Source organism: Sulfitobacter sp. (genome assembly GCF_036961165.1).
In the GTDB taxonomy this organism is placed as follows: Bacteria; Pseudomonadota; Alphaproteobacteria; order Rhodobacterales; family Rhodobacteraceae; genus Sulfitobacter.
Genome location: NZ_JBALVJ010000014.1, coordinates 1 through 53,721 on the forward strand (window position 1 = coordinate 1; position 53,721 = coordinate 53,721).

69 protein-coding genes and 1 tRNA gene (1 of these 70 only partly in view) are annotated in these 53,721 nt (G+C 55.8%); 45 read left to right on the forward strand and 25 right to left on the reverse strand.

Features of this window, described 5'->3' with window-relative positions:
* The 6 genes from V7730_RS08595 to rplP all read left to right on the forward strand — a co-directional run.
* A partial coding sequence (locus tag V7730_RS08595) for a hypothetical protein (RefSeq protein ID WP_335747191.1) occupies positions 1-371 on the forward strand: 371 nt, incomplete at its 5' end.
* A gap of 252 nt (positions 372-623) precedes the next feature.
* The gene (gene rplB / locus V7730_RS08600) at positions 624-1,466 is read left to right on the forward strand and encodes a 50S ribosomal protein L2 (protein WP_335747192.1); all 843 of its coding nucleotides are present in this window, start codon (positions 624-626) and stop codon (positions 1,464-1,466) included.
* Positions 1,467-1,469: 3 nt separating this feature from the next.
* On the forward strand, positions 1,470-1,748 hold the full coding sequence (gene rpsS / locus V7730_RS08605; RefSeq protein WP_227271726.1) for a 30S ribosomal protein S19: 279 nt from the start codon (positions 1,470-1,472) through the stop codon (positions 1,746-1,748).
* A gap of 3 nt (positions 1,749-1,751) precedes the next feature.
* Positions 1,752-2,132 (forward strand): 50S ribosomal protein L22, encoded by a 381-nt coding sequence (gene rplV / locus V7730_RS08610; protein ID WP_259999271.1) that lies wholly within the window; start codon positions 1,752-1,754, stop codon positions 2,130-2,132.
* On the forward strand, positions 2,132-2,839 hold the full coding sequence (rpsC, locus tag V7730_RS08615) for a 30S ribosomal protein S3 (RefSeq protein ID WP_335747193.1): 708 nt from the start codon (positions 2,132-2,134) through the stop codon (positions 2,837-2,839). The genes rplV and rpsC overlap by 1 nt, the downstream gene beginning before the upstream one ends.
* Positions 2,840-2,850: 11 nt before the next feature.
* Positions 2,851-3,264: a 50S ribosomal protein L16 gene (rplP, locus tag V7730_RS08620; RefSeq protein ID WP_259999276.1), complete on the forward strand. Its 414-nt coding sequence runs from the start codon at positions 2,851-2,853 to the stop codon at positions 3,262-3,264.
* Between the two features lie 246 nt (positions 3,265-3,510).
* Here rplP and V7730_RS08625 read toward each other — a convergent pair whose 3' ends face one another.
* Positions 3,511-3,801, reverse strand: a complete 291-nt coding sequence (locus tag V7730_RS08625) for a hypothetical protein (RefSeq protein ID WP_335747194.1) — start codon at positions 3,799-3,801, stop codon at positions 3,511-3,513.
* Positions 3,802-4,057: 256 nt separating this feature from the next.
* On the opposite strand from V7730_RS08625, the gene V7730_RS08630 reads away from it, so the two are divergent.
* Positions 4,058-4,261 (forward strand): hypothetical protein, encoded by a 204-nt coding sequence (locus tag V7730_RS08630; RefSeq protein WP_335747195.1) that lies wholly within the window; start codon positions 4,058-4,060, stop codon positions 4,259-4,261.
* Here V7730_RS08630 and V7730_RS08635 read toward each other — a convergent pair whose 3' ends face one another.
* Positions 4,262-4,873 carry a TIGR02466 family protein gene (locus V7730_RS08635; RefSeq protein WP_335747196.1) on the reverse strand — a complete coding sequence of 204 codons (612 nt, stop codon included), beginning with the start codon at positions 4,871-4,873 and terminating at the stop codon, positions 4,262-4,264.
* A gap of 910 nt (positions 4,874-5,783) precedes the next feature.
* Between V7730_RS08635 and rpmC the strand changes: the two genes are divergently transcribed.
* The 29 genes from rpmC to V7730_RS08780 all read left to right on the forward strand — a co-directional run bounded on the left by rpmC (position 5,784) and on the right by V7730_RS08780 (position 27,519).
* Positions 5,784-5,990 carry a 50S ribosomal protein L29 gene (rpmC, locus tag V7730_RS08640; protein WP_025059475.1) on the forward strand — a complete coding sequence of 69 codons (207 nt, stop codon included), beginning with the start codon at positions 5,784-5,786 and terminating at the stop codon, positions 5,988-5,990.
* A 14-nt stretch (positions 5,991-6,004) separates the two neighbouring features.
* Positions 6,005-6,241: a 30S ribosomal protein S17 gene (gene rpsQ, locus V7730_RS08645; protein ID WP_335747197.1), complete on the forward strand. Its 237-nt coding sequence runs from the start codon at positions 6,005-6,007 to the stop codon at positions 6,239-6,241.
* Positions 6,242-6,353: 112 nt separating this feature from the next.
* Positions 6,354-6,722 (forward strand): 50S ribosomal protein L14, encoded by a 369-nt coding sequence (rplN, locus tag V7730_RS08650; protein ID WP_007118848.1) that lies wholly within the window; start codon positions 6,354-6,356, stop codon positions 6,720-6,722.
* 2 nt (positions 6,723-6,724) lie between these two features.
* A complete protein-coding gene (gene rplX, locus V7730_RS08655; RefSeq protein ID WP_335747198.1) occupies positions 6,725-7,030 on the forward strand; it encodes a 50S ribosomal protein L24 in 306 nt (101 codons plus the stop codon).
* Positions 7,030-7,593 (forward strand): 50S ribosomal protein L5, encoded by a 564-nt coding sequence (rplE, locus tag V7730_RS08660; protein ID WP_335747199.1) that lies wholly within the window; start codon positions 7,030-7,032, stop codon positions 7,591-7,593. The genes rplX and rplE overlap by 1 nt, the downstream gene beginning before the upstream one ends.
* Positions 7,594-7,612: 19 nt before the next feature.
* On the forward strand, positions 7,613-7,918 hold the full coding sequence (rpsN, locus tag V7730_RS08665) for a 30S ribosomal protein S14 (RefSeq protein WP_335747200.1): 306 nt from the start codon (positions 7,613-7,615) through the stop codon (positions 7,916-7,918).
* Positions 7,919-7,930: 12 nt separating this feature from the next.
* Complete coding sequence (gene rpsH, locus V7730_RS08670; protein ID WP_259999300.1) at positions 7,931-8,323, forward strand: 30S ribosomal protein S8; 393 nt, start codon at positions 7,931-7,933, stop codon at positions 8,321-8,323.
* 10 nt (positions 8,324-8,333) lie between these two features.
* Positions 8,334-8,867, forward strand: coding sequence for a 50S ribosomal protein L6 (gene rplF, locus V7730_RS08675; protein WP_335747201.1), 534 nt, complete (start codon positions 8,334-8,336; stop codon positions 8,865-8,867).
* Between the two features lie 11 nt (positions 8,868-8,878).
* A complete protein-coding gene (rplR, locus tag V7730_RS08680) occupies positions 8,879-9,238 on the forward strand; it encodes a 50S ribosomal protein L18 (RefSeq protein ID WP_335747202.1) in 360 nt (119 codons plus the stop codon).
* Between the two features lie 138 nt (positions 9,239-9,376).
* Positions 9,377-9,961 (forward strand): 30S ribosomal protein S5, encoded by a 585-nt coding sequence (gene rpsE / locus V7730_RS08685; protein WP_335747203.1) that lies wholly within the window; start codon positions 9,377-9,379, stop codon positions 9,959-9,961.
* 2 nt (positions 9,962-9,963) lie between these two features.
* Positions 9,964-10,152 (forward strand): 50S ribosomal protein L30, encoded by a 189-nt coding sequence (gene rpmD, locus V7730_RS08690; protein WP_335747204.1) that lies wholly within the window; start codon positions 9,964-9,966, stop codon positions 10,150-10,152.
* 177 nt (positions 10,153-10,329) lie between these two features.
* Positions 10,330-10,689 carry an acyltransferase family protein gene (locus tag V7730_RS08695; protein ID WP_335747205.1) on the forward strand — a complete coding sequence of 120 codons (360 nt, stop codon included), beginning with the start codon at positions 10,330-10,332 and terminating at the stop codon, positions 10,687-10,689.
* Positions 10,690-11,512: 823 nt separating this feature from the next.
* The gene (rplO, locus tag V7730_RS08700; RefSeq protein WP_335747206.1) at positions 11,513-11,995 is read left to right on the forward strand and encodes a 50S ribosomal protein L15; all 483 of its coding nucleotides are present in this window, start codon (positions 11,513-11,515) and stop codon (positions 11,993-11,995) included.
* A gap of 117 nt (positions 11,996-12,112) precedes the next feature.
* Entirely contained in the window at positions 12,113-13,477 is a 1,365-nt protein-coding gene (secY, locus tag V7730_RS08705) for a preprotein translocase subunit SecY (protein ID WP_335747207.1), read from the forward strand.
* Positions 13,474-14,121: an adenylate kinase gene (locus V7730_RS08710; protein WP_335747208.1), complete on the forward strand. Its 648-nt coding sequence runs from the start codon at positions 13,474-13,476 to the stop codon at positions 14,119-14,121. The genes secY and V7730_RS08710 overlap by 4 nt, the downstream gene beginning before the upstream one ends.
* A 577-nt stretch (positions 14,122-14,698) precedes the next feature.
* Positions 14,699-15,067 (forward strand): 30S ribosomal protein S13, encoded by a 369-nt coding sequence (rpsM, locus tag V7730_RS08715; protein WP_335747209.1) that lies wholly within the window; start codon positions 14,699-14,701, stop codon positions 15,065-15,067.
* Between the two features lie 15 nt (positions 15,068-15,082).
* Positions 15,083-15,472: a 30S ribosomal protein S11 gene (gene rpsK, locus V7730_RS08720; RefSeq protein WP_335747210.1), complete on the forward strand. Its 390-nt coding sequence runs from the start codon at positions 15,083-15,085 to the stop codon at positions 15,470-15,472.
* 143 nt (positions 15,473-15,615) lie between these two features.
* Positions 15,616-16,632, forward strand: a complete 1,017-nt coding sequence (locus tag V7730_RS08725; RefSeq protein WP_335747211.1) for a DNA-directed RNA polymerase subunit alpha — start codon at positions 15,616-15,618, stop codon at positions 16,630-16,632.
* Between the two features lie 133 nt (positions 16,633-16,765).
* The gene (gene rplQ / locus V7730_RS08730) at positions 16,766-17,185 is read left to right on the forward strand and encodes a 50S ribosomal protein L17 (RefSeq protein ID WP_335747212.1); all 420 of its coding nucleotides are present in this window, start codon (positions 16,766-16,768) and stop codon (positions 17,183-17,185) included.
* A gap of 136 nt (positions 17,186-17,321) precedes the next feature.
* Positions 17,322-18,698, forward strand: coding sequence for a trypsin-like peptidase domain-containing protein (locus V7730_RS08735; RefSeq protein ID WP_335747213.1), 1,377 nt, complete (start codon positions 17,322-17,324; stop codon positions 18,696-18,698).
* 4 nt (positions 18,699-18,702) lie between these two features.
* Complete coding sequence (locus tag V7730_RS08740) at positions 18,703-20,010, forward strand: replication-associated recombination protein A (RefSeq protein WP_335747214.1); 1,308 nt, start codon at positions 18,703-18,705, stop codon at positions 20,008-20,010.
* Positions 20,011-20,041: 31 nt separating this feature from the next.
* Positions 20,042-20,422, forward strand: a complete 381-nt coding sequence (crcB, locus tag V7730_RS08745) for a fluoride efflux transporter CrcB (RefSeq protein ID WP_335747215.1) — start codon at positions 20,042-20,044, stop codon at positions 20,420-20,422.
* Positions 20,419-21,468: an RluA family pseudouridine synthase gene (locus tag V7730_RS08750; protein WP_335747216.1), complete on the forward strand. Its 1,050-nt coding sequence runs from the start codon at positions 20,419-20,421 to the stop codon at positions 21,466-21,468. Before crcB ends, V7730_RS08750 begins: the two co-directional genes overlap by 4 nt.
* Entirely contained in the window at positions 21,465-22,145 is a 681-nt protein-coding gene (locus V7730_RS08755; RefSeq protein WP_335747217.1) for an HAD-IA family hydrolase, read from the forward strand. Before V7730_RS08750 ends, V7730_RS08755 begins: the two co-directional genes overlap by 4 nt.
* Before the next feature lie 3 nt (positions 22,146-22,148).
* The gene (locus tag V7730_RS08760; protein WP_335747218.1) at positions 22,149-22,862 is read left to right on the forward strand and encodes an ATP12 family chaperone protein; all 714 of its coding nucleotides are present in this window, start codon (positions 22,149-22,151) and stop codon (positions 22,860-22,862) included.
* Between the two features lie 195 nt (positions 22,863-23,057).
* On the forward strand, positions 23,058-24,074 hold the full coding sequence (locus V7730_RS08765) for an amino acid ABC transporter substrate-binding protein (protein ID WP_335747219.1): 1,017 nt from the start codon (positions 23,058-23,060) through the stop codon (positions 24,072-24,074).
* Between the two features lie 126 nt (positions 24,075-24,200).
* Positions 24,201-25,439, forward strand: a complete 1,239-nt coding sequence (locus tag V7730_RS08770; RefSeq protein WP_335747220.1) for an amino acid ABC transporter permease — start codon at positions 24,201-24,203, stop codon at positions 25,437-25,439.
* A gap of 1 nt (position 25,440) precedes the next feature.
* A complete protein-coding gene (locus V7730_RS08775) occupies positions 25,441-26,739 on the forward strand; it encodes an amino acid ABC transporter permease (protein WP_335747221.1) in 1,299 nt (432 codons plus the stop codon).
* 12 nt (positions 26,740-26,751) lie between these two features.
* On the forward strand, positions 26,752-27,519 hold the full coding sequence (locus V7730_RS08780; RefSeq protein ID WP_335747222.1) for an amino acid ABC transporter ATP-binding protein: 768 nt from the start codon (positions 26,752-26,754) through the stop codon (positions 27,517-27,519).
* A gap of 48 nt (positions 27,520-27,567) precedes the next feature.
* On the opposite strand, the gene V7730_RS08785 is transcribed toward V7730_RS08780, so the two are convergent.
* From V7730_RS08785 to ttcA, 8 genes are all read right to left on the reverse strand, one after another.
* The gene (locus V7730_RS08785) at positions 27,568-28,062 is read right to left on the reverse strand and encodes a SixA phosphatase family protein (protein WP_335747223.1); all 495 of its coding nucleotides are present in this window, start codon (positions 28,060-28,062) and stop codon (positions 27,568-27,570) included.
* Positions 28,063-28,701 (reverse strand): ferredoxin, encoded by a 639-nt coding sequence (locus tag V7730_RS08790; RefSeq protein ID WP_335747224.1) that lies wholly within the window; start codon positions 28,699-28,701, stop codon positions 28,063-28,065.
* 64 nt (positions 28,702-28,765) lie between these two features.
* Positions 28,766-29,629, reverse strand: coding sequence for an acetylglutamate kinase (gene argB / locus V7730_RS08795; RefSeq protein ID WP_335747225.1), 864 nt, complete (start codon positions 29,627-29,629; stop codon positions 28,766-28,768).
* 35 nt (positions 29,630-29,664) lie between these two features.
* Positions 29,665-30,315, reverse strand: a complete 651-nt coding sequence (gene yihA / locus V7730_RS08800; protein WP_335747226.1) for a ribosome biogenesis GTP-binding protein YihA/YsxC — start codon at positions 30,313-30,315, stop codon at positions 29,665-29,667.
* The gene (locus V7730_RS08805) at positions 30,315-31,052 is read right to left on the reverse strand and encodes an MOSC domain-containing protein (protein WP_335747274.1); all 738 of its coding nucleotides are present in this window, start codon (positions 31,050-31,052) and stop codon (positions 30,315-30,317) included. The genes yihA and V7730_RS08805 overlap by 1 nt, the downstream gene beginning before the upstream one ends.
* Positions 31,052-32,887 (reverse strand): membrane protein insertase YidC, encoded by a 1,836-nt coding sequence (gene yidC, locus V7730_RS08810; protein WP_335747227.1) that lies wholly within the window; start codon positions 32,885-32,887, stop codon positions 31,052-31,054. Before yidC ends, V7730_RS08805 begins: the two co-directional genes overlap by 1 nt.
* Positions 32,888-33,006: 119 nt before the next feature.
* Positions 33,007-34,557 (reverse strand): putative bifunctional diguanylate cyclase/phosphodiesterase, encoded by a 1,551-nt coding sequence (locus V7730_RS08815; protein ID WP_335747228.1) that lies wholly within the window; start codon positions 34,555-34,557, stop codon positions 33,007-33,009.
* A gap of 100 nt (positions 34,558-34,657) precedes the next feature.
* The gene (gene ttcA, locus V7730_RS08820) at positions 34,658-35,497 is read right to left on the reverse strand and encodes a tRNA 2-thiocytidine(32) synthetase TtcA (protein ID WP_335747229.1); all 840 of its coding nucleotides are present in this window, start codon (positions 35,495-35,497) and stop codon (positions 34,658-34,660) included.
* Between the two features lie 72 nt (positions 35,498-35,569).
* On the opposite strand from ttcA, the gene V7730_RS08825 reads away from it, so the two are divergent.
* Entirely contained in the window at positions 35,570-36,103 is a 534-nt protein-coding gene (locus V7730_RS08825) for a DUF3833 family protein (RefSeq protein WP_335747230.1), read from the forward strand.
* A 1-nt stretch (position 36,104) separates the two neighbouring features.
* Here the strand turns inward: V7730_RS08825 and V7730_RS08830 are convergent, their stop codons facing one another.
* From V7730_RS08830 to rpmH, 4 genes are all read right to left on the reverse strand, one after another.
* Positions 36,105-36,497 (reverse strand): hypothetical protein, encoded by a 393-nt coding sequence (locus V7730_RS08830; RefSeq protein ID WP_335747231.1) that lies wholly within the window; start codon positions 36,495-36,497, stop codon positions 36,105-36,107.
* Between the two features lie 302 nt (positions 36,498-36,799).
* Positions 36,800-37,027 (reverse strand): membrane protein insertion efficiency factor YidD, encoded by a 228-nt coding sequence (yidD, locus tag V7730_RS08835; protein ID WP_335747232.1) that lies wholly within the window; start codon positions 37,025-37,027, stop codon positions 36,800-36,802.
* The gene (rnpA, locus tag V7730_RS08840) at positions 37,024-37,443 is read right to left on the reverse strand and encodes a ribonuclease P protein component (RefSeq protein WP_335747233.1); all 420 of its coding nucleotides are present in this window, start codon (positions 37,441-37,443) and stop codon (positions 37,024-37,026) included. The genes yidD and rnpA overlap by 4 nt, the downstream gene beginning before the upstream one ends.
* A 22-nt stretch (positions 37,444-37,465) precedes the next feature.
* Entirely contained in the window at positions 37,466-37,600 is a 135-nt protein-coding gene (gene rpmH, locus V7730_RS08845; RefSeq protein ID WP_025063397.1) for a 50S ribosomal protein L34, read from the reverse strand.
* A 297-nt stretch (positions 37,601-37,897) separates the two neighbouring features.
* Between rpmH and V7730_RS08850 the strand changes: the two genes are divergently transcribed.
* From V7730_RS08850 to V7730_RS08865, 4 genes are all read left to right on the forward strand, one after another.
* Complete coding sequence (locus V7730_RS08850) at positions 37,898-38,635, forward strand: TVP38/TMEM64 family protein (RefSeq protein WP_335747275.1); 738 nt, start codon at positions 37,898-37,900, stop codon at positions 38,633-38,635.
* Complete coding sequence (locus V7730_RS08855) at positions 38,632-40,050, forward strand: dihydrolipoyl dehydrogenase family protein (protein WP_335747234.1); 1,419 nt, start codon at positions 38,632-38,634, stop codon at positions 40,048-40,050. Before V7730_RS08850 ends, V7730_RS08855 begins: the two co-directional genes overlap by 4 nt.
* A 64-nt stretch (positions 40,051-40,114) precedes the next feature.
* Positions 40,115-41,500: a sensor histidine kinase gene (locus tag V7730_RS08860; protein ID WP_335747235.1), complete on the forward strand. Its 1,386-nt coding sequence runs from the start codon at positions 40,115-40,117 to the stop codon at positions 41,498-41,500.
* Positions 41,501-41,578: 78 nt separating this feature from the next.
* Positions 41,579-41,655 (forward strand) — tRNA-Arg (locus V7730_RS08865).
* A gap of 337 nt (positions 41,656-41,992) precedes the next feature.
* On the opposite strand, the gene maiA is transcribed toward V7730_RS08865, so the two are convergent.
* From maiA to hmgA, 8 genes are read right to left on the reverse strand one after another with little or no spacing between them, the layout of a single operon-like run.
* Entirely contained in the window at positions 41,993-42,610 is a 618-nt protein-coding gene (maiA, locus tag V7730_RS08870) for a maleylacetoacetate isomerase (protein ID WP_335747236.1), read from the reverse strand.
* Entirely contained in the window at positions 42,607-42,786 is a 180-nt protein-coding gene (locus V7730_RS08875; RefSeq protein WP_335747237.1) for a DUF2783 domain-containing protein, read from the reverse strand. Before V7730_RS08875 ends, maiA begins: the two co-directional genes overlap by 4 nt.
* 2 nt (positions 42,787-42,788) lie before the next feature.
* Positions 42,789-44,411, reverse strand: a complete 1,623-nt coding sequence (locus V7730_RS08880) for an FAD-dependent oxidoreductase (RefSeq protein ID WP_335747238.1) — start codon at positions 44,409-44,411, stop codon at positions 42,789-42,791.
* Between the two features lie 28 nt (positions 44,412-44,439).
* Complete coding sequence (locus V7730_RS08885) at positions 44,440-44,817, reverse strand: hypothetical protein (protein WP_335747239.1); 378 nt, start codon at positions 44,815-44,817, stop codon at positions 44,440-44,442.
* Between the two features lie 2 nt (positions 44,818-44,819).
* On the reverse strand, positions 44,820-45,770 hold the full coding sequence (locus V7730_RS08890; RefSeq protein WP_335747240.1) for an MBL fold metallo-hydrolase: 951 nt from the start codon (positions 45,768-45,770) through the stop codon (positions 44,820-44,822).
* 21 nt (positions 45,771-45,791) lie between these two features.
* The gene (fahA, locus tag V7730_RS08895) at positions 45,792-47,045 is read right to left on the reverse strand and encodes a fumarylacetoacetase (RefSeq protein ID WP_335747241.1); all 1,254 of its coding nucleotides are present in this window, start codon (positions 47,043-47,045) and stop codon (positions 45,792-45,794) included.
* 42 nt (positions 47,046-47,087) lie between these two features.
* The gene (locus tag V7730_RS08900) at positions 47,088-47,270 is read right to left on the reverse strand and encodes a hypothetical protein (RefSeq protein WP_335747242.1); all 183 of its coding nucleotides are present in this window, start codon (positions 47,268-47,270) and stop codon (positions 47,088-47,090) included.
* Positions 47,270-48,631 carry a homogentisate 1,2-dioxygenase gene (hmgA, locus tag V7730_RS08905; protein ID WP_335747243.1) on the reverse strand — a complete coding sequence of 454 codons (1,362 nt, stop codon included), beginning with the start codon at positions 48,629-48,631 and terminating at the stop codon, positions 47,270-47,272. Before hmgA ends, V7730_RS08900 begins: the two co-directional genes overlap by 1 nt.
* 73 nt (positions 48,632-48,704) lie before the next feature.
* On the opposite strand from hmgA, the gene V7730_RS08910 reads away from it, so the two are divergent.
* On the forward strand, positions 48,705-49,136 hold the full coding sequence (locus tag V7730_RS08910) for a MarR family winged helix-turn-helix transcriptional regulator (RefSeq protein WP_335747244.1): 432 nt from the start codon (positions 48,705-48,707) through the stop codon (positions 49,134-49,136).
* Positions 49,137-49,189: 53 nt separating this feature from the next.
* Here the strand turns inward: V7730_RS08910 and V7730_RS08915 are convergent, their stop codons facing one another.
* The 3 genes from V7730_RS08915 to V7730_RS08925 form a co-directional block, all read right to left on the reverse strand.
* On the reverse strand, positions 49,190-49,663 hold the full coding sequence (locus tag V7730_RS08915; protein WP_335747245.1) for a copper chaperone PCu(A)C: 474 nt from the start codon (positions 49,661-49,663) through the stop codon (positions 49,190-49,192).
* Positions 49,664-49,729: 66 nt separating this feature from the next.
* Positions 49,730-50,086, reverse strand: coding sequence for a hypothetical protein (locus V7730_RS08920; protein WP_335747246.1), 357 nt, complete (start codon positions 50,084-50,086; stop codon positions 49,730-49,732).
* Between the two features lie 187 nt (positions 50,087-50,273).
* Positions 50,274-51,356 (reverse strand): Do family serine endopeptidase, encoded by a 1,083-nt coding sequence (locus V7730_RS08925; RefSeq protein WP_335747247.1) that lies wholly within the window; start codon positions 51,354-51,356, stop codon positions 50,274-50,276.
* A 136-nt stretch (positions 51,357-51,492) separates the two neighbouring features.
* Between V7730_RS08925 and V7730_RS08930 the strand changes: the two genes are divergently transcribed.
* The 3 genes from V7730_RS08930 to V7730_RS08940 form a co-directional block, all read left to right on the forward strand.
* Positions 51,493-52,164, forward strand: coding sequence for a response regulator transcription factor (locus tag V7730_RS08930; RefSeq protein ID WP_335747248.1), 672 nt, complete (start codon positions 51,493-51,495; stop codon positions 52,162-52,164).
* Positions 52,161-53,498, forward strand: coding sequence for a sensor histidine kinase (locus V7730_RS08935; protein ID WP_335747249.1), 1,338 nt, complete (start codon positions 52,161-52,163; stop codon positions 53,496-53,498). Before V7730_RS08930 ends, V7730_RS08935 begins: the two co-directional genes overlap by 4 nt.
* Before the next feature lie 105 nt (positions 53,499-53,603).
* On the forward strand, positions 53,604-53,721 hold the 5' end (the start) of the coding sequence (locus V7730_RS08940; RefSeq protein WP_335747250.1) for a cytochrome ubiquinol oxidase subunit I. It continues 1,295 nt past the right edge of the window; only the first 118 of its 1,413 coding nucleotides appear in the window; the start codon lies at positions 53,604-53,606; the stop codon falls past the right edge of the window.

A 53,721-nucleotide genomic window follows, 5' to 3' on the forward strand; every position in this document is an offset into this window, starting at 1 on the left:
TGGTACACCTTAAGTTGGCTGCAAACTGGTCGAATTACTGGGACCACCTCTATGATTGTGTTGCCTGCTCTATCGGGCACCTCAAAAATGAGTTTTCGATAGCGCGAATATCAGTTGCAAAGAAAACGCCTGCTGCGGATGTGGTGAACCCTCCACTGACGGCGGAGATGACCGCCGCTCTTCGTTCTCAAGGGCGGGCCGAGCAGCCTCCAAATGACCAGTACCTTCTTAAGGATGAGGGGCGCATGGGCGGCGTGGTTGCTTGGTATGTCGAGGATAGGCGTATCAATTGCTATAGAGTCATAAGTCGTCGAGATCTGTTCAACCAACTGTTGGAGTGGAATCCACCGCAAGTCGTGCTCTGTGAATAAGGTCCATCCGGTTTGGTGTTGAAGAGCTCTTGATTTAATAAATACATTGGTGAAGGCGGGTCAGTCCCTTGACCCCATCCTCTGCACCCCCTAACAGACACCATCGGCATAGCCCCAGATTCGTCTGGGGCTTTGTTGTTGTTCGCTGGTGAGAAGCATCGTTTCCGCCCGAACATTCTACTGGGACCTTCGGGGCCCTCTAACCACAGCGGACCTACGGGGCCGCATACAAGCAAACGGAAGACAGAGAACATGGCACTCAAGTCGTACAAACCGACGACGCCAGGCCAGCGTGGGCTGGTACTGATTGACCGTTCGGAGCTTTGGAAAGGCCGCCCAGTTAAAGCCCTCACAGAGGGTCTTAGCAAGCACGGCGGACGGAACAACACCGGACGGATCACAATGCGTCGTAAGGGTGGTGGTGCAAAGCGCCTCTACCGCATCGTTGATTTCAAGCGTAACAAAATGGACGTCACCGCGACGGTCATGCGCATTGAATATGACCCGAACCGGACCGCGTTTATCGCACTGGTTAAATATGAAGACGGTGAGCAGGCCTACATCCTTGCTCCACAGCGTATCGCCATTGGTGATCAGGTCGTTGCATCCGCCAGGGCAGACATCAAACCAGGCAACGCCATGCCATTCTCCGGCATGCCAATCGGTACCATCATCCACAACATCGAGATGAAGCCAGGCAAAGGCGGCCAGATCGCCCGTGCTGCAGGTACCTACGCCCAATTCGTTGGTCGTGACGGTGGCTACGCTCAGATTCGTCTGAGCTCCGGCGAGCTTCGCCTCGTACGTCAGGAATGCATGGCCACTGTTGGTGCTGTGTCCAACCCCGACAACTCGAACCAGAACTACGGTAAAGCTGGCCGCATGCGTCACAAGGGCATCCGCCCATCTGTGCGTGGTGTGGTTATGAACCCGATCGACCACCCTCACGGTGGTGGTGAAGGCCGTACATCCGGTGGTCGTCACCCGGTTACCCCATGGGGTAAGCCAACCAAGGGTGCCAAGACACGTAACAAGAACAAAGCGTCTAGCAAGCTGATCATCCGCTCGCGTCACGCCAAGAAGAAGGGGCGTTAATAGATGTCTCGTTCAGTATGGAAAGGTCCTTTTGTTGACTCTTATGTCCTCAAAAAGGCCGAAGCCTCCCGCGAGAGCGGTCGTAACGAAGTGATCAAAATCTGGTCACGCCGTTCCACGATCCTGCCGCAGTTTGTTGGTCTGACGTTCGGCGTCTATAACGGTCACAAACATATCCCAGTAAACATCAGCGAAGACATGATTGGTCAGAAGTTTGGTGAGTATTCACCAACACGGACCTATTATGGTCACGCAGCTGATAAAAAAGCGAAGCGGAAATAAGCCATGAGCAAGGATAAAAATCCCCGCCGCGTGGCCGACAACGAAGCACGTGCAAAACTGCGCATGCTGAAGACGTCGCCGCAGAAACTTAACCTCGTCGCCGCCATGATCCGCGGCAAGAAGGTCGACAAGGCCCTGACGGACCTGACCTTCTCCAAAAAGCGTATCGCAATCGACGTGAAGAAATGCCTTCAGTCTGCGATCGCCAATGGCGAGAACAACCACAACCTCGACGTGGACGAACTGATCGTGGCGGAAGCCTATGTCGGTAAAAACATGACACTCAAGCGTGGTCGTCCTCGCGCGCGTGGCCGTTTCGGCAAGATCATGAAGCCGTTTGCGGAAATCACCATCGTCGTGCGTCAGGTTGAGGAGCAAGCATAATGGGTAATAAAGTCAATCCAATCGGCATGCGCCTTCAGGTTAATCGTACGTGGGATAGCCGCTGGTACGCTGATACCAAGGATTTCGGGAACCTCCTGTTGGAAGATCTCGCAATCCGCAAGTTCATCAAAAAAGAATGCCATCAGGCGGGTATCTCTCGTGTGATCATCGAACGTCCGCACAAAAAGTGCCGCGTTACGATCCACACAGCCCGTCCCGGTGTGATTATCGGCAAGAAAGGTGCAGACATCGAAGGTCTGCGCAAGAAACTTGCCGCGTTCACCGACTCTGAATTGCACCTCAACATTGTTGAAGTTCGCAAGCCAGAGTTGGATGCAGCACTTGTTGGTGAAAGCATTGCCCAGCAGCTTGAGCGTCGTGTTTCTTTCCGTCGCGCTATGAAGCGTGCGGTACAGAACGCCATGCGTATGGGTGCCCTTGGTATCCGTGTGAACCTTGCTGGCCGTCTTGGCGGTGCAGAAATCGCGCGTACCGAATGGTACCGTGAGGGTCGCGTTCCGCTCCACACCCTGCGAGCGGACATCGACTATGCACATGTTGAAGCAATGACTGCCTATGGCATCATCGGCATCAAGACGTGGATTTTCAAAGGCGAGATCATGGAACATGATCCAGCTGCGCATGATCGTAAGTTACAAGAAATGCAAGACGGCCCAGCACCTCGTGGTGCCGGCGGTCGGCGTTAAGGAGTAGATGGATGCTACAGCCAAAACGTACGAAATTCCGTAAGCAGTTCAAAGGCTCTATCAAGGGCCTTGCGAAGGGTGGGTCTGACCTGAACTTCGGTACTTACGGTCTGAAAGCAATCGAGCCTGAGCGCGTAACTGCGCGCCAGATCGAAGCAGCACGCCGTGCCATGACGCGCCACATGAAGCGTCAGGGCCGTGTCTGGATCCGCATTTTCCCAGATGTGCCCGTTACCTCCAAGCCCGTCGAAGTTCGTATGGGTAAAGGTAAAGGTTCCGTGGATTTCTGGGCAGCCAAGGTAAAGCCAGGCCGCGTTATGTTTGAGATCGATGGTGTAGGTGATGACGTCGCTCGTGAGGCCCTGCGCCTTGCTGCGATGAAGCTGCCAATCAAGACACGCGTTGTTGTCCGCGAAGACTGGTAAGTCTAAACGGCACCGCTGGAACTAAAGAAGCCCCCACTGTGAAAACGGCGGGGGCTTTTTCTATTCCGCTGCTCGCAAAAGCGGTTAAGCGATAGATGGCGCCGGACGCTGCAAAAACTTCTTCCAAAGTAGTGCGATGACGGCCGTCATGCCGACGTGACCTATGAATGAGGACTGGGTGTAGCTTCCAAATCCCATCATAAAGGTCCGGCCCATAAGGGGGGCAAGCATCCCTTGGGCGACGAATCACAAGAGCAGCCCTGCGGATACACCTGCGCCAAGATAGCTGAGACGTGTGAGTTTCTTGAATAGATAGACCAATGTAGCAAAGCCGAGTGCGCCAATCAGGAACGCAGCTGCATAGGGCAGTTGTGCGCCAGTAAATGATTTCGTCAGTCCGATCACCAGATTAGCCGGCTCCAGTTTGACCCCGAACAAGATCGGAGCGACGAGCCACGCGTATGCTTCGAATGTGATCTCTCCAATCAGGCCTGCACTGGCCAAAGCCTTCAGTTCGGTTTGGTCTATGGCTTTCATTTTGCCGGTATCCTTCCTGGGATGTGATTGCTGTGCGCAGGGCGGTTTTCCTTGCGCTATGCTCCACATGAGCGAGGGACGCCTGCAAATCTACCTAAGTGAGAGCTCGCGCGCGGCTATGTGAACGGCTGTGAAAGGGATACACCTGCGAGCGGTTTGTCTGCCCGATATTGAGGCGAAGTTTTTGGGGGCTACTAGCCAAGGACCGTCTGACCGAATACGGTGTATTACAGACCTCAAGCTAAAAGGCATCGCCATGAAACAAGTTCCCAAGCCCACCACGGACGACGACCTTATCCAGCAATTCCTGAACAAGGGCGGAGAGATCAAGAAGGGCAAGACAAAGCCGATGCCTGCCGATCTTGGCCTGAGTAATAATCAGTGGGGGAATAAGATGACCAAGGAAGAGAAAGCCTTGGTCAAGGAGCAGGAAGAGGCGCGGAAGAAGGCGCCTAGGTGATTACGCCCAAGCGTAGTTGAACGACACACTGATCCGGTCTTCTTCGGACATGTTCATAGGCACTTCATGGCGGATGAAGCTTTCCCACAGCAGTAAATCGCCCAGGGCGGGGGCTACATAGTGAAAGGTTCGAAGCTCTTCACGGGCATCCTTCTGACGGCCCGGTGCGGCCATCATCATTGGCAGGCGCGGATCTTCGAATTTGATCGCTGAGGCGCCTTCGGGCATTGCCACATAGGTGGTGCCAGAGATAACCGAATGGGGGTGGATATGTCCGGTGTGGATGCCGCCCTCGGGTAGAATGTTAATCCAGATATCCTCAAGCTTTAGTTCACGACCGTCAAGATCAAGTTCTAGATCCTTGGCAAAGGCGGCGACATGGGCCTCAATCGCTTTGATCACATCCGCAAAGATGGGAAAGCGCCAGCCCAGATCGGTGAGCGAAGCATAAGATGTATACCCTGGAAAGCCGTTCTCCTCGCACCACTCCTGACCGGCTTCATCGTCTTCTGCGATGGAGTAGCAAGATACCTCCAACTCATTGGCATCAACGGAGCCACCAAGCGCGGCGTGATAAAGGCGGGTTACGAAGAGTGATTTGATATTTGTCATTATGCTCTCACAAAAGGGTGGGGCGCGTATCTGCTGCGCACACTACGCCCTTCGCGCCCGTGTTCAATCAGTTTTGCCCAAAAGGGGATGTCTTTAAGAGTGACAGTGGGGTCTGTAAGTCTGACGTAGGCGACCGGCAATGGCACGGTTGGGGTGGTTTCGAGTTGCATGGCCAAAACATCTTCGCGTGGCTGTGATCTGAATTTGGCGGCTCCACTCCCGCAAAGACCATCGCGCGAGCCGGCAGGGGTTCATTCTGAGTGGCAGCGACTTCTAGGGTGTCATCACCGTTAACCGAATCGCGCACCGTAATTTGAGATGGTATTGGCTCTGGGACTTCGTTTTGTAATATTATCGGCATCTCTCGACGAGATAACCTTCGAATTGAAGGCTAAGCGTGAAGGTGTCGTTACACTCTCCTCCGGAGAGTTCGTTGCCTCCCCCGTGACGCACCGGTAGACCTATTACTGAGGAGGCGATCAATAGTTCCTCACCAAGGCCGTCCTTGATCAGATAAGCTTCGCACAATACATCCTGAATTGCGTTGCCCGATCCTAGACTTGTGAGGATATCATCCACGTCTAACACACGTTTTAACATAAAGCTGGTGGGGCAGTTGGGTCGTGCAAACAGAATGAGGGCTGCAACACAAATATCTTCGCTCTGGCGATCGCTGACAAGGGATTGGTTGTCCCCAGTACCATCGAGTCGTCGCGCGACTTTGGATGCTGTGTTAACGCCGCTCTTAGCTGACGTGACATTAGCGACTAGGATGCGTGATTGACGATATAATTATGCCTTTAGGGTTGCGCAGAGACAGTATCAGCGCTACTGAGCAACTTCATTATGAACTCCATCAGAATCATGGTCACCCTCTCGGGGCCTGCTGGTGATGTTGAAAGGAAATGGCATGATCGCCAAAGAACTACACGACAAGACGCCGGATCAGCTCCGTGACGAACTTGTGAACCTGAAAAAAGAAGCGTTCAACCTGCGTTTTCAGCAAGCTACTGGCCAACTGGAAAACCCTGCACGCCTGCGTACCGTTAAGCGCGACGTTGCTCGTGTGAAGACAGTGTTGAACCAAAAAGCTGCTGCTGCAGCGACAGACGCGTAAGAGGAGCCTGATCCATGCCAAAGCGTATCCTGACAGGCACCGTAACTTCGGACGCCAATGAACAGACAGTAACCGTATCCGTAGAGCGTCGCTTTACGCACCCGATTATGAAGAAGACCATTCGTAAGTCCAAAAAATACCGGGCGCACGATGAAAACAACACTTTCAAAGTGGGCCAGCAGGTCCGCATTATTGAATGTGCACCACGTTCCAAAACCAAGCGTTGGGAAGTGATTACTGCGGAAGCATGATCCTTTACGTATGAGCCCTGACGGGTTGGTGCGTTACTCGTTCTGAGTAACAACTTAATCGAAACCCTAGGGATCAGGCATGCATCGCCCCCTATAGGTCGGGAGAAACCAAATGATCCAGATGCAGACCAACTTGGATGTTGCTGACAACAGTGGCGCTCGCCGCGTTCAGTGCATCAAGGTCCTGGGTGGTTCCAAGCGTAAGTACGCATCCGTTGGCGATATTATTGTCGTCTCGGTAAAGGAAGCCATTCCACGCGGCCGTGTTAAGAAGGGTGACGTGCGTAAAGCCGTCGTCGTTCGTACCGCAAAAGAAGTTCGTCGCGACGATGGCACAGCCATTCGTTTTGACCGCAACGCTGCTGTTATCCTGAATAATAACAACGAGCCTGTTGGCACCCGTATCTTCGGACCAGTTGTTCGTGAACTGCGCGCCAAAAACTTCATGAAAATCATCTCACTCGCTCCGGAGGTGCTGTAATCATGGCTGCTAAGCTGAAAAAAGGTGACATGGTCATCGTTCTGACCGGCAAGGACAAGGGCAAGGAAGGCAAGATTGCTTCCGTTGACCCGAAATCCGGTAAGGCTGTTGTAGACGGTATCAACGTTTACGTGCGTGCCACACGCCAGTCCCAAACATCCCAGGGCGGTCGCATCCCTAAATCGATGCCAATCGACCTGAGCAACCTCGCGATCAAGGATGCCAACGGCAAACCTTCTCGCGTGGGCTTCAAAATGGACGGCGAAAACAAAGTTCGTTTCGCCAAGACAACAGGGGACGTAATCTGATGCTCGACACTGCAACATATACACCCCGCCTCAAGGCCGACTATAAGGACCGCATCCGTGCTGCCCTGACCGAAGAGTTCGGCTACAAGAACCATATGATGATCCCGCGTTTGGACAAAATCGTCCTGAACATCGGGTGTGGCGCTGAAGCTGTTCGTGACAGCAAGAAAGCGAAATCCGCTCAGGAAGATCTTTCAGCGATCGCTGGCCAGAAAGCACTCACCACAATCGCCAAGAAATCCATCGCGGGCTTCCGGGTGCGTGAAGAGATGCCTCTGGGCGCGAAGGTGACCCTTCGCGGTGACCGCATGTACGAATTCCTTGATCGTCTGATCACGATTGCCATGCCACGTATTCGCGATTTCCGCGGCGTGAAAGGCACCTCTTTTGACGGCCGTGGCAACTATGCCATGGGCATGAAAGAGCACATCGTGTTCCCCGAAATCGACTTTGATAAAGTCGATGAAAACTGGGGTATGGACATCATTATCGCCACCACGGCGAAAACCGACGCCGAAGCGAAGGCAATGTTGAAGCTGTTCAACATGCCCTTCAACTCATAAGCGCGGGAAGGAATTAGATATGGCTAAGAAATCCATGATCGCACGCGAAAAGAAGCGTGAAGCATTGGTCAAGAAGTACGCCGTCAAGCGTGCGGAGTTGAAAGAAATCATCTCCGACGAGAGCAAGCCAATGGAAGACCGCTTTCGCGCCTCCCTGAAGCTGGCGAAACTGCCTCGCAACTCTTCGGCTGTGCGTCTGCACAACCGTTGCCAGCTGACAGGCCGCCCTCACGCTTATTATCGTAAACTGAAAATCTCGCGCATCGCGCTGCGGGATCTTGGCTCCGCAGGCCAGATCCCCGGCATGGTGAAGTCGAGCTGGTAAGGAGCGCATCAGATGAACGATCCTATCGCAGATATGCTGACACGCATCCGTAACAGCCAGTTGCGCGGTAAATCCACAGTCATGACACCAGCTTCTAAGCTGCGTGCATGGGTTCTGGATGTACTCGCCGACGAAGGCTACATCCGTGGCTATGAGAAGATGACAGGTGCCGATGGCCACCCTGCCATCGAGATCAGCCTGAAGTACTACGAAGGCGAACCCGTCATTCGTGAACTGAAGCGTATCTCCAAGCCAGGCCGCCGCGTTTATATGGGCGCACAAGACCTCCCATCCGTCCGTCAGGGCCTGGGTGTGTCGATTGTCTCCACCCCGCAGGGTGTGATGTCGGACGCAAGCGCACGCGCAGCCAACGTTGGCGGCGAAGTGCTCTGCACCGTATTCTAGGGAGAATTTAATGTCTCGTATTGGTAAAAAGCCGGTCGACCTGCCCAGCGGTGTTACTGCTTCGGTCAGCGGCCAAACAATCGAAGTGAAAGGCCCCAAAGGGGTCCGGATCTTCAAAGCAACTGATGATGTGACCATGAGTGTTGAAGACAACTTCGTGTCAATCACACCACGCGGTAAGTCCAAGCGCGCACGCCAGCAGTGGGGCATGTCCCGCACGATGGTACGTAACCTTGTGACTGGCGTTACCGAGGGTTTCAAGAAAGAGCTTGAGATTCAAGGCGTTGGTTACCGTGCTGCTATGACTGGCAACACATTGAAACTGAACCTCGGCCTGTCTCACGACGTCGATTACACACCGCCAGCTGGCGTGACTGTGACGGCTCCGAAACAGACTGAAATCATTGTGGAAGGCATTGACGAACAACTTGTTGGTCAAGTCGCCGCGAACATCCGCGCTTGGCGCAAGCCCGAGCCCTATAAGGGCAAAGGCATCCGCTACAAGGGTGAGTTCGTCTTCCGCAAAGAAGGCAAGAAGAAGTAAGGAACGCACAGATGGCAAACAGCAAAAGACAACTGTTCATCAAACGCCGCTTGCGCGTTCGGAACAAACTTCGCCGCACGAACCGGGGCCGTATGCGCCTGTCCGTGCACCGCTCCAACAAGAACATCAGCGTTCAGCTGATTGACGATGTAAACGGCGTTACAGTCGCTTCTGCCTCGTCGCTTGAAAAAGATCTTGGCGTTGTGGGTAAGAACAACATCGAAGTGGCCGCAAAGGTTGGTTCGGCTATTGCCGAGCGTGCCAAGAAGGCTGGTGTTGAATCTGCTTACTTCGATCGCGGCGGTTTCCTCTTCCACGGTAAAGTGAAGGCCCTGGCCGACGCAGCCCGTGAAGGTGGTCTGAAGATCTAAGCCTATCGGCAGGGCCTTGGTCCTGCCAGTTAGAAATGCGAAGAGGCCTGTTTGGGGGCCTCTCGATGACCCGGGAGCGATCCGCTCACCAAGGGTTGTGAAAACAGGGCGCCAGCCCGCAAGTATAAGGAGGCCATCATGGCCAGAGACGAAAACCGGGGCGGCAACAACCGTCGCAACCAGCGCGAAGAAGCGCCAGAATTTGCAGACCGCCTTGTCGCGATCAACCGTGTGTCCAAAACCGTAAAAGGTGGTAAGCGCTTTGGTTTTGCTGCCCTTGTTGTGGTTGGTGACCAAAAAGGCCGTGTAGGTTTTGGCAAAGGTAAAGCCAAAGAGGTGCCTGAGGCGATCCGCAAGGCAACCGAGCAGGCCAAGCGTCAGATGATCCGCGTACAGCTGCGCGAAGGCCGTACGCTGCACCACGATATGTCCGGCCGTCACGGCGCAGGCAAAGTTGTGATGCGCACAGCACCAGAGGGTACCGGCATCATCGCCGGTGGTCCAATGCGTGCCGTGTTCGAAATGCTGGGCATTAAGGACGTTGTGTCCAAGTCCATCGGTTCACAGAACCCCTACAACATGATCCGCGCCACCATGGACGGATTGAAAAAAGAACAGTCTCCACGTTCTGTCGCACAGCGTCGCGGTAAGAAAGTGGCTGACATTCTGCCCAAGCGTGACGATGCATCTGACTCGTCCACTCAAGTGGCTGAGGAGGCATAAGCATGGCTAAGACTATTGTAATCAAGCAGGTAGGCTCCCCTATCCGCCGTCCCGCAGACCAGCGTGCAACGTTGATCGGTCTGGGCCTGAACAAAATGCACCGCGTTCGCGAGCTGGAAGACACACCTTCCGTTCGTGGCATGGTTCGCAAGATTAGCCACATGGTAGAGATCATCGAAGAGAAGGGCTAAGCTACTCGGCTAGCTCTCCTTTGGGAAAAGATGATGAATAGACGTCTCGCAGTTGGCTGCGGGGCGTTTTTTGTTGGTCGGGTTCAAACTGCAAGTTAGGATTAGGCTAGCAATTCTATTCGTTTATCTGACCCACTCGACAAGAAATTCCCCTAATTTGGTAAAGCAGTCCTGAGTATGACTGAGCCGATGGAGAGCGCGCACATACAAAAGCCCCACAGGGGAGCCCTCTTTCGCGACGAAACCGCTGTGGGTCGTGTTAACGCGGCAGATAGTGCGCGGAGTGTTGGAATTCTTCTTGTTGTTTTTGGTCATGCGTGGCGTGCCGCTGACAGGGCGGGTCTTATTGCGGAAGACCTCATCTTCCGGGCAATTCATTCTGCCATCTATGCGTTTCACATGCCTTTGTTCTTCTTTCTTGCGGGGCTCCTGTTTCTGGAGGCATTGCAGAAATACGATATGGAAACCTTGCTGAAGGGGCGGGTAAAGCGCCTCCTGTGGCCGATGGTTTTGTGGAGCTGGATCTTTTTGGATTGAAGCTCTTTGCCGGTTCATCTGTAGATACACCAGTGAACCTGTCTGACTTGCCGGTCATCCCGCTCCCCCCGTACGAACACCTGTGGTTTCTTTGGGCGCTATTTCTATCGCGAAGCACCCTCATAATTGCTTACACATTTGTGCTTCGTGATCATCGCGATTACGTCTTGCGGTGGGCCGCCGCGGTCACTGCTATTGGCCCTTCGCTGATCAATCCGCTTTTGTCCGTTCCGTCTGCGATCGTGGGGCCGGTGATTGAATGTTTTCCTTATCTGCTTGCGGGGATAGTATTGGGTGGGTTGACAGCATACCGACCTTCCGTCGCTGGGGCTAGTGTCGGGGCGGTTGTCTTTACGGCACTTCTTTAGGCTGTTGGCCCCGATAAAGCGAGTGTCATTCACTCGTTGGTTTTGGTGGTAGCGGCGTGGTTTGCGTGGAGCTTTGTTGACCAGACGGTGGCTCCTAACAACCGGTATGTAATTGCCCTGCGCTATCTTGGTCCGGCGTCTTTGGTGATTTATCTGACGCACACAGCTTTTTCGGCCGCTGTGCGGATTGCGATGCTCAGGTTCGGGATTTCTGACCTGGGGCCGTTGTTGGCTTTGACTATGTTGGCCGGTGTGATTGGCCTCCTCGCGTTTTCTTGGGGTGTTGAGCGTCTGCGAATTGCAAAAGTAATGGGGCTCTGAGGGAGGACCCCTTGCCTCGAAACTATCCTTCCCCTATACGCTCGCGGTGGGCAGAGATGTGCTCATGAGAATCGTAACGCCGCGTGTGTCCGCTCCCGTCGCTGGGGGGCATTTCCGGCAAAAGGAGAAGCGACATGAAACTTCATGAACTTTCAGACAATCCAGGCGCAACGAAACCACGCAAACGCGTTGGTCGTGGTCCTGGTTCCGGCACCGGTAAAATGGGTGGCCGCGGTATAAAAGGTCAGAAATCCCGTTCGGGTGTGGCGATCAAAGGGTACGAAGGCGGCCAGATGCCCCTCTACCAACGTCTGCCAAAGCGTGGCTTTAACAAGCCGAACCGCAAAGAATACTCCGTTGTTAACCTGGGCCTGATCCAGAAGTTTATCGACGAAGGCAAAATCGACATCAAAAACGCGATCACCGAAGACGCACTGATCGCATCCGGTCTGGTTCGTCGCAAGCGTGACGGTATACGCGTTCTTGCTAAAGGTGACGTGACAGCGAAGATGAACATCGAAGTCACCGGTGCGTCCAAATCGGCTGTTGAAGCAGTTGAAAAGGCGGGCGGTAGCCTGACTGTTAAGGTCACGGCAGCAGTAGAAGCCTCCGAATAACGCTTCGGTCTTGTGAGCGGCGTCTAAGCCGCTTACATAAAGATACAAGTTTTCCCAAACGCCGCCCACCGGAAAACGGTTCGGGCGGCGTTTTGTTTCAAAAAAGAGAGCCCTCACATGGTATCTGCCGTCGAGAATATGGCCGCCAATTCAAGCTGGTCCGCCTTTGGCAAGGCAACCGACTTGCGCCATCGCATCCTTTTCACGCTTGGTCTGTTGATCGTTTACCGCTTGGGGACTTTTATCCCCGTGCCCGGTATCGACGGCGCAGCACTGCGTGACTTTATGGAAAGTGCGGGGCAAGGCATCGGCGGTATGGTTTCGATGTTTACCGGTGGTGCGCTTGGCCGGATGGGTATTTTTGCCCTCGGTATCATGCCTTATATCTCGGCCTCGATCATTGTTCAGCTTCTGACGTCCATGGTGCCGTCGCTGGAGCAGCTCAAAAAAGAGGGTGAGCAGGGGCGCAAGAAGATCAACCAATACACCCGCTGGGGCACCGTGGCGCTGGCCACAGTGCAGTCCTACGGGCTTGCGGTAAGCCTTGAGGCGGGTGACATCGCCGCTGACCCGGGCATGTATTTCCGCATTGCGTGTATGATCACTTTGATCGGCGGCACGATGTTCCTGATGTGGCTTGGTGAGCAAATCACCGCACGCGGTATCGGCAACGGCATTTCGCTTATTATTTTCGTAGGCATCATTGCCGAAGTTCCAGCTGCCATCGCGCAGTTCTTTGCGTCCGGTCGTTCCGGCGCGATCAGCCCTGCGGTTATTGTCGCGGTGTTGGTGATGGTCATCGCTACCATTATGTTTGTGGTCTTTATGGAGCGCGCTCTACGCAAGATTCATATCCAGTACCCACGCCGTCAGGTGGGCATGAAGGTCTATGACGGTGGCTCCAGCCACCTGCCAGTTAAGGTCAACCCGGCCGGTGTTATCCCAGCGATTTTTGCCAGCTCTTTGCTTTTGCTACCGGTGACGATCAGCACGTTCTCGGGTAATTCGACCAGCCCAGTCATGTCTTGGCTGCTTGCCAATTTTGGTCCGGGTCAGCCGCTGTACCTGCTGTTCTTTATCGCGATGATCGTGTTCTTTGCTTATTTCTATACGTTCAACGTGTCGTTTAAACCTGACGACGTGGCAGAGAACCTTAAAAGCCAGAATGGCTTTGTTCCGGGTATTCGTCCGGGTAAGCGGACTGCCGAGTATCTGGAGTATGTGGTTAACCGCGTTCTTGTTCTCGGCTCGGCCTATCTGGCTGCGGTCTGTATCCTGCCGGAAATCCTCCGCGGCCAGTTCGCGATCCCGTTCTATTTTGGCGGTACTTCTGTATTGATTGTGGTCTCGGTCACAATGGATACTATCCAGCAAGTACAAAGCCATCTTCTGGCGCATCAATATGAAGGTCTACTGGAGAAGTCGCAGTTGCGCGGCAAATCCGGTAAAGGACGTAAGAAACGGAGCCCTGCACGCAAATGAACATCATACTTCTTGGACCCCCAGGCGCGGGCAAAGGCACGCAAGCACGTCACCTCGTAGAGACACGCGGCATGGTTCAGCTCAGCACGGGTGACATGCTCCGTGAAGCCAAAGACAGCGGCACAGAGATGGGCAAGATCGTCGCCGACGTTATGGCACGCGGCGCGCTGGTTACCGATGAGATCGTGATCGGCCTCATTCGTGAAAAGCTTGCCGACAAGACAGAGCATGGTGGGTTCATTTTTGACGGTTTCCCCCGCACTCTCCCCCAAGCTGATGCATTGGGTGCCCTTATGGAAGCAGAGGGCCAAACCCTTGACGCGGTTATCGAAATGCGCGTCGATGATGAGGCTCTTGTGGATCGTATCACCGCACGTTCGACCTGCGGCTCTTGCGGTGAGGTCTACAATGACAACACCAAGCCGATTCCAGCTGATGGTAAATGCACATCCTGCGGCGGAACCGAGTTCAAGCGTCGTGCGGATGACAATGAAGAAAGCCTGAAGACTCGTCTAATGGCGTACTACAAGCAAACCTCCCCGCTGATTGGCTACTATTATGCCAAAGGCATGCTGAGTGATGTGGACGGTTTGGCCGAGATTGAAGCTGTGCAAGGCAGCATCGCGGCGGTTCTCGACGCTTAATCTGATGCCTGTTGTTTGCTTTGTTGTGGCTGCTAAGCTTGGGTTTGGTGGCGAAGTTTCTGCGTAAGAATTATTTGCTAAAGATCGCAGCATTTGGGCGAAAACACTGAAGGACCGAGCGAACAATGCACATTGCAGTCTGATCGGTCAAACCCTGTCGAACTTGTTTGTTCATTGTCAGATGATTGACGGTATTGATTTGGCGATTGGTGAGGATGCGCTTGATCTTGCGGATCGCCGTTTGGGCCGTTTGACGTCGAGGCCGTATGTTGCGATCAAGTGTACCGGTGACGACAGGGTGAATGTTGTCCAAACCATGCCGGATGGCGTCAGGAAATTTGATATGTTTTATTGCCCGCGTGGATAGTTATCCACTGACCGTTGAAGGGCACTTGACGACACCACTTAGGCCTCATACTTAGCGCTATCCCGAAAGGGAATCAAACTGTGGGTATGGTCGCTCCATATCTACAAGATCACCTGATCAGCTGTAGCCCGGTGGCATAATCGCCTCGGGCTTGTGTTGTGAAAAAAGGGTCTGGCATAACGGACCCGCAACAAAAAAGGAATTGCACACGTGGCACGTATTGCCGGCGTAAACATCCCGACTGCAAAGCGGGTTCCAATCGCCCTCACATATATCACTGGTATCGGCAACTCTTCCGCTCAGGCCATCTGCGAAGCAGTTGGTATCGACATGGCGCGACGCGTCAACGAGCTGTCGGACACCGAAGTTCTGAAAATCCGCGAGCACATCGACGAAAACTATACCGTTGAAGGTGACCTGCGCCGTGACACACAGATGAACATCAAACGTTTGATGGATCTGGGTTGCTACCGTGGCCTGCGCCACCGTCGTAACTTGCCTGTACGCGGTCAGCGTACGCACACAAACGCTCGCACTCGCAAAGGCCCCGCAAAGGCCATTGCTGGTAAGAAGAAATAAGGGAGGGCTCAGGTAATGGCACGCGAAGCAAAACGCGCTAAGAAGAAAGTCTCCAAGAACATCGCCGCTGGTGTGGCGCATGTAAATTCTTCTTTCAACAACACAAAAATCCTCATCTCTGACGTGCAGGGCAATGCAATTGCATGGTCTTCCGCTGGTACGATGGGCTTCAAGGGGTCGCGTAAATCGACTCCTTATGCTGCTCAGATGGCTGCTGAAGATGTGGGCAAAAAAGCACAAGATCACGGCGTGAAAACGCTGGAAGTCGAAGTGCAAGGCCCAGGTTCTGGCCGTGAAAGCGCCCTGCGCGCACTGGCTGCTGCCGGTTTCAACATCACTTCGATTCGTGATGTGACACCAATGGCACACAACGGTTGCCGCCCGCCGAAGCGCCGCCGCGTTTAAGCGATCATTATGCTACTCGGGGTTCGCGATTTTTCGCGGACCCTTCACGACTTTCTACAGCGCGCTGTTTGCGTGCGACTTTTTGAAACCTCGGGAGTTTGCCCCGGTTGGACATACGGGCGCGAACAGGAATGGAGGGACATATGATCCACAAAAATTGGGCCGAACTGATCAAGCCAACTCAGCTTGACGTCAAACCCGGCAACGATCCTGCACGTCAGGCAACTGTGATTGCTGAACCGCTTGAGCGCGGCTTTGGTCTCACAATGGGCAACGCACTGCGTCGTGTTCTGATGTCATCGCTACAAGGTGCTGCGATCACATCCGTACAGATCGACAACGTCCTGCACGAGTTTTCTTCTGTCGCCGGTGTGCGCGAAGACGTCACCGACATCATTCTGAACCTCAAAGGAGTGTCCATCCGCATGGAAGTCGAAGGGCCAAAGCGTCTGTCGATCTCCGCGAAGGGCCCAGGCGTTGTGACGGCTGGCGATATCAGCGAGTCTGCTGGCATCGAAATCCTGAATCGCGATCATGTCATCTGCCACCTCGATGATGGTGCGGACATCTACATGGAACTCATGGTCAACACTGGCAAAGGCTATGTCGCCGCAGACAAGAACAAGCCTGAAGATGCGCCTATCGGTCTTATCCCGATCGATGCGATCTACAGCCCAGTGAAAAAAGTCAGCTACGACGTGCAGCCGACCCGTGAAGGTCAGGTTCTGGACTATGACAAGCTGACGATGAAGGTCGAAACTGACGGCTCCCTGACGCCTGACGACGCCGTGGCATTTGCTGCGCGCATCTTGCAGGACCAGTTGGGTATCTTCGTCAACTTCGATGAGCCTGAATCAGATTCGCGTCAGGACGACGATGACGGTCTCGAGTTCAACCCGCTTCTGTTGAAGAAAGTGGACGAACTGGAGCTTTCCGTACGTTCCGCCAACTGCCTGAAGAACGACAATATCGTGTATATTGGCGATCTGATCCAGAAGACCGAAGCAGAAATGCTGCGCACACCGAACTTCGGCCGCAAGTCCTTGAACGAGATCAAGGAAGTGCTGTCGGGCATGGGTCTGCACCTTGGCATGGACGTCGAGGACTGGCCACCGGACAACATCGAAGATCTGGCCAAGAAGTTCGAAGACAACTTTTAAAGCACTCGGGCGGGGCGCAAGCTCCGCCCAATACAACGACTGGGCGAACTGCCCCAAGGAGAGTTGACGCTACGCACGTCAGCCAGACAAAGCAAAACGGCCCGTAGAGGGCACCATTTTTGGAGATAGAACTATGCGTCACGCACGTGGATACCGCCGTCTTAATCGCACACATGAGCACCGCAAGGCGCTTTGGGCCAACATGGCCGGCTCGCTGATCGAGCATGAGCAGATCAAGACAACCCTGCCAAAAGCAAAAGAATTGCGGCCGATCATTGAGAAAATGATCACGCTGGCGAAGCGCGGCGACCTGCACGCCCGCCGTCAGGCACGCGCGCGTCTGAAAGAAGACCAGTACGTTACAAAACTGTTCGATATCTTGGGCCCCCGCTACAAAGACCGTCAAGGTGGTTATGTGCGCGTTCTCAAAGCGGGCTTCCGTTACGGTGACATGGCGCCAATGGCGATCATCGAATTTGTGGACCGTGACCGTGACGCCAAAGGCGCCGCAGACAAAGCCCGCGTTGCAGCACACGAAGCTGCTGAAGAATAAGCTTTCACAGTTCAGTGAGACGGGAAGCCCTGCCATTTGGTGGGGCTTTTTACTTTTTGGCGGTGTGATCGGATATTTCCAGCCAAAGAAAATAGAGCAGTTGCATGATCGGCGGTGGCTGCGCATATCTGTGGGTATGAAATACTTTGCACTTATCTTCGCACTGTTTGCCAGCCCGGTAGGCGCGCAGCAGGTCCCACAATCGGCTGCCGAAATGCAGCTTAGCTTCGCCCCGCTTGTTCGAGAGGCCGCACCCGCGGTTGTAAACATTTATGTAAAGGTTGTGCGCGAGGTGCAGCGCACGCCGCTTCAAGCGGACCCGTTTTTTGGCCGGATGTTCCGTGACCCACTGACCGACCGCAAACCGCGGGTTCAGAACTCGCTTGGGTCGGGGGTGATCCTGTCCGACGACGGTATCGTCGTAAGCAATTATCATGTGGTCGCGATGGCGACAGATATTAGCGTGGTGCTAAACGACCGGCGAGAATTCTCCGCGCGGGTGCTCTTGGCTGACGAGGACAGTGATCTTGCTATCCTCAAGATTGATGCGCCAGAGCCGCTTCCTTACTTGCCCTTACGCAGCAGCGACAGCGTTGAAGTGGGGGAGCTTGCCCTTGCGATCGGGAACCCTTTCGGCGTCGGCCAGACCGTGAGCAGTGGGATTGTGTCCGGGTTGGCGCGGTCGGGTCGGTCGGGCGGCGGCGGGCGCGGGTATTTCATTCAAACCGATGCGCCGATTAACCCCGGAAACTCTGGCGGGGCTTTGGTGGATGTCCAAGGGCGATTGATCGGCGTGAATACGTCTATCCTGACACGCTCGGGTGGATCAAACGGGATTGGCTTTGCGATCCCTGCTGATTTGGTTGCGGCCTTTGTGGCGCAGGCGCAGGCGGGGCGGACAGAGTTCGGGCGCCCTTGGGCTGGAATCAGCGGGCAACCGTTAGATACAGATATGGCCGCGACACTTGGATTTGACCGCTCTGGCGGGATTATTATCTCTGGTCTACACCCCGCCAGCCCGTTTTTGGAGGCGGGGTTGGAGGTTGGTGATGTGATCCTGTCTGTTGGAGGCCAGCCGGTGAACACGCCGTCAGAGATGGTTTACCGCATGAGTGTGGCTGGATTGGACGCGCAGGCGGATATATCCTTTAGCAGCGCGGGGCAGCAGAAGAGTGCAAGGGTTGGGTTGATTGCGGCGCCTGAGGTGCCTTCGCGCGATGCTGTGACCCTGCCAGAGCGGAGCGCTTTCCCGGGGCTGACGCTGGTTCGGATTAATCCTGCCGTTCTTTCAGATTTCAATCTGCCGTTGGAGATCGAAGGCGTTGCGGTGATGAAGACCGGCGTGTTTGCAGCACGTGCGGGGCTTCGCAATGGGGACGTCATATTGGCAATGAACGGTGTTGCGCTATCCCATCCAGGTCAGGTTGCGGAAATGCTGACGGAGCAGGTGCGGCAGGTTGAAATGCTTGTCCAGCGCGGCGCGCAACGGATCATCATGCGGTTCAGGGGGTAGAGGCGTGGCTGATCTGTTCGGAAGCCCAGCTGCCAGCGCAGAAAACGGGCATCGTCCTCTGGCAGACCGCTTGCGGCCCAAGAACCTGCGTGAGGTGATTGGCCAGTCGCAGGTATTGGGGCCGGATGCGCCGTTAACGGCAATGCTGGAAGGTGGCGTGCTTAGTTCGTTGATCTTCTGGGGGCCACCGGGGGTGGGTAAGACCACAATCGCGCGGTTATTGGCGGATGAGACCGACCTGCATTTCGTACAAATCAGCGCGATCTTCAGTGGTGTGCCAGAGCTGCGTCGCGTTTTTGACGCGGCCAAGATCAGGCGCCAGAATGGACAGGGCACGCTTTTGTTTGTGGACGAAATCCATCGCTTTAACAAAGCACAGCAGGACGGATTTCTGCCGCATATGGAGGATGGCACGATCCTGCTTGTCGGGGCCACCACAGAAAATCCCAGCTTTGAGCTGAACCGCGCCGTCCTGAGCCGGGCTCAGGTTCTGGTGTTGGAACGTTTGGACGCAACCGATCTGGAGAGACTGATCGAGCGGGCCGAGGCGGAGTTGGAAATTAGCCTGCCGTTGGACCCTGCCGCGCGGCAGGCATTGCTGGATATGGCCGACGGGGACGGGCGTGCGCTGCTCAATCTGATCGAACAGATAGCAGCATGGAAGCTGGACGCGCCGCTAGACACGGTTGCCTTGTGCAAACGGTTGAGTAAGCGCGCGGCGCAATATGACAAAGGCGGGGACGAGCACTACAATCTCATCTCTGCGCTGCATAAGTCTGTGCGCGGCAGCGATCCAGATGCGGCGATTTACTGGTTCGCGCGCATGCTGGAGGGCGGCGAGGACCCGAGCTATCTCGCGCGGCGCATCGTGCGGATGGCTGTCGAGGATATCGGGTTGGCTGACCCGCAGGCGCAAGCGGTGTGCCTACAATGCTGGGACACGTATGAACGCCTCGGCTCTCCTGAGGGGGAGCTGGCGTTGTCGCAAGCGGTGATCTATCTGGCACTCGCGCCTAAGAGCAACGCGAATTATGTGGCCTACAAGGGCGCGCGCCGTGCCGCCAAGGCCACCGGCTCGGCCCCGCCGCCCAAACATATCCTCAACGCGCCAACAGGCATGATGAAAGAACAGGGATACGGGGCAGGATATGCCTATGACCATGATGCCGAAGACGGGTTCTCGGGCCAGAATTACTTTCCCGATGGAATGGAGCGTCCGGCGCTATATCAACCGGTCGAACGGGGGTTCGAGCGGGACTTGAAGAAGCGGCTTGAATACTTCACAAAGCTGCGAACGCAGCGGGAGAGTTGACTCTGGCCTGCGCGCGCGCGATGGGGACTGCATGATTTCAACTGTCTCCCTTGTTGCTTTGGGCGGTGCCATTGGTGCTGCATGCCGCTACCTTGTCGGAGTGGGTATGATGCGCGTTATGGGGCCTGCGGATTTTCCGTTGGCGATCCTTACCGTGAACATCATCGGCTCGTTCCTGATGGGCACGTTTGTGGTTGCCGCAGCCCATAAGGGGCTGACGCATATGAGCCCCTTCGTCATGACCGGTGTCCTTGGTGGCTTTACCACTTTCTCGGCTTTCTCGCTTGAAGCGATTACGCTGATGGAGCGCGGGCAAATCGCTGCGGCGGGCGCCTATGTGGCGCTGTCTGTGGGGCTAAGTCTGGGTGGATTGATGTTGGGACTTTGGATCGCCAGAGGGGTATTCGCATGAGCCGTGTCCAAACTATTACCGTAGCAGAAGGTGACGGGGATCAGCGCTTGGACCGCTGGTTCAAGGCCATCTTCCCGCACGTGCCACAAGGCCGTATCGAAAAGATGTGCCGCAAAGGCGAAATCCGTGTGGATGGGGGCCGTGTAAAGGGCTCCACCCGCGTCGAGGTCGGTCAGGAAGTCCGTATTCCGCCGCTGCCCACGGGTGAGGCTCCGCCGCCGACCAAGCGCACGACAGTCACGGATGCCGAGGCCAAGATGATCCGCGCCTGCGTGATCTACCGCGACGACCATGTGATTGCGTTGAACAAACCGCCCGGTCTGCCGGTGCAGGGTGGCTCGGGGCAGGGGGAGCGGCATGTTGATGCGCTCTCAGAGGCGCTGATGTTCGACCTTGATGAAAAGCCGCGCCTTGTGCACCGGCTGGATAAAGACACGTCGGGCGTGCTGGTTCTGGCGCGGACGCGTGAAGCAGCCAAGGCGCTGACGGCGAACTTCCGGCACCGCGAAACGCGCAAGATTTACTGGGCCGCTGTCGCTGGTGCGCCGCATCCGCGCAACGGCACGATCAAGTTTGGCTTGGTAAAAGCAGGCGGCCACGGGCCGCGTGGCGAAGGCGAAAAGATGCATGCGGTCCATCCGCGCGATGTGGACAGCACCGAGGGTGCCAAGCGCGCCACAACGGATTATTCCGTGTTGGAGCAGGCGGGCACCCGCACCTCATGGATGGCACTTAGCCCCGTTACAGGCCGTACGCACCAGTTGCGTGTGCATATGGCAGAGATTGGTCATCCGATCATTGGTGACGGGAAATATGGTGGCTCTGGGCAGGAGAACATGGGTGACGGATGGGGTGCGCAACTGGGCGGTGACATCTCCAAAAAGCTGCACCTGCACGCGCGCAGCCTGACGATCCAGCATCCCGCGACAAAAGCGGTACTCAATCTCGTGGCGCCTCTTCCAGAACATATGCAGCGCACATGGGACACCTTCGCGTGGCATACAAAATTTGCACCTGACAATCCGTTCGGAGATGACTGGGGATGAGCAGCGCGCCTTTGCGTCTGGTTATTTTCGATGTGGATGGCACGCTTGTGGACAGCCAGTCGGATATTCTCGCAGCGATGCATTTAACGTTCGCGGCTGAGGGGCTGCCGACGCCGCCACGGGCTAACGTTCTGGGCGTGGTCGGCCTGTCGCTGGATGTGCTGATGCCGCACCTTGCACCTGAAGCGGATGCCGCCACTCAGGCGCGGTTGGTTCAGGGCTACAAAGACGCCTACATGACTTTGCGTGCTGATTCTACGAGGGGTGAATCCTCTCCTTTCTATCCGGGGGCGCGCGCGGCGCTTGAGGCGTTGCAAGCTTGGCCTAATGTCCTGTTGGGCGTGGCAACGGGAAAATCGCGGCGTGGGCTGGACAAGTTGATCGAGGCGCATGGGCTGGAGGGGATGTTTGTCACACAGCAGGTGGCGGATTTTCATCCCTCTAAACCCAACCCCTCGATGCTGCTCGAAGCACTGAGCGACACAGGTGTAGCCGCCGCTAATGCTGTTATGCTGGGTGACACTAGCTTTGACATGGAAATGGCGCAGGCTGCGGGTATAACTGGCATCGGGGTCAGCTGGGGCTATCATCCGCCTGCACGGCTTACTGCGGCGCGGCATTTGGTTGAGAATTTCGAAGCGGTCCCGCCGCTGTTGGATGCCATCTGGAAGGGTTGAAAGATGAGTGACTGGAAAGCAAAACGGTTCTGGAAAGAGGCCAGCGTTGTCGAGGCCGAGACCGGTTATGCGGTCACGCTGGATGGTCGGGCTGTAAAGACACCAGCCAAGCAGGCCTTGCATGTGCCCACGCGCGCGATGGCTCTGGCCATTGCACAGGAGTGGGACGCGCAGAAAGACATTATCAATCCTAACACGATGCCGGCCACCAAAACGGCCAACGCTGCGATTGATAAGGTCTCCATCCAGCACGCAGAAGTCGCCGACATGCTGGCGGCCTATGGCGATAGTGATTTGCTGTGCTACCGCGCTGATTCTCCGGTCGAGTTGGTTGAGCGCCAAGCCGAGCAGTGGGATCCGATGCTTGACTGGGCCGCAGACACGCTGTCGGCAAAGCTGGAAGTACGTGTCGGTGTCATGCACATCCCGCAAGATCCGGAAGCCATCAAGGTATTGCGCCACCGCACTCACGCGCTTGATGCGTTCGAGTTGGCGGCGTTTCATGATCTGGTGAGTTTGTCGGGATCTCTGGTGCTTGCATTCGCTGCTACACTAGACGCGAGACCTGTGGAAACGCTGTGGAACCTGTCCCGTCTGGATGAGCTTTGGCAAGAAGAGAAGTGGGGCGAAGACGAAGATGCCACCGCTTTGGCCGAGGTGAAGCGCGAAGCATTCCTGCATGCGAAGCGGATGTATGACCTCCGGCAACACGAATAGTCAAAAAATGAGCGGCTCCTCTGGGTCAAGGGGAAGTTGTGCTCGGTTTTTGGTCTCCTAACACTTGACCTTTATACGGGAATCCGCCCAAACTTGCATCCACTGCACGGACATTGTTCGTGCAGTATCACCACCGGCGTGAAAAACGCCGACTTATCCATCCGGAAAGCGATGGAAAATCAGGAAGAGGTAAAGATGAGAAAATCAATTATTCTTGGCGCATTCACGATCGCTGGTCTGTCTGCTGTTGCAGCAGCTGCTGGCACGTTGGATGACGTCAAAGCACGCGGCAAACTGAACTGTGGTGTAACTACAGGTCTGGTTGGCTTCGCTGCACCCGACGCGAATGGCGAATGGACAGGTTTTGACGTTTCCGTCTGCCGTGCCGTTGCTGCTGCTGTTCTGGGCGATGCGGCAGCCGTCGAATTCGTGCCAACAACTGGTAAAACACGCTTTACCGCTCTGGCTTCCGGCGAGATCGATATGCTGGCGCGTAACACCACATGGACATTCTCTCGCGACATCGACCTGAAGTTCGATTTCGTTGGCGTAAACTACTATGACGGCCAAGGCTTCATGGTGCCAAAAGCACTGGGTGTGTCGTCTGCAAAAGATCTTGATGGTGCCACTGTTTGCATCCAGACAGGTACAACAACCGAGCTAAACCTGGCCGACTTCTTCCGCGCCAACAACATCAGCTATGAGCCTGTGCCAATCGAGACAAACGCAGAAGGCACGCAGCAGTACCTTGCCGGTGCATGTGACACCTACACAACCGATGCGTCCGGTCTGGCTTCCACCCGCGCGACATTCGAAGCACCTGGTGACCACGTCCTGCTGCCAGAAATCATCTCCAAAGAGCCACTTGGTCCGCTGGTTCGTCACGGTGACAACGAGTGGGGCGATGTTGTTCGCTGGACTCTGAACGCACTGATCGCAGCTGAAGAGCTGGGTGTGTCCTCTGCCAATGTAAACGAAATGGCAACGTCCACAACCAACCCAGAAGTTGCACGTCTGTTGGGCACCGAAGGTGACCTCGGCGCGATGATGGGCCTGGACGCAGATTGGGCCAAGCGCGCAATCGAGACACAGGGTAACTACGGCGAGATCTTTGCGAAGAACATCGGCGAAGATACACCAATCGGTCTGGCGCGTGGTTTGAACGCTCAGTGGACCGATGGCGGCCTGCTTTACACACCACCATTCCGTTAAGTATAACGAGCAAAGGGCGCGGTTCTTCCGCGCCCTTTGTGCCTTACAACCAGACAAAAAATAAATGATCCGGTACTGACGTCAAAAGACGCATGAAAATAAACCGGGACCACGGGGATACATATAATGTCGACACTCACGGACCCACCACAGGGCTCGTTCCGGCTATCTATGCTGTTGAACGATACGCGGTACCGGTCGATGACATTGCAGGTCATCGCAGCAATCATTCTGGCCTTAGCGCTCGCTTATTTATATTCGAACCTCGCCGCGAACCTACGGGCAGCCGGTTTGAATATCTCATTCGGGTTTCTGTCCAGCTCTGCTGGTTATGATATCAACCAGACACTGATCGATTATAACAGCCAGTCATCAAACCTTCGCGCGGCCTTAGTGGGTATTCTCAATACACTGCTGGTGGCGTTCCTTGCCTGTATCACGGCGACGGTATTCGGCGTTATCGCGGGTGTTTTGCGCCTCTCGAATAACTGGCTGGTGCGCAAGCTGATGGCAGGTTACGTCGAGATCTTCCGTAATATTCCTGTGCTGATCTGGATCATCATTATCTTCACGATCATGACGGCAGTTATGCCCAGCCCCAGAGACTTCAAGGGCGATACGCCAGCGGCTTCGATGCTGTTTGATCTTTTCGCCTTCACCAACCGCGGTGTCTATATTCCTGGTCCTTACTTTACCCGCGGTTTCGGGGGCGGTGAGGGCAGCGCGGTGAACTGGGTGCTGGTGATCGCAACGCTTCTGGCGTCGCTGTTTGCTACGCGGTTCATGACCGCACGGGCCAATAGAATTCAGGAAGCGACTGGGGTGCGCCCCAATACACTATGGAGCAATCTGGCGATCTGGATTTTGCCAATCATTATCTTCTGCCTCATCTTTGGCCTGACCTGGGATATCCCTGTGCTGAAGGGTTTTAACTTTGGCGGAGGTATCAAGATTGGTGGCCCACTGATTGCGCTGTGGTTCGCGCTTTCCATCTACACTGGCGCCTTCATCGCCGAGAACGTGCGCGCCGGTATTCAGGCGGTGTCCAAGGGGCAGACAGAAGCCGCTGCCGCGCTGGGTATTCGACCACGCCGCGTGATGAGCCTTGTTGTTCTGCCACAGGCATTGCGGGTGATCATCCCACCCTTGATTTCGCAATACCTAAACATCACCAAGAACTCCTCATTGGCGATTGCGGTTGGCTATGCCGACATCACCGCCACGCTGGGGGGCATCACGCTTAACCAGACTGGCCGTGCGATCGAATGCGTGCTTTTGCTAATGCTCTTCTATCTTTTGATCTCACTGACGATTTCTGCCGTCATGAACGTCTATAACAACTCTATGAAATTGAAGGAGCGCTGAGATGTCAGATACACATGAACACTCCGTCGCCTTCGTTCGGACAACAGAGATTCCTCAACAACCAGCCCCCATGAACGCAGTGGGTCCGGTTAAATGGATGCGTGAAAACCTGTTTCCTACTTGGGCTAACTCACTGCTCACCGTGGCCGCGATATATGTGATCTATCTGATCCTTTCCGCAACGCTGCCGTGGATTCTCGGCGGTCTATGGACCACATCGTCACTGGCCGAATGCCGCGAAGTTTTGCAGGGCAAATCGGCGGCCTGTTTCTCGGTTCTGACCGAGCGGTGGAACCAGCTCTTGTTTGGTTTCAAATACCCGTCCGAGATGTACTGGCGCCCGACCGTGGCTCTTGTGCTGATGTTTGTGGCATTGGCGCCTGTGTTATTCTTTGACCTGCCGCGCAAGCTGTTGATCGTCACAGTCCTCTATCCCTTTGTTGCCTATTGGCTGATTTGGGGCGGCACCGTGTTTATACCGATTTTCGCGCTGGCAGGGTTTGCTGTTGCCTACGTTGTCTACAGCCGCTTTGTTGCAAAGAACTTTGCGCTGGCGCTTTTCGGTGGAATCGCCGCTGCGATGGTATTCTGGTATATCAGCAGCTTTATCGTCGCTGCTATTGCGCCGGAAACTCCCTTGCTGGAGGCCGTGCCTTCGCGCGATCTGGGTGGCTTCATGCTCAACATGATGTTGGGTCTTACCTGTGTGTCTCTGTCGATCCCCCTTGGTGTTGCGCTGGCGCTCGGGCGGCAAAGCTCGATGCCGCTGATCAAATGGATTTGTGTTGTTTTCATCGAATTCATCCGCGGTGTGCCGCTTATCACGTTGCTGTTCGTGGCAAGCGTGATGCTGGCGTACTTCTTCCCGCCTGAGGCGACGGTCGATCTATTCCTCCGCGTTGTCATCATGATCACCATGTTCTCTGCGGCTTATATCGCCGAAGTTATCCGTGGTGGTTTGGCTGCTTTGCCGAAAGGACAGTACGAGGCCGCAGACAGTTTGGGGTTGGATTACGCGCAAGCGATGCGCTTGATCATTCTGCCGCAAGCGCTGAAGATTTCGATCCCTGGCATCGTGAACATCGCGGTGGGTCTGTTCAAAGACACCACGCTTGTTTCCGTTATTTCGATGTTTGATCTGGTTGGCATGATCCGGGGTCCCATCCTCGCATCTACCGATTGGAACGGGGTGTACTGGGAGCTTTTGGGCTTTGCTGCCCTGCTGTTCTTCGTCGTCTGTTACGGCATTTCACAATATTCGCAGTGGCTGGAACGCCGTCTTGCGACAGATCATCGTTAAGGAGGCCCGAACATGGCTGATACCGCAAAACTACAAGTATCCGACGAAGTCGCGATCTCCATCCAGAATATGAACAAGTGGTTCGGCACATTCCATGTGCTGCGCGACATTGATCTGACGGTGTATCAGGGCGAACGTATCGTGATTTGTGGGCCTTCGGGTTCTGGCAAATCCACGCTGATCCGCTGCATCAACGCGCTGGAAGAGCATCAAAAGGGCTCAATTGAAGTGGATGGCACACTGCTATCCTCGGATCTCAAAAACATCGACAAGATCCGCTCTGAAGTTGGCATGTGCTTTCAGCACTTCAACCTCTTCCCGCATCTGAGCATTCTGGACAACCTTACTCTGGCTCCGATTTGGGTGCGTAAAACGCCCAAGAAGGAGGCCGAGGAGGTTGCGATGCACTACCTTGAAAAGGTGAAGATCCCCGATCAGGCTGACAAATTCCCCGGTCAGCTGTCCGGTGGTCAGCAGCAGCGGGTTGCTATCGCCCGCTCGCTCTGCATGAAGCCACGCATCATGCTATTCGATGAGCCGACCTCGGCGCTTGACCCTGAAATGATCAAGGAAGTTCTCGACACAATGATCGAGCTTGCCGAAGAAGGCATGACAATGCTCTGCGTCACGCACGAGATGGGTTTTGCCCGTCAGGTTGCGAACCGCGTAATCTTTATGGATCAGGGCCAGATCGTTGAACAGAACGAGCCTGAAGAGTTCTTCAATAACCCGCAAAGCCCGCGCACACAGTTGTTCCTGAGCCAGATTCTGGGACACTAAAGCGCAATCATTACGATGATATGAAAGGGCGGGAGGAAACTCCCGCCCTTATTCTATGAGATCACGTGGAACGATAAACTCCACAACGCGGCCCGTGCCGTGGCGCAGGTCACGCCAGTTAGTGATGTTGAAATCAGCGACAATAGTTGCACAGGTTGGGAAGGTGTCAAAGTCAGGGTGATCAGGAGCTTTTGCTAGCAGCATATCGGCTAGCATGGCCGAGCCGGGGTTGTGTGCAAGCATCACGATGCAATCCTCATCCCGTGAATGCAGTTCATGTGCCATGACATCGGGTTCTGCTAGGTAGAGCCGCGGCGTTACTGTCGTCGGCACATCATCTAGCTTAAGTAAGGACAGCGTCTCGCGTGTGCGGGCGGCGTCCGAGCATAGGACGTGATCAGGTTGCAGGGACTTGCTGCGCATCCAGTCACCGATTGCCTCAGCGCTGCGGCGTCCGCGCTTGTTTAAGGTGCGTTCATGGTCGGAAGCCGCGAGGTCGGACCAGTCAGACTTAGCGTGGCGCATCAGGATGAGACGTTTCATTCAGGATCCTCTAAAGGCACGCATGTGGAATGCAGATTGGTCGGGCGGTCTGCTGAATGCCTGACTGACGGGGCATGCACGGCGGGCTGCGCAGCCCATTTCCATACAGGCCGTGCCATCATCGCTTGAGATGTGGGTCTTACAGGCAGGGACGTCGTAGGGATGTTTGTCTGATAAGGCTCCAACTGGACAGGCATTGGTGCAGGGGTGATCTATACATTGATCACAGGGCGACTGTTTTACTGCGGATTGCAGGACAGTGGCGTTAAGGATCAACGCTCCGCGGATGGATACCATCAATCCTGCGTGGTCATGGACCAACATACCTGTCGGGCTTTGCCAAAACCTATGCGAAGCCTGCGCCCACGCAATGAATGGGGCGTAGGGCGGTCCGTCAGAGGGGAACACACAGCTGCCGTCAAAGCTTTCAGCAAGGCCGCCGAGTAGGCGCTTTGACCAGCGATCCACGGGATGTGGCTTGCCGTCGCTATACTCTGGTGCTGTCCTGAATACGTCCCAGAAATTGGCATCGGTTCCGATTAGGGCAATTGTCTGAAGCCTTACGGCGGGGTGCGGTAAATGCCCCATCAGCATCAGGCCCATTGGGCCTACCGCCTGCTCAATCCGCTCTATCACCATCAGGTGAGGCCTGCGTGGTCATAGAGCGAATAGATACAGGTCTTGTCATAGGTCATTCAGTGGCTTAGCCTGCTCTAATAATCGAGCCTGCGCCGTGCTCGGTGAAAAGCTCAAGCAGGCAGGCATTGGGCGCACGACCGTCTAGGATCACAGCGGCACGTACGCCGGCGGCCAATGCATCCAGTGCGGTCTGTGTTTTCGGGATCATCCCACCGGCGATCGTGCCGTCGGCGGTCATTTCCTGGATCTGGCTGGCAGTAAGCTCTGTCAGGACCTCACCAGAGGCGTTCTTGACACCTGACACATCAGTCAACAGCAACAGGCGATCCGCCTTGAGTGCTGCGGCAATTGCACCGGCTGCTGTGTCGCCATTTATGTTGAAGGTCTCGCCATTCATTCCCATGCCCAAAGGGGCGATGACAGGAATAAGCTCTTTTTCAGCCATATCCAGCAGCAAGCGCGGGTTGACTTTGGTGGGTTTGCCAACAAGGCCAAGCGTGGGATCTTCCGGCTCACAAATAATAAGTCCGCTGTCCTTACCAGATACGCCTACAGCACGCCCACCTTGTTCAGAAATCGCTTGCACGATGCGGGCGTTCACGAGACCGGAGAGGACCATCTCAACCACTTCCATGGTCGCAGCATCGGTTACACGCTTGCCGTCCACAAACTTCGATTCGATGCCCAGTCGCTTTAGCATGCTGTTAATCATAGGTCCACCGCCGTGTATGATCACGGGGTTCACGCCGACCTGACGCATCAGCACGACATCGCGGGCAAATTCGTCCATGGCTTCGTCGCTGCCCATGGCGTGCCCGCCCAGCTTGATCACGACGGTCGCATCATTGTAGCGCTGCATGTAGGGCAGTGCCTGTGAAAGAGTAGCGGCGGTGGCGGCCCAATCGCGGTTCATATCTTGTTTTCTCATATCCGTGATCTCTAGTTCATCGGGATCATAGGTAGTTATTCGAGCGTGGCAATGACCGAGCGGAGTGTCGGGATGCCCCAGCCCTTTTCGGAAGATGTCACAATCAATTCGGGGAAGGCTGCGGGGTGTTTGCTTAGTGCGCCGCGCACCTGATCCAGAATCTGTTCCCGTTCGACTTCCTTGACTTTGTCAGCTTTCGTTAGCACGACCTGGAATGTCACGGCGGCGCTGTCGAGCAGGCTCATGATCTCGTCATCGACTTTTTTCACGCCGTGGCGTGCGTCAATGAGCACGAAGGCCCGGCGCAAGGTTTGACGACCTTGCAAGAACTGCTTGAGCAGGCGCTGCCATTTCTCGACCACTGGTAAGGGGGCGTTGGCATAGCCATAGCCCGGAAGGTCGACGAGATAGAGCTCTTCCCCTGCCGTGAAATAGTTGATTTCTTGCGTGCGGCCCGGCGTATTCGAGGCCCGCGCGAGTGCCTTCATGCCTGTCAGGGCATTGATTAAGGTCGATTTCCCTACGTTGGAGCGGCCTGCAAAACAAACCTCCATCCGGTCAGCTTCGGGGAGGCCTGACATCGCGACAACGCCTTTGACAAACTCGGTCTGGCCGGCGAACAGCAGGCGGCCTTTCTCGGCAGTTTGCGCGTCGGGCTCTTCAACAAGGGGGAAAGCTAGCTGCATTAGATAAGCTCCAATTGGTCACCAAGGGCGACTTCGCCCGTCTCGATTACGCTCGCATAGATTCCGAAATGCTGGTGGTCCAGCATACTGAGCGCCTTGAGTGTATCAATATCGCGCAGTCCTGTATCGGTGTTGGCCGTGGTGGCCTTACAACGCTGAATGCGCTCTTCGATCTTAAGCCGGACTGACCCCAAGCGCATTTCGCGCCCGATCCAGTCAAATTCTTCCCATGCAGCCGCCCCATCAAACCAAATATTCCCGCGCCAGCGTTCAGGCTGGAGCGGGGCCTTCGCGAGCGTTTCAACCGCTGTATGTGACGCGCGGTTGCACAGAGAGACGGAAGCAAAAGGCGTGTCCGTAAACCCGCGATCCTCAAGTTTGAATACCCGCGCAGGCTGCGGCCGCTTCGGGTCGGCCAAAGAACGCACCCAGCCCAACAGCTTTTCGCTTTGGGTGTCGGGCTGTACTGTTATATCGGGCTTGTCGGGGTGGCGCAAAGTGATGGTTTGCGTTGACACATCTAAGGTTGCGGTGATGGCCATCAGGGCAGGGGACTTGGAACCAATGCTGAAGTTCTGGCACGCGGCCCATTCAGTATCATTGGCCTTAGAGGCGTCATGTGCAATGGCCCATAGACGATCAAATGGCATCGACCTGCCTTGGGTCAGCGTGACACGCTCAAGCGCCTCACGCCCATGGCTTTTGATAGGGTGGCGCCAGAGCGCCGTTGCCTTCATCACTTTTTCGGTTCTGCTTTGGGCTTGCGGCCTAAGCGGCCTAAGCTGCCTCTGATGTTGCCCAGCAAGTCAGGTTTGTACCCCTGACTGCGCATGATCAGGTACTGTTGGGTAAAGGTGATGGTGTTGTTCGCGATCCAGTAGACAACCAGACCGGACGCAAAACTGCCTAGCATGAACATGAATACCCAAGGCATCCACGCAAAGATCATCTGCTGTGTCGGGTCGGTGGGCGCCGGATTCAGCTTCTGTTGCAGCCACATGGAGATACCTAGCAGCAGCGGTAGAATGCCGATGAACACCAGTGCCATGATGCTTCCAACTTCGGGCGTGCCCCAAGGCAACAGGCCGTAGAAGTTGAAGATTGAGGTCGGGTCAGGCGCGCTCAAATCTTGGAAGGGGCCAAAGAAGGGTGCATGGCGCAATTCGATCGTGACAAAGATCACTTTGTAGAGCGAGAAGAAGATCGGAATTTGAAGCAGGATAGGCAGACAACCGGCTGCCGGATTGACCTTTTCCTTCTTGTAGAGCGCCATCATGCCTTGCTGCACTTTCTGACGGTCGTCTCCGGCTTCTTCCTTCAGCTTTTCCATTTTTGGCTGAAGCTCTTTCATCTTCGCCATGGAAACGTAGGATTTATAAGCCAGCGGGAATAGCAGCGCCTTGATGAAAAGCGTTAGGCCGATGATCGACAGACCCATGTTACCTATCAGAAGGTTCAGGTGGTGGAGCAGCCAGAAGATCGGCTTTGTCAGAAAGGAGAACCAGCCCCAGTCAATTGCATCGATAAAGTTGTAAACGCCGCCTTCCTCATAGGCCTTGAGGATATCCCATTCCTTTGCACCAGCGAAGAATTGTGTGGTGTTGGTGATGGTTTCCCCCGGTGCCACAGTTTGAACAGGGCTGACGGCTTCGGTCTGGTAGATATCGCGGCGCTCATCGTATTTGGCGACGGATTTGAACGCAGTCCCTTGTGTCGGGATCAGTACGCTCATCCAGTAGTGATCGGTAAAGCCGATCCAACCATTTTTAGTAATATTCTGTTCTTTGGTACGGGCACCTGCGCGCTGGTTGAACTCGAAATCCGGCATGTCTTTCCAGTCGATCTCGGAGTATTCGCCATCGGTCATTGCGACGACGCCTTCATGTAGGATGAAGAAGTTTTTCAGATCAGGTGGCATGCCGTGACGGGCGAGAACCCCATAAGGCGCAACCGATGCGGCAGTGGTACCTGTGTTCTCAACGGACTGGGTGATGGTGAACATGAATTCATCATCAATCGCGATCTCTTTGGAAAAGATCAGGCCCTCGCCATTATCCCAGCGCAGCGTGACGGGGGTGTCTGTGCCAAGCGTCTCTCCGGAGGCAAGCTCCCACAGGGTATTTGGCCCTGGGACGGCGGTCGGGGCAACACCGGCAGCAGCAGCCCAACCGTGCAGCGCATACTGCGCGTTTGCCTCACTAGCAGGAAAGAGAATCTCGACAATCGTTGCGTCATCTTCGAGCGATGTGCGGTAATCGTTAAGTGACAGTTCATCAATGCGGCCACCCAAAAGTGACAAAGAACCACTCACGCGAGGTGTTTCGATCGCGACACGGGGCGCGTTATCAAGCGCACTTGGTGTTGTTTCAGTGCTGGCTGTAGCCGCTGGATTTGCCGCAGGTACATCCGCGCTTGGTGTTGCCAGACTACTTTCCGCGGGTGCGGATTGTGAGGCGATCGTCCCATCAACGGGCGTTTCAGCCTCCGGAGGTGGAAAGAGCACAAACCACACAAGGATCACAACAAAGCTAAGCGCTGTTGCAATGATGAGGTTCTTGTTTTGATCGTCCATTGGCACCGCCACCTGATGTCTGAAAACTGTCCGGTGGGTACACAACGGGGCGCGCCAAAGGTCAAGCGGATTCGCCGCTGCATGCTCCTTTGTCACATCGGTTTTGGGCGAATTTCCGGTTATTTTCTTCTGCTATGCATGATGACCGGCACGTCTTGGAGCTTTGCGTTGTGCGCGTTGATCCACGCCAGTGTTTGGTCGAATGGCATGGGGCGCCCAATGCCAAATCCCTGTACGTGCTGGCAACCAAGCTGCGCCAGCATCACATGTTCGCCTACCGTCTCAACCCCTTCTGCAAGGGTTTCGATCTGCAAACGCTCTGCCATAGTAAGAATTGCGCTGATCATCCGTTGTTGTTCCGGATCTCGGTCCGCCTTTATGACGAAGCTGCGGTCAATCTTGATGCGGCTGACCGAGAAACGGCGGATTGAAGCAATGGAGGCATTGCCAGTGCCGAAGTCGTCCAAGTCAATTCGACACCCCATAGCACCCAACGCATTGATGTTTTTGGTGATTACGTCGTTCGGAGAGCTGGCGACCACCGTTTCAAGTACCTCAACAGCAAGGCGATCAGGTGTCAGATCAAAACGGTCCAGATCCCATTTTATCTTATCCAATAGTCCTGGATTGCTTAGTTCGGAGCCAGTAAAGTTGACGCCAACTTGCGGTACCTCGACACCTGCTGCATCCCATTGTTTGAGTGCCCGAAAGCTGTGGTACATCATGACCTCAGCCAGTCTCTCTAGCAGGTTTGAACTCTCGATGGCGGCTAAAAAATCAGCTGGCGGAAGGACACCGCGGACGGGGTGGGTCCAGCGGGCCAGGGCCTCAAAGCCGGTGATGCGACCGGTATCGGTACAGATTTGAGGCTGGAACCAAGGGGTGATCTCACCGCTGTCCAATGCAGCAGCTACATCCTCATGTAGCTCGCGACGGGTCTTGCGTTCTTGATGCATCTGGTCGGAATAGGCGCGAATGCTGGAGGCTCCTCTTGCCTGTGCGCTGCGCAACGCGATGCAGGCTGCTTCGAGCCACAGCTTGCTTTGGCGTTCCGGGGCGCGGGAATGTTGGCAAAAACCAATGGTGACATCGACATAGACCACCGTACCGTCGATAGATATCGGCTCTTCTCCGGCGGCTTGAAGCCTGCCTGCCATTTGAATGCAAAGCTCAAGCGAGAGCTGGCGGACCGGGGCAACGCATATGGCGAAACGGGCATCGCCGATCTGGCCGACCACGTCATCATCTCGCATTACGGCGCCAAGTCGTTCGCCCACACGCTCGACGATTTTGTCGCCGGCAGCCGGACCATATCGGTCGATCAGGTTGGCGAACGACTCAATTTCGACAGCATAGGCGCAAGAAAGTAATCCGTTTTCCACAGCCTCTTCAAAGGTGGCTTCGCAGTGGGCGGCCATGGCTGCGCGCGGCAACATGCCGTTAGCAGATGCTTTCGTACCTACTGCGGCGCGCAACCCGCCAGAGAGCAGGTAGGCGGCTGGAACCAAAGCGGCAACAACCAAAAGCGCGCCTTCCCCTCCGAACCAAAAAGCAGCAAGGGAGAAAGCAGGCACAAACGCCAACGCTGGTGGCGCAGTCAGCAGATCAAATATTTGTTTGCGAATCGTCGCGGCGTTGAACGCGATACCATCTTTAGTTTTTCGTGGCACAGGTGTCCCTCCGATACGGACCGTATGCGATCCGGTGCTGACATCGTGGAGGAACATTGCCCGAACATGGGTTAACGCATCGAAACGATCGAGTTGAAAACTATTTCAAATTTTCACTTTCTCGGGCGAGCCCCGCAAAATCGAATAAACTAGGGTCAAGAAGATGGGAGGGGCGGGCATTGGTTAGCGCGCGGAACATGATCTGACGCCGTCCAGGGCTGTTGCGTTCCCAGCCATCTAGAATCGCTTTGACCTGCTGGCGTTGTAACCCGTCTTGGGAGCCGCACAGATCACAGGGAATAATTGGGTATTTCATAGCTGTCGAGAATTTCTCGCAGTCTACCTCGGCCACATGTGCCAGAGGGCGGTAAACGAACAGATCGCCCTCTTCGTTCAGCAGTTTGGGCGGCATCGTTGCCAGCCTTCCGCCGTGAAAAAGATTCATGAAGAAGGTTTCAAGGATATCGTCGCTGTGATGCCCCAGCACGACGGCAGAGCAGCCTTCCTCACGGGCGACCCGGTAGAGATTACCGCGCCGCAACCGAGAGCAGAGCGCGCAGAAGGTACGGCCAGTGGGAATTTTGTCCATAACGATGGAGTAGGTGTCCCGATACTCAATCCGGTGGGGGACACCCATCTTTTCAAGGAATTCGGGCAGTACTGTTGCGGGGAACCCGGGCTGGCCTTGATCAAGGTTGCAAGCAAGCAATTCGACCGGTAGCAGCCCCCTCCATTGCAGTTCGTGTAAGACAGCCAGAAGTGTGTAGCTGTCTTTCCCGCCAGAAAGGCAAACCAGCCATTTTGTGCCCGGCTCGATCATGCCGTATTGCTCAATCGCTTCGAGGGTTTGGCGCACGATGCGCTTGCGCAACTTCTTGAACTCGGTCGTCTGGGGGGCACCGTTGAACAGCGCGTGTATGTCTTCGGGTTGATCAAGCATGTCGGCGTCCTCTGGCAGTTGATTTTATCTATATCACGTTACTTCTGAACTAAAGAGTTTGGAGGGCGTGATATGCGGTTTGTGATTCTTGTCGCGGTGGTGATGTTGGGCGCTTGTGTTGGCAAGCCCGCCCTCGATGATGAAAAGTTGTCGAAGGGCAATTTCAATCTTGAGAAGTACTTTGACGGGCGTGTTCTGGCCAAAGGGCAGTTTCAGGATGTTCTAGGCACGGTCCGGCGGCGCTTTGATGTTATCGTTACTGGCACTTGGGACGGAGAAAGGTTGAAATTGGTGGAGGATTTTATCTATGCCGAGGGAACGACTGAGCAGCGGATCTGGTGGCTGAAAAAGACCGGCCCCATCACGGCAGACCAAACATGGACAGGTTACGCTGACGGTGTGATCGGCACAGCAAAGGGTGAGGAGCGCGGCGATACATTTAACTGGACCTACCGCATTGATCTGCCCGTGCCCGACGGCACGATGAGGGTGAGTTTCAATGACTGGATGTGGGACATGGGCGGTGGGCGAGTGCTTAATCGGGCGTATATGAAGAAATACGGCGTTGATATTGGCGAAGTGCTTATCACCTTTGAAAGGCAATAGGTCAGTCGCTTGGGGTGAGTAGCTGTTCAGACAGAATCGCACCATCCGGCAGAGATAACCGTACGGCGTGGGTGCCGTCATTGGTTTTGAATATCAGGTCGGCCGTTGTCATGCTTTGTGGGGAGATTGCCAGAAGGGCGCGCACGTTATCAATAACTTTGACAGGAGCGCTCCAGTGGATGTCTGTCAGATAAAGAGTCTGCTTGTCGCGCCCAGAGAGGCGCCCGTTGCCATCTGAGTCGTCCTCGATCACGATCATGAGATGACCAAGTTGCTCTTCGGCGTCTCCAGCGCGAAACGTAAGCTGGCGGGTTTCCATGATCAGGCGATCGGTTTGCGGGAAGAACCAACGGTTTGTCTGTGCGGCGATATCGACAATGCGGTAATTGACCAAAGTGTCGTTGAATTGCTTGCTATAGCCTTGATCGGAATTCGGCTGCTCCAGATATAACGGAATAGCATATGGCCCCGATCCGTCGGGTGTTTGTGGGGTGCCGAAGCTATGGGTGTGCTTCGTCTTGTCGGCCGATTGGGGCGCAATCAGTGCGATAGCGTTGGTGTCTGGCTGCGGAAAGCGTGCTTAGCGAAAGTCGCGGGTCAGTTGCCAGCTGATCAGACCTAGTATCGCTAAGGTCGCGAGGCTGATGGCTAGTGCGTTAAGGCTCCAAACCCACTTAAAGAAACCGGTATCCATTTTCAGTCTTTCTCTGGAACGGGATCGTAACCAGCGCTGCCGAAAGGGTGGCAGCGCCCGATGCGCCGCGCGGCAAGCCAGCTGCCTTTGATCGCGCCGTGCTTTTCCAGCGCTTCAAGGGCATAGGCTGAGCAGGTGGGTTGGTAGCGGCAATTGAATCCTACCCACGGGCTGAAAACGAGCCTATAGGCGCGAACAGGCAAGGCGATGATTTGGGCCAAAAGCTTCACGTTCGCGGGCCGTGAAGAATCGCAAGTGCTTTGTGTAAATCGGCCAATAGTTGAGAGAAAGGTAGGGCGGCGGTGGCTTCGCTGCGCCCGATCAGGACATAGTCATGGCCAACGCGCCCCTCTGTTGGCAGAACGGCCCGCGCAATTTCGCGCAGGCGGCGTTTGGCGCGATTACGCGCAACTGCGTTGCCGACCTTCTTGGAGCAGGTGTATCCGATGCGGATGCCTTCGACCTCACCCTCGGGGCGGGGCAGCATTTGCAGCACGAATCCGGACATGGCCACCCGTTTGCCCCGCGCGGCGCGCTGAAAGTCGCGGCGTTGCGTCAGAACGGTAAGATCAGGGCGTGTCAAAACCGCCTGAGACGCTGCCCCTATGGCTGTTGTGCCAATCAGGTCTGTCTCCGGCGGTGTCATAGCGTTAAGCCTTGGGCGCGAATTACGCGCTCAGCTCTTTCCGGCCCTGTGCGCGGCGCGCATTGATGATCTTGCGGCCGGCTTTAGTTGCCATGCGCGCACGGAAACCGTGGCGGCGCTTACGAACGAGGTTCGAGGGTTGAAAGGTGCGTTTCATCGCTCCGTCTCCATCTAGTATAACTTGCGCCCTGCGGATTCGCGGCGACGCGTCAATTCAGACTCGTCCACTAAAGGCCTGCGCGCCCCAAGTCAAACCCTGCAAGACGGGAAAACGTTGTGATCTGCAATAAATATGCATTGCCAGGGCATGAAATGTTTCAATCAAGCTTATTAGGGCGCAAACAGGGTCCCAATTCAACACGCATGATCAAGCAAGCGTGAGTGGCCTGTCCAACTGGGGCGCAAGAGCGCATCTAGGATAGAATACAGCCGCTTTGGAGCAGGAAAGATGACAATGACGAGCCAGGTCGACGCGAAAAAATCCCCGATAGCGCGGTTTGGCCCGCTTGTGGTGATCGTGCTTGTCGCGGCGTTGGGCGCATTTGCGCTTCGCGATTACCTTAGTTTTGAAGTGTTGCGCGACAACCGTGAGGCGTTGATTGCGTTTCGCGACAACTACTTGATCCTCACCCTGCTTGGTTTTTTGTTGACCTATGTGCTGATTGTTACCTTTTCCCTGCCTGGTGCGACGATTGCCACGCTGACGGGCGGGTTCCTGTTCGGTACGGCTGCTGGCTCTGCATTGAATGTAGTTGCGGCGACATCCGGTGCGACGCTCATCTTTCTTGCGGCTCGGATGGGGCTGGGAGAGAAGCTCAAGGCGCGGATGGAGGCATCCGAAGGGATGGTGTCGCGGATCAAGAAAGGGCTGGACGAGAATCAGTGGTCGATGCTGTTCTTCATCCGCCTTGTTCCCGCAGTGCCCTTTTTCGTCGCCAATCTGATTCCCGCATTTTTGGGTGTGCCCCTTCGCCGCTTTGTTATCTCAACCTTTCTGGGGATTATTCCCGGCTCGCTCGTGTATACCTCTGTAGGGGCCGGCCTTGGAGAGGTTTTTGCGCGCGGAGAGACACCAAATCTAGGCATTATCTTCGAGCCGCATATCTTGTTTCCCATCCTTGGGCTGTGTGTGCTGTCGCTACTGCCCGTTCTGATCAAAGCAGTGACTGGTAAAAAGGACCTTTTGAAATGAAGCGTATCAAGACAGACATCCTCATCATTGGTGCCGGTTCTGGCGGGCTTTCTGTCGCGGCAGGGGCCGCGCAGATGGGGGCAGATGTGGTTCTGCTTGAGGGGCACAAAATGGGCGGAGACTGCCTCAATTACGGCTGTGTTCCGTCGAAAGCGTTGATTGCCACGGGCAAGGCTGCTTATTCGCAGCAGAACAGCGCGCAATACGGTGTGACTGATGCGGCGGGCCAGGTGGATTACGCCGCTGCCAAGGACCATGTAGCAGACGTGATCGCGACTATTGCTCCAGTGGATAGTCAGGAGCGGTTCGAGAGTTTTGGTGTCAACGTGATCCGCGAATACGGGCGGTTTATTTCGAAAGACGAAGTGCAGGCAGGGGACACTGTCATCAAGGCGCGGCGAATCGTGATTGCGACAGGCTCTTCGCCTCTGGTGCCGCCTATTCCTGGTTTGGACAAAGTGCCGTTCGAGACAAATGAGACATTGTTCGGCCTGCGTGAGGCGCCGGAGCATCTGCTGATCATTGGGGGCGGACCTATCGGGATGGAGATGGCGCAGGCTCACATTCGGATGGGCTGTAAAGTCTCCGTGATCGAAGGAGCAAAGGCGCTGGGCAAGGATGATCCGGAACTGGCCGAGATTGTGCTGAATACGCTTAAAGAAGAAAGTGTGGAAATTGCCGAGGACGCTGTTGCCGCCGAGATCCGCGGGCAGGCAGGTGCGATTGAGGTCAAGACCAAAGATGGCCGCGTCTTCAGGGGCACGCATCTGCTGATGGCAGTTGGACGGCGGGCCAATACAGAGAATCTTGATCTGGAAGCAGGCGGGGTGAAGCCATCGCGGAACGGGATTGAGGTAGATGATAGCCTGCGCTCCAGCAACCGTCGCGTCTATGCAATTGGCGACGTTGCGGGGGGGCTGCAATTCACCCATGTGGCGGGATACCATGCGGGCGTTATTATCCGCTCTATGCTGTTTGGTTTGCCGTCAAAGGCGAAGACGTCGCACATTCCGTGGGCGACTTATACCGATCCGGAACTTGCGCAGGTTGGCATGACCGAAGCAGAGGCGCGCGAAAAGCACGGGGGCGGGTTGGAAGTGGTGAGGTTCCACTACAATCACAACGACCGCGCGATTGCGGAGCGTAAAACCAAAGGCTTTATCAAGGTGATGGTGGTGAAGGGGCGTCCTGTAGGGGCGTCAATCGTGGGGTATCAAGCCGGAGAGCTTATCAATCTTTGGGCGCTAGCACTGGCCAACAGGATGAAGATGAGCCAGATTGCGGCTATGGTTGCCCCTTATCCAACGATTGGCGAGATCAACAAACGCGCAGCGGGCGCGTACTTCAGCCCGCGGCTTTTCGAAAGTGATCTGGTCAAGCGTGTTGTAGGGTTTGTGCAGAGGTTCATACCGTGAAGGCGATGACGCGCGTCTGCGACGACGCCCCACCCGCCGTCCCGAAGGGATTGAAGGCCTGGCGATGATTAACTCTCTCTCTGGCCGACTGCTGGTTTTGACAACTGTGTTTGTCATGCTCGCCGAGGTGCTGATCTTTGTCCCCTCCATCGCGCGGTTTCGCGAGGACTATATGCTTAATCGGCTGGAGCGGGCTCAGATTGCCTCGTTGGCGTTGTTGGCTGATGACATGATCGATGCCGAGTTGGAGGCGGAGTTGCTGCGCAACGCGGAGGTTTTCAACGTGGTGCTGCGCCGCGACGAAGTGCGCCAATTGGTGCTGTCCTCGCCCATGCCACAGGTGATTTCCGGCACCATTGATCTGCGTGACAGTGCCGCGACTACTCTGATCCGCGATGCGATGCGGCGGCTGTTGAGGCGCGAGAATGATGTGATTCGTGTAATAGGTGCACCGGTGCGTGACGCGGGGTTGCTTATCGAAGTGACTATGGAGACAGCGCCTATGCGCGCTGCGATGATCGATTACGGTTTGCGCATTCTGGCACTCTCCGCCGTCATCTCCGTGATTACCGCGTTGCTGTTGTTCATCGCGATGCGCATCTTTCTAGTCAAGCCGATCAAGGGCGTTGTCGCGCACATGCAACGCTATTCAGCCGCTCCCGAAGATGCCCGCCGTATCATTATTCCTTCTGCAGGCGTAACTGAGTTGCGGGAGGCTGAAGAGGCGCTGAAATCCTTGCAGACCCAACTAACAGGCGCCCTTCGCCAGAAAGAACGTCTGGCTCAACTGGGATCGGCGGTGAGCAAAATCAGCCACGACCTGCGTAACATTCTCACCTCTGCACAGCTTTTTACCGACCGGATCGAGATGTCAGAGGATCCGGTTGTCGCCCGAATGGCACCTAAGCTTGTCAGTTCGATCACCCGTGCTGTGCATCTTTGCGAGTCAACGCTCGCCTTCGGCCGTGCCGAAGAGCCGGGTCCAACACTGACGATGGTGTGTCTGGCAGATATCGTGGAGGAAGTGCTGGAAAGTGAGCGCCTCGCAGCTGGGGAATGGGCGCTCGAATTGATAAATGACGTGCCGCCTACATTGCATATTCGCGCAGATCCCGAACAGATGTACCGCGTGATTGGCAATCTGGTGCGCAATGCGCGGCAGGCCATCACAGCGACGCAATCGGGGGGCAAAATTGTGATCCATGCAACAGAAAACCCTCAAGAATGGCTGATAATATTCCGGGATACAGGCCCGGGTTTGCCGCCCAAGGCGCAAGAACACCTGTTTGCGCCATTTCAGGGGTCTGTACGCAAAGGGGGCTCTGGTCTGGGGCTTGCGATATCCGCAGAGCTGGTGCGTGGGCATGGCGGTGACATCCGATTGTCCAAAACCGGTGCAGAGGGAAGCGAATTTATAATCTCCCTACCTAAGGGCGACGGCACGATTTAAGAAATTTTACCGTCATGTTGATTTTGCGTTATTTGAGGGCTTGCATTGCCTGAACGCTGATACTAGAAGGCCCTCAATGCACCCGTAGCTCAGCTGGATAGAGTACCTGACTACGAATCAGGGGGTCGGGCGTTCGAATCGCTCCGGGTGCACCACTCCATATATTATGATGCTTTTCATAAGTGTGAATGCTGGCGGGTTTAATCCGCCTCTCGAAAATTACCGAATTATAAGATGGACGTGATTGCAGTTTGATATGCCCTGAGGCGTACAATTGCCCCTCGTGCTATGCTAATAGATCAGAGCATTAATTATACTCGGCGCTGGGCGCAAAGCGGCTCAGGCAGCGGACAAGGTTGCGCAAGGTAAACCGTGATCTTCTGTGCGAAAAGGCCGCGCAATTATATCAGTGTGGCCGCTTGTGGCTGAAAATTTCACTTGAATTGCTGAGAGAACTGCAATGTCTACTGGCGCTCCACTGCGCATAGGGTGCTATCGGTCAGGGTGGGCGGCGATAAAGGCGGGGTGCTTGGCGCAGGCTTTCTCGGCCGCTTTGATGCGGTGATAACTGCCGTAATCCGCGCCCCAACGCTGTGCGTTGTAGACTTGGGGCATCAAGACGATGTCAGCCAAACTGGGTTCTGAGCCGCAGCAAAACGGTTCTTGTACGAAGTTATCGAGCAGTGTCTCAAAAGATTCCATGCGCGGCGTGATAAAGTGGCGCATCCAATTGGTGCTGGCAGGCTCCTCGCCGTTGGTAGCGAAGCCCGCGACCGACAGGTTGCACACCGGATGCAGGTCCACGGCAATCGCATGGGTCAGGGCTGTCTGGCGCGCGCGTTCATAAGGACCAGTAGGCAAAAGCCCAAGGCCGTGTGTCGTGTCGAGATAGCCCAGAATGGCCAGAGATTGGGTCAATCGGTGACCGTCAATATCCAGAACAGGCACAAAGCCCTGCGGATTGCGCGCAAGGTGATCGACGCCAAGGTGCTCCTTGGCCAGCAGATCGACATGTTCGATCCGGTAGTCGATCCCCGCAAGGTTGAGCGCAATCCGCAACTGGTAACTGGCCGAGGATTTGGGGTAATCCCATAGGATAGCATCGCTCATTTCGCGGTGTCCAATGCCGCACTTAGCACGGCGCGGTCGCCGATATGGTTGGCTAGTGTCAGGATTAGGCGCGCGTTGAAGGCATCGCTTTGCTCTTTCGTCAGGCCTTCATGGGCGCGGATCAGTTCTTCGTAAAACCCGTCAGGATCGGTCAGGTTTGGGGTCAGGTTAAGCATGCTCAGGCCTTTCCGATAGCGGTCTGTGTAGCACGGGCCACGGCGGTTTTATCAAAACGGGACCAGCGCGCGACGATGTGTTGGTCGGGTCGAATAAGGTAGAGGCCTGCAGGAGCTTCGCCCAGATAGCGCGCTTTTAAGTCGGGCGATGGGGATTCCACCTGCATGACCTTGGCGTCGATCCCGTGGCTGGTGACATCACTTGCATCACAGCCGATAGCCATCAACGTGAAGCCGCCGCCAAGATGATCAAGTATGAAGCCGTCACCATGCGGCGCATCGGGGCAGGGCATGCCCGGTGCTGTTCCGGCTGGCGCCCCCTCAAGGGCGTCTTCACCAAACAGATTAAATCCCGCGTAATTGCACGGAACCGACAGGCGGCCCGAGTTGACCAGAGGGCGGGCAAAGGCGTGTCGGTTTGCCAATTCAAGCACGGCGTTGCGGAAAATCTTGGAGATGTCGGATTTCGGTGTCATGAAATCCGTCGCACGGGATGAGTTCAGGATGTTCTCATCCGCACCATGCTCGCGTTCGGTTGAGTAGGTGTCGAGCAGGCTGTCGTCAGCAAGCCCCTTGAGTACCAGATCAAGCTTCCAGGCAAGGTTCTCGGCGTCTTGCACACCAGAGTTCGCGCCACGCGCGCCAAAGGGAGAAACCTGATGTGCACTGTCGCCTGCAAAGATCACATTGCCATGACGGAACTTCTGCATCCGGCGGCATTGGAAGGTGTAGATGGACGTCCATTCCAGCTCATACTCAGGGATATAACCTGCCTGAGAAGACAGCATGGCATCCACACGTGCACGAATACGGGCGGGGTTAAGCTCTGCGTCGCGATCGATATCCCAGCCGAGCTGGAAGTCGATGCGCCAGATGTCATCGGGCTGTTTGTGCAGCAGGGCGGATTGGCCGCTGTCCTTGAAGGGCGGTTCAAACCAGAACCAGCGCTCGGTCGGGAAATCGGCCTTCATATGCACATCAGCGATGAGGAAGTTGTCCTCGAATATACGGCCGTCAAAGCTTAGACCCATCATATCGCGCAGGGGAGAGCGCGCACCGTCACAGGCGATGAGGTAGTCGGCCTCAAGCTGGTAGGGGCCGTCGGGTGTCTCGACTGTCAGGGTGCTGTAGTCGTCGTGGTTTTCCAGAGCGGTGACACAGTTGCGGCCCCGTATCTCGATAGGTGCGCCAGCCGCTTGGGCGGTGTTGATCGCATAAACGAGGTATTTCTCGAAGTATGGCTGTTGCAGATTGATGAACGCAGGATTGCGGTGGCCTGCTTCGGGTTGCAGGTTGAAATCGAAAATCTTGTGATCGTGGTGGAAGACTTTTCCGACATTCCATACCACGCCTTTGTCGACCATCGCCTGACTCGCGCCCAGACGGTTGGCAATATCCAGCGTGCGCTTGGCAAAGCAGATCGCTTTGGACCCGAGACCCGCGCCATCATGATCATCCAGCACCAGTGCGGGTGTGCCTTTTTGCCCCAGGTCAAGCGCGAGGGCGAGGCCGATAGGGCCGCCACCGACGATTACCACAGGGTGGCGGACCGCTGCATGATCCTGCGCGTCCACCTTGATGTAAGGGTAGAGTTGGAAGGCTGTTTTATAGCGTGTGGCGACCATTTTTTTCTCCCGACCTAAATTTCAAGTACTACGGGCCAACGTTTTTCTGCCAAAGGCATTTGATCCGCGCTGATAGCGAGGTTTGGAGGATATCTGGATTAATCCCGCACTCGTTCTTATTTGGAAGAGTGAGCAAACTGAAAGCCATCATCGCCAAAGTGAATGATAGCGCTGCCCAAAAAAATGCTTTTAGCAGTCCAAACCATTGTTGTGATCGTCCGCGTTGCGTCGCAATTTTGAAGAGGCCGGAAAGATTGCCGGTCCCAATCCGCAGCCACGTTGGTTGTTTTGCTGCCTCGGTTTCACCAGCGGCCAGCAGACTATGGAGCCATCCAAATAGCCGAAGCCATGTGAACAAAGTCAAAGTGAACGAGCATAACCCCAGCGCGATCAAGACGGTATCCAATGTCATCCTTGCAGGGCAGCCCACATTTCCAGATCACGCTCGGCGGTCCAGATGCGGGGGTGGGTGATGCCGCGGGCTTCGTCATAGGCGCGGGCTACGTTGAAGGGCAGGCAATGCTCGTAGATCGCGTAATCGGCGAATTTCGGGTCACATTCCGCGCGCACGGCGTCCCAAGCCTGTTTGAGCGTGCCACCTTGGGCTGCCACGCGGGCGGCGGGGGCGTAGGTTGAGTTCACGAAATCACGCGTGCTTTCAATCGCGCGGTTCACGGCCTCCTTGCCGATCAACGCACCGCCGCGACCGGGCGCGATGGAGTTCACGTCATAGGCTTTGATCGCATCAAGCGTGGTCCCCCATTCGGCAAAGTGCCCATCGCCGCAATAGCACGCTGAGTGGTCTTCGACGATGTCGCCGGTGAACATCACGTTCTCGTCCGGTACGTGGATCACGATATCGCCCGCCGTATGCGCGCGGCCAAGGTGCATCAGATCAACGCGGCGGTTGCCTAGATGCACAGTCATGCGGTCGTTGAACGTGGTGGTGGGGAAGGTGAGACCGGGGATGCTCTCGTGCCCTTCAAAGAGGCGCGGGAAGCGTTGGAACTCGCTATCCCAATCTTCCTGACCGCGCTCCATCACCATGCCGCGCGCGGCTTCGCCCATGATGATCTGATCCGCGCCATAGGCCGAGGCCCCCAACACGCGCACGGCGTGATAGTGGGTCAGCACCACATGGCTGATCGGCTTGTCAGTGACTTTGCGAACCTGTTCGATCACTTTATGCGCCAGACGCGGGGTCGCCTGCGCCTCTACGATCATAACACTATCGTCGCCGATGATGACGCCGGAGTTCGGGTCACCCTCGGCTGTGAAGGCCCACAAATCGCGGCCGATCTTGTCAAAGGTGATTTTCTTCTCGGTCATGTCGCCTTGGGAGGCAAATGCTTTGGCCATTTTGGTATCCTTACGGGAGTTTTATGGAAATTTCACAGCGGGTTTGATGGTGCCGACGCAGGTGCCAAAGCCGATGAGGTATCCGTCGCCCTTGGCTGCACCGTGCAGCGTGAGGGTGTCGCCATCCTCGATAAAGCTGCGGGTTTGCCCGCCACCGATCTCAAAGGGTTCCTTGCCGCCCCATGACATCTCGAGCAGGCTGCCGCGCTGGTGTTTCTCGGGGCCTGAAATGGTGCCGGAGCCCAGCAAATCCCCCGGCGTCATAGGGCAGCCGGAGCTTGCATGATGCGTGAGTTGTTGCGGGGCAGAGTAATACATCTCGTTATAGTTTGTCTCGCAGATGGTTGTCGCCGTGCCACCTTCGGGCTGAAGTGTGACTGATAAATCAATATTGTAGAGCATCGGATTTGGCTCATGCAGATAGGGCAGAAGCTCTTTTTCGCGCGGGGGCGTCAAGGTGCGGAACGGCTCCAATGCGGCGCGCGTGACAATCCACGGGCTGATCGATGTGGCAAAGACCTTGCCCTGAAACGGTCCCAGCGGTTGATTCTCCCACGGCTGGATATCGCGCGCGGACCAGTCGTTCAGCAGCACATAGCCAAAGATCATCTCGTCGGCTTGCGTCACTGTTATAGGGTGGCCCAACTCCGAGGCAGTGCCGACAATCGCCCCCATTTCGAGCTCGATATCGAGGCGTTTGCTAGGGCCGAAGGACGGCATGTCGGCATCCGGCGCTTTGGTCTGGCCATTGGGGCGGATGATATCGGTGCCTGAAACGACAACCGAAGAGGCGCGCCCGTTATAGCCGATGGGGATGTGCAGCCAGTTGGGCGGCAGCGCGTTTTCAGCGCTGCGGAACATGGTGCCCACGTTGGTGGCGTGATGCTTGCCTGCATAGAAGTCGGTGAACTCCGCCACGACCAAGGGCATTTCCATGCGCGCATCCGTCATAGGGATCAAAAGCGGGGCAACGCTGGCCTGCTCGGAAGCGCCTTCTATGAGCAGCTCTTGGAGGCGTGCGCGCAGGACGTCCCATGCCTCGGGGCCCAGCTCCATCACGTCGTTCCAGTAAGGCACGTCAAAGACCGGATCTTCGGCTAACTCGATCAGACCTGCTTCTTCGGCTGCGAACATATCAAGGATCATATCCCCAATTGCCACACCGCAGCGCGGCTCAAGGCTGTTGGTGGTGAACACACCATATGGCAGGTTGTTGAGCGGGAAGGGTGTATCAGCGCTGTTTGCGCTCTCTACCCATGATTTCATTAGTGTCATTGTTGATCCTTAAGTCTTAGTGCGGAGAACCCGCGCCTTTGTTCAATCACCGCCGCCGCCGCCATCGCCGCCGCAGTCGTTGTCTGAAATATATCCGCCCCCGTCGCTCCGACGCTCGTCTACATTGCGGTAGCTGGTGCGAAAGCGCGCAGGTTTGTAATAGTCCCACGTGATGCCCAAGCCGCAAGCAATGACAAACCCCAGAATGAGGAAAACTGTCGCCATTATTTCTTGCCCGGCGTGCCGTCGAATTTCTTCTCCAGATCGGCCCAGCAGTCGATGTAGTCATCCTGCAATGGGGCCTCATTTGCTGCAAATGCAGTGAGGTGCTGGGGGAAGCGCGTCTCGAACATGAACGACATGGTGTTTTCCAGCTTCTCCGCTTTCAAATCCGCGTTGGAGGCGCCCTCAAAGGCGTTTTTGTCAGGGCCGTGGGGCAGCATCATATTGTGCAGGCTCATGCCGCCGGGGATAAATCCCTTCGGCTTGGCGTCATAGATGCCAAAGATATTGCCCATCAGTTCTGACATGACGTTCTTGTGGTACCATGGCGGGCGGAAGGTATCCTCGGCCACCATCCAACGGTCACGGAACAGAACGAAGTCGATGTTTGCAGTGCCTTCGACACCGGAATCAGCGGTCAGAACCGTGAAGATCGACGGATCGGGGTGATCGAACAGGATTGCGCCGACGGGGCAATAGGTGCGCAGATCGTATTTACAGGGCGCGTAATTGCCATGCCACGCAACCACGTCCAGCGGGCTGTGGCCGATCTTGGTCTCGTGGAATTGGCCGGTCCATTTCACCGTCACAGTTGAGGGGGCATCACGGTCTTCAAACGCGGCAACCGGTGTTTTGAAATCACGCGGGTTTGCCATGCAGTTGGCGCCGATGGGGCCACGACCCGGAAGGTGGAATTTCTGGCCGTAGTTTTCACAAACAAAGCCGCGCGCCGGACCCTCAAGCACTTCGACGCGGTACACGAGCCCGCGCGGAATGATCGCGATCTCTTGTGGCTCGATGTCGATCACGCCCAGTTCAGTTGCAAAGCGCAGGCGGCCTTCTTGCGGCACGACAAGCAACTCTGAATCGGCGGAATAGAAATAGGCGTCTTTCATCGATTCCGTGACCAGATAGATGTGGCTTGCCATGCCGACCTGTGTGTTCACATCACCTGCGGTCGTCATGGTACGCATCCCGGTCAGCCACGTCAGCGGCATGTCAGAGTGCGGCACCGGATCCCAGCGATATTGGCCCAACGATGTCACATCTGGGTCGATATGGGGCGCGGATTTCCAATAGGGCAGGTCGATCTTCTCAAACCGGTGCGTGTGCTTCACGGATGGACGTATCCTGTAGCACCACGTCCGTTCATTCTGGTGACTAGGCGCGGTAAAGGCCGTCCCACTCAATTGTTCACCGTAGAGGCCGTAGTTCACCTTTTGAGGCGAGTTCATGCCTTGGGGCAACGCCCTTGGCAATGCCTCGGTTTCAAAGTCGTTACCAAATCCCGGCATATACCCTTCAGTTGTACCGACGGGCGAAGCGGCAGTCTGCAATCCGTGCGGCGAAAGCTCTTTGGTCATGGTCTTTCCCTTTTAGAATGTTGAGATCGGAATATTAGTTTGATTTGTAACTAACAACAGGTAAGTTCTGAGAATGACAGAAGATGAATTCGATCTGGACCGGTTCCTGCCCTATGCGCTTAATCAGGCGGCCGAGGCGACTAGCGTGGGCTTCCAGAAGTTTTACCGTCAGCGCTACGGCATGTTGCGCACTGAATGGCGCGTGTTATTCCACTTGGGGCGCTATGGTGAAATGACTGCAAAGGCGATTTGTGGGCGTGCCAGCCTGCACAAAACCAAGGTGAGCAGGGCGGTGAATGCGCTGGAACAAAAGCGTTATTTATCAGGGACACCGCAGCAGCAGGATCGCCGACTTGAGACGCTGTCGCTTACAAGGCAAGGTCGGGTTGTCTATGCCGACCTCTACCAAACCGCAAAATCCTATGACGCTGCCCTAGCCGAGAATTTTACGGAACAAGAGCGCGAAGTGTTGAACCGTTGTCTGGAAAAGCTGGTCAAGCTTTAGATAGGCCGCATGATATCACGGCCTGTCTTCTGATGTTTGGCCTGGCGTTAATCTTACTTCTTCATGCCGCTATGATCGCCTGCCGTGCGGGCGCGGACGTCAAATGTCACGTCCATCTCGCCTGCCTTTTCGAAGACCAGCGTTGCGTCGATCTGGTCGCCCAGTTTGAATGGGCTATCACCCAGTCCCATGAACATCACATGCAGCCCACCGGGCATAAGCGTGACCGTTTCACCGGAGGAAATTTCAATACCGTCTTGCTTTGTCATGGTCGCTACGCCGTTAGCATCTGTGGCCGAGAGGTGCAGTTCGATACGTGGTATTCCTTCGACACGTACTTCAAGTAAACGGTCGTCGGTCTTGGATTCGTTGGTGATGGCCATGTAGCCGCCGCCGACTTTCGTGTTCTTCGCTGTCTCGAAAGTGGTCGGCTGGGTGACTGTGATCTGGCCAAGAGTGTAATCTGCGGCCCAGCTGGAGCCAGCAGTTAGAAACAAGGCGAGGGCGGTATATTTCATAAGTTTCATGATTCGATCCTGTGATGTGACGCGGTTGTTCTGCGCAAAGTGACGTTTGAGATTAAAGCTTGAACGTCAAAAGTGCGGGGGCGCACGTACAGGAGGGTTTGTGTGGGGCGTTGCTGGAAGGGCAGTTTGCGCGCGGACCGGATTTACGCTCAGCATGGTCAGGTTAAAGGCAGGGCGCTGGGGCAACATCAGAGTGCTGAGCAAAGCCGACCCGACAACCGTACAGCTTTCACAACCGCCTGCGCTGTGGCCGCCACTCTCTCCGCAGATGTCGGACAGGTTGCCGCCCATTGCGATGAAACGGCTCATCTCTGGCGTAACCGGAGCGGCCCCTGCACGGTGCACAAAAGGCAGCGCAACCAAGGCAAGCACCATGAGCGCCAACAGGCTGAGTCTGGAAAGGATATGGGCGAACTGCTTCATTGCACGCTGGATACATCAGTGCAGATGGCAGGGCCAGTGGATTGAGGTGCGACATTCACGCGCCGCCACGCGGCAACGAAAAAAAGCCCTGATGTCTGGGTAACATCAGGGCGCGCAGCCTTTTGGAGTGGGTGCAAAAGGCCGGTCCGGCACGCATCTTGGGGATGGGCGTGCCGGAAGGGGGGGCTTAGGTTTTCTGCGGAGCGAGGGTGCCGATTGTCACATCAAGGAACATCTCCTTTCCGCGGCGCAGGATGGTCACCTTTGCCTTATCTTCAGGCTCTTTGGCAGCCACGGCGCGGGTCAGATCACGCAGGGCTTCAATCTGGGTGCCATCAAAGTCCAGAATGATGTCGCCTTTCTCTAGTCCCGCTGTGTCGGCGGGGCTGTCCTTTGAAACCGCTTCGACCACTGCTCCTTTCGAGCTGTCAAAGCCTAGTACCTCGGCCACTTCATCGCTCATCGGGCGGATGCTGACGCCCAGCCAGCCACGGGTCACCGTACCGTCATCGCTGAGGTCAGCGACGACTTCGCGCACCACGTCTGATGGCACCGCAAAGCCGATCCCGACAGAGCCACCTCCGGGCGAGATAATGGCCGTGTTCACGCCAATCACGTCCCCCGCGTTATTGAACAGCGGGCCGCCCGAGTTGCCACGGTTAATTGCAGCGTCGGTTTGGATGAACTCGTCATAGGGTCCAGCGTTGATATCGCGGGCCTTGGCGGAAATGATCCCACTGGTCACGGTTGAGCTGAGGCCGAAGGGGTTTCCCACAGCAACAACCTCATCGCCCACCCGCATCTGCTCGGACGTGCCGAAGGAGACAAACGGCAGATCGACGTCTGCTTTGATTGACAGCAAGGCAATATCAGTAGCAGCATCGCTGCCGATTAAATCGGCGTCGTATTTTGTGCCATCGGCAAGGGTGACCTCAACGTTTTGCGCGCCGAAAACCACGTGATGGTTTGTAACGATCCGGCCGTCAGACGAAATGATGAAACCTGAACCAAGACCGGCATGAGGCGCCTCTTGGGGGGTGTTTTGCTTGAACTGGCGACGCAGGGCCTCGGGCATATTGTCAGGCAGGTCGCTGATGGCTTGGACTGCGCTAGTCACTTCGATGAAAACAACAGCAGGGGCTACCGTTTCTACAAGATCAGCGTAACCGCCCGCAGGGACGGCAAATGCGACGGTTGGAGCAAGCATCGGCGAAATCGCCAATGCCGCAGTAAGGGCGATAGGGGCGGATTTGGTAAGAAAAGATGTCATTATTGGTCCTCATGCATCTGGTTTCGGTTGAAGCCAAGATGGGTGCGCGAGGTTGCGGGAAAGCCTGTCTGCGCTATACAAAACTGTAACAAGCCAAGGGATGCAGTCTTCGCTTTCAGGGATTATATGGGGCCTTATGAAAATACTCGTGATCGAAGATGACGCCACCACCGGCACCTACATCGCGCGCGGCCTGCGCGAGGAAGGGCATGTAGTAGATCTTGTGGCTGATGGTCGCGAGGGGCTGGTGGCAGCAACGGGCGGAGGGCATGACGTGCTGATCGTGGACAGGATGCTGCCACAGGTGGACGGCCTGACTCTGGTCAAGACACTCCGCGGCGCAGGTAATTCAACACCCGTTCTATTTCTGACTGCGATGGGTTCGGTCGAAGATCGCATTGGCGGACTGAACGCAGGCGCAGACGACTATCTGGTTAAACCTTTCGCCTTCGGGGAGCTGTCCGCGCGTGTTGCTGCCCTTGGCCGCAGACCGCAGGCGGTCGAGCAGGAGACAACGCTGCAGGCCGGTGATTTGACACTGGATTTGTTGACCCGAAAGGTGACGCGCGAGGGGCGGGAGATTGATCTGTTGCCCCGTGAATTTGCGCTGTTGGAGTTCTTGTTGCGTCGAAAAGGACGCGTGCAGACGCGCACCATGCTGCTCGAAGGTGTCTGGGATCTGTCGTTTGATCCAATGACCAATGTGGTCGAGACCCATGTCAGCCGATTGCGCGCGAAGGTGGACAAACCTTTTGAAACCGAGCTGATCAAGACCGTGCGCGGAGCGGGCTACAGGATCGACGGGTGAGGCGCCTGTGGCGCTCAATGCCGCTACGGTTAGCGCTGGTTCTTGTGGTGCTGTTCGGCACCGTGAGCCTGCTCAGTCTCGCGACGAGCTATGCGGTTACCCGCGCAGCGTTTGAGCAGGCCATTCGTGACGATCTGGCACAAGATTTGGCAGGATTTCGGGCGGCACCCACAGCCGGGGCCGTTGCACTGCTGGTGCAGGCGGAATCGGAGGGTACCGATCCTGGCCGCTTGGTTCTTAGCTATGTCACGCGAGCTGGGCGCATCTACGGCAACGGTGCGGTGGCTCGGGATGACGAGGGGTTTCACATCATTTCGCTGGAAGAAGGCCGCGCGACGCTGGACGGCGAATACCTTGCGCTAAGCGCACGTTTGCATGGCGGCCGACTGACGATCGCCCGCAGCCGCGCCGAGATCGAAGCGCTGCGGCCTGTGTTCTTTAATATCCTTTGGATCAGCCTACTGCCGACGGTCCTGATTGCGCTCTCCGGCGGGCTGATCCTTGCGCGCCGCTCTGAAAGGCATGTGGAGGTGGTGCGGAACGCACTTGAAAAGCTGTCGGGTGGCGATCTGGGCGCCCGTGTACAAACCACGCCGCGCTGGTCGGATGATTTGCTGGGAATTGGTAGATCGGTGAACAGTATGGCCGAGGCGCAGGAACGATCTGTTATGGCACTGCGGCAGGTGTCCTCCGATATCGCCCACGATCTGAAAACACCGGTGCAGCGCGTGTCACTGCGCCTTGAAGCGTTAGCACAGGTTGTGGATGACGGAGAGGCTGCGGATTTGGTCGCGCTGACCCGTGAAGAAGTCGAGGGTATCTCGGCGGTGTTTCATGCCCTGCTGCAATTGGCGCAGGTCGAGAATGGCGCACTGAAGGCGCAGTTCGCTCCGGTTGATTTGGCAAAGCTGTGTGGCACGATGGTTGAAGTTTATGAACCGACAGCGGCGGCGCGGGATCAGCGATTGCTCTTTGAGGGGCCGGACAGCCTTAAGGTGAACGGAGAGAAGAATCTGCTGGGCCAGATGATTGCAAACCTGCTGGAAAACGCTCTTCGTCATACTTCGGAGGGCGCAGAAATATGCGTAGCACTTTGGCAGGAACAAGGCAGGCCGGTCTTGTCTGTAACGGACAATGGCCCCGGGATTCCTGCGGAAGAGCGTGGCAGGGTGACGCAGCGCCTTTATCGGCTGGATCGCAGCAGGCACACCCCCGGGAACGGATTGGGCCTGAGCCTTGTTGAGGGAGTCGCCCGTTTGCACGGCGCGGAACTGTCGTTTGAGGGCGCGCAACCGGGTTTACGGGTGGTAATCTGGTTTCCTGCCGCCCCGTAGTGTGCCTTCGTTGCAGGAACCGGATGCGCAGTTGCGGCAACTTGCCCCCTAGCCTTACGTTGGCGACGTATCACCACAGAGTTCAAAAGCGGAAGGACTAATGCCATGTTTGATGGGTTCACAGCGGAAGTGCTGGCGCGGTTCCAGTTCGCCTTTACGATATCTTTTCACATCATCTTTCCCGCATTTTCCATCGGATTGGCGAGCTATCTGGCGGTTCTGA

Excerpts from the sequence above, each read along its gene's own strand:
- rplB (WP_335747192.1), top strand. The coding sequence starts at position 624 with ATGGCACTCAAGTCGTACAAACCGACGACGCCAGGCCAGCGTGGGCTG.
- rpsS (WP_227271726.1), top strand. The coding sequence starts at position 1,470 with ATGTCTCGTTCAGTATGGAAAGGTCCTTTTGTTGACTCTTATGTCCTC.
- rplV (WP_259999271.1), top strand. The coding sequence starts at position 1,752 with ATGAGCAAGGATAAAAATCCCCGCCGCGTGGCCGACAACGAAGCACGT.
- rpsC (WP_335747193.1), top strand. The coding sequence starts at position 2,132 with ATGGGTAATAAAGTCAATCCAATCGGCATGCGCCTTCAGGTTAATCGT.
- rplP (WP_259999276.1), top strand. The coding sequence starts at position 2,851 with ATGCTACAGCCAAAACGTACGAAATTCCGTAAGCAGTTCAAAGGCTCT.
- V7730_RS08625 (WP_335747194.1), bottom strand. The coding sequence starts at position 3,801 with ATGAAAGCCATAGACCAAACCGAACTGAAGGCTTTGGCCAGTGCAGGC.
- V7730_RS08630 (WP_335747195.1), top strand. The coding sequence starts at position 4,058 with ATGAAACAAGTTCCCAAGCCCACCACGGACGACGACCTTATCCAGCAA.
- V7730_RS08635 (WP_335747196.1), bottom strand. The coding sequence starts at position 4,873 with ATGACAAATATCAAATCACTCTTCGTAACCCGCCTTTATCACGCCGCG.
- rpmC (WP_025059475.1), top strand. The coding sequence starts at position 5,784 with ATGATCGCCAAAGAACTACACGACAAGACGCCGGATCAGCTCCGTGAC.
- rpsQ (WP_335747197.1), top strand. The coding sequence starts at position 6,005 with ATGCCAAAGCGTATCCTGACAGGCACCGTAACTTCGGACGCCAATGAA.
- rplN (WP_007118848.1), top strand. The coding sequence starts at position 6,354 with ATGATCCAGATGCAGACCAACTTGGATGTTGCTGACAACAGTGGCGCT.
- rplX (WP_335747198.1), top strand. The coding sequence starts at position 6,725 with ATGGCTGCTAAGCTGAAAAAAGGTGACATGGTCATCGTTCTGACCGGC.
- rplE (WP_335747199.1), top strand. The coding sequence starts at position 7,030 with ATGCTCGACACTGCAACATATACACCCCGCCTCAAGGCCGACTATAAG.
- rpsN (WP_335747200.1), top strand. The coding sequence starts at position 7,613 with ATGGCTAAGAAATCCATGATCGCACGCGAAAAGAAGCGTGAAGCATTG.
- rpsH (WP_259999300.1), top strand. The coding sequence starts at position 7,931 with ATGAACGATCCTATCGCAGATATGCTGACACGCATCCGTAACAGCCAG.
- rplF (WP_335747201.1), top strand. The coding sequence starts at position 8,334 with ATGTCTCGTATTGGTAAAAAGCCGGTCGACCTGCCCAGCGGTGTTACT.
- rplR (WP_335747202.1), top strand. The coding sequence starts at position 8,879 with ATGGCAAACAGCAAAAGACAACTGTTCATCAAACGCCGCTTGCGCGTT.
- rpsE (WP_335747203.1), top strand. The coding sequence starts at position 9,377 with ATGGCCAGAGACGAAAACCGGGGCGGCAACAACCGTCGCAACCAGCGC.
- rpmD (WP_335747204.1), top strand. The coding sequence starts at position 9,964 with ATGGCTAAGACTATTGTAATCAAGCAGGTAGGCTCCCCTATCCGCCGT.
- V7730_RS08695 (WP_335747205.1), top strand. The coding sequence starts at position 10,330 with ATGACTGAGCCGATGGAGAGCGCGCACATACAAAAGCCCCACAGGGGA.
- rplO (WP_335747206.1), top strand. The coding sequence starts at position 11,513 with ATGAAACTTCATGAACTTTCAGACAATCCAGGCGCAACGAAACCACGC.
- secY (WP_335747207.1), top strand. The coding sequence starts at position 12,113 with ATGGTATCTGCCGTCGAGAATATGGCCGCCAATTCAAGCTGGTCCGCC.
- V7730_RS08710 (WP_335747208.1), top strand. The coding sequence starts at position 13,474 with ATGAACATCATACTTCTTGGACCCCCAGGCGCGGGCAAAGGCACGCAA.
- rpsK (WP_335747210.1), top strand. The coding sequence starts at position 15,083 with ATGGCACGCGAAGCAAAACGCGCTAAGAAGAAAGTCTCCAAGAACATC.
- V7730_RS08725 (WP_335747211.1), top strand. The coding sequence starts at position 15,616 with ATGATCCACAAAAATTGGGCCGAACTGATCAAGCCAACTCAGCTTGAC.
- rplQ (WP_335747212.1), top strand. The coding sequence starts at position 16,766 with ATGCGTCACGCACGTGGATACCGCCGTCTTAATCGCACACATGAGCAC.
- V7730_RS08735 (WP_335747213.1), top strand. The coding sequence starts at position 17,322 with ATGAAATACTTTGCACTTATCTTCGCACTGTTTGCCAGCCCGGTAGGC.
- crcB (WP_335747215.1), top strand. The coding sequence starts at position 20,042 with ATGATTTCAACTGTCTCCCTTGTTGCTTTGGGCGGTGCCATTGGTGCT.
- V7730_RS08750 (WP_335747216.1), top strand. The coding sequence starts at position 20,419 with ATGAGCCGTGTCCAAACTATTACCGTAGCAGAAGGTGACGGGGATCAG.
- V7730_RS08755 (WP_335747217.1), top strand. The coding sequence starts at position 21,465 with ATGAGCAGCGCGCCTTTGCGTCTGGTTATTTTCGATGTGGATGGCACG.
- V7730_RS08760 (WP_335747218.1), top strand. The coding sequence starts at position 22,149 with ATGAGTGACTGGAAAGCAAAACGGTTCTGGAAAGAGGCCAGCGTTGTC.
- V7730_RS08765 (WP_335747219.1), top strand. The coding sequence starts at position 23,058 with ATGAGAAAATCAATTATTCTTGGCGCATTCACGATCGCTGGTCTGTCT.
- V7730_RS08770 (WP_335747220.1), top strand. The coding sequence starts at position 24,201 with ATGTCGACACTCACGGACCCACCACAGGGCTCGTTCCGGCTATCTATG.
- V7730_RS08775 (WP_335747221.1), top strand. The coding sequence starts at position 25,441 with ATGTCAGATACACATGAACACTCCGTCGCCTTCGTTCGGACAACAGAG.
- V7730_RS08780 (WP_335747222.1), top strand. The coding sequence starts at position 26,752 with ATGGCTGATACCGCAAAACTACAAGTATCCGACGAAGTCGCGATCTCC.
- V7730_RS08785 (WP_335747223.1), bottom strand. The coding sequence starts at position 28,062 with ATGAAACGTCTCATCCTGATGCGCCACGCTAAGTCTGACTGGTCCGAC.
- V7730_RS08790 (WP_335747224.1), bottom strand. The coding sequence starts at position 28,701 with ATGGTGATAGAGCGGATTGAGCAGGCGGTAGGCCCAATGGGCCTGATG.
- argB (WP_335747225.1), bottom strand. The coding sequence starts at position 29,629 with ATGAGAAAACAAGATATGAACCGCGATTGGGCCGCCACCGCCGCTACT.
- yihA (WP_335747226.1), bottom strand. The coding sequence starts at position 30,315 with ATGCAGCTAGCTTTCCCCCTTGTTGAAGAGCCCGACGCGCAAACTGCC.
- V7730_RS08805 (WP_335747274.1), bottom strand. The coding sequence starts at position 31,052 with ATGAAGGCAACGGCGCTCTGGCGCCACCCTATCAAAAGCCATGGGCGT.
- yidC (WP_335747227.1), bottom strand. The coding sequence starts at position 32,887 with ATGGACGATCAAAACAAGAACCTCATCATTGCAACAGCGCTTAGCTTT.
- ttcA (WP_335747229.1), bottom strand. The coding sequence starts at position 35,497 with ATGCTTGATCAACCCGAAGACATACACGCGCTGTTCAACGGTGCCCCC.
- V7730_RS08825 (WP_335747230.1), top strand. The coding sequence starts at position 35,570 with ATGCGGTTTGTGATTCTTGTCGCGGTGGTGATGTTGGGCGCTTGTGTT.
- rnpA (WP_335747233.1), bottom strand. The coding sequence starts at position 37,443 with ATGACACCGCCGGAGACAGACCTGATTGGCACAACAGCCATAGGGGCA.
- rpmH (WP_025063397.1), bottom strand. The coding sequence starts at position 37,600 with ATGAAACGCACCTTTCAACCCTCGAACCTCGTTCGTAAGCGCCGCCAC.
- V7730_RS08850 (WP_335747275.1), top strand. The coding sequence starts at position 37,898 with ATGACGAGCCAGGTCGACGCGAAAAAATCCCCGATAGCGCGGTTTGGC.
- V7730_RS08855 (WP_335747234.1), top strand. The coding sequence starts at position 38,632 with ATGAAGCGTATCAAGACAGACATCCTCATCATTGGTGCCGGTTCTGGC.
- V7730_RS08860 (WP_335747235.1), top strand. The coding sequence starts at position 40,115 with ATGATTAACTCTCTCTCTGGCCGACTGCTGGTTTTGACAACTGTGTTT.
- maiA (WP_335747236.1), bottom strand. The coding sequence starts at position 42,610 with ATGAGCGATGCTATCCTATGGGATTACCCCAAATCCTCGGCCAGTTAC.
- V7730_RS08875 (WP_335747237.1), bottom strand. The coding sequence starts at position 42,786 with ATGCTTAACCTGACCCCAAACCTGACCGATCCTGACGGGTTTTACGAA.
- V7730_RS08880 (WP_335747238.1), bottom strand. The coding sequence starts at position 44,411 with ATGGTCGCCACACGCTATAAAACAGCCTTCCAACTCTACCCTTACATC.
- V7730_RS08890 (WP_335747240.1), bottom strand. The coding sequence starts at position 45,770 with ATGGCCAAAGCATTTGCCTCCCAAGGCGACATGACCGAGAAGAAAATC.
- fahA (WP_335747241.1), bottom strand. The coding sequence starts at position 47,045 with ATGACACTAATGAAATCATGGGTAGAGAGCGCAAACAGCGCTGATACA.
- V7730_RS08900 (WP_335747242.1), bottom strand. The coding sequence starts at position 47,270 with ATGGCGACAGTTTTCCTCATTCTGGGGTTTGTCATTGCTTGCGGCTTG.
- hmgA (WP_335747243.1), bottom strand. The coding sequence starts at position 48,631 with ATGACCAAAGAGCTTTCGCCGCACGGATTGCAGACTGCCGCTTCGCCC.
- V7730_RS08910 (WP_335747244.1), top strand. The coding sequence starts at position 48,705 with ATGACAGAAGATGAATTCGATCTGGACCGGTTCCTGCCCTATGCGCTT.
- V7730_RS08915 (WP_335747245.1), bottom strand. The coding sequence starts at position 49,663 with ATGAAACTTATGAAATATACCGCCCTCGCCTTGTTTCTAACTGCTGGC.
- V7730_RS08920 (WP_335747246.1), bottom strand. The coding sequence starts at position 50,086 with ATGAAGCAGTTCGCCCATATCCTTTCCAGACTCAGCCTGTTGGCGCTC.
- V7730_RS08925 (WP_335747247.1), bottom strand. The coding sequence starts at position 51,356 with ATGACATCTTTTCTTACCAAATCCGCCCCTATCGCCCTTACTGCGGCA.
- V7730_RS08930 (WP_335747248.1), top strand. The coding sequence starts at position 51,493 with ATGAAAATACTCGTGATCGAAGATGACGCCACCACCGGCACCTACATC.